The sequence below is a fragment of the Vibrio barjaei genome (genome assembly GCF_001639065.2).
In the GTDB taxonomy this organism is placed as follows: domain Bacteria; phylum Pseudomonadota; class Gammaproteobacteria; order Enterobacterales; family Vibrionaceae; genus Vibrio; species Vibrio barjaei.
The window spans coordinates 115,343-173,013 of record NZ_LQXO02000023.1; the positions used below are offsets into that span (position 1 = coordinate 115,343).

General features: G+C 43.3%; 52 protein-coding genes (2 of these 52 running past the window's edge). 33 read left to right on the top strand and 19 right to left on the bottom strand.

Translation table 11 applies throughout. The features are described 5' to 3' along the window. Both AWH66_RS12340 and AWH66_RS12345 read right to left on the bottom strand, forming a co-directional pair. A protein-coding gene (locus AWH66_RS12340) for a DeoR/GlpR family DNA-binding transcription regulator (RefSeq protein WP_038227024.1) crosses the window boundary here: on the bottom strand, positions 1-456 show its 5' portion. The gene continues 303 nt to the left of window position 1, outside the view; the window shows 456 of its 759 coding nt (coding positions 1-456); its start codon is at positions 454-456; its stop codon lies off the left edge, out of view. Between the two features lie 27 nt (positions 457-483). Continuing rightward, complete coding sequence (locus tag AWH66_RS12345; protein ID WP_063606906.1) at positions 484-1,365, bottom strand: sugar kinase; 882 nt, start codon at positions 1,363-1,365, stop codon at positions 484-486. A 266-nt stretch (positions 1,366-1,631) separates the two neighbouring features. Between AWH66_RS12345 and yihU the strand changes: the two genes are divergently transcribed. From yihU to dhaR, 10 genes are all read left to right on the top strand, one after another. Then, complete coding sequence (gene yihU, locus AWH66_RS12350) at positions 1,632-2,525, top strand: sulfolactaldehyde 3-reductase (protein ID WP_006069612.1); 894 nt, start codon at positions 1,632-1,634, stop codon at positions 2,523-2,525. Between the two features lie 17 nt (positions 2,526-2,542). Then, the gene (locus AWH66_RS12355; protein ID WP_063606907.1) at positions 2,543-3,583 is read left to right on the top strand and encodes an aldose epimerase family protein; all 1,041 of its coding nucleotides are present in this window, start codon (positions 2,543-2,545) and stop codon (positions 3,581-3,583) included. A 114-nt stretch (positions 3,584-3,697) separates the two neighbouring features. Then, positions 3,698-4,948: an AGE family epimerase/isomerase gene (locus AWH66_RS12360; protein WP_006069614.1), complete on the top strand. Its 1,251-nt coding sequence runs from the start codon at positions 3,698-3,700 to the stop codon at positions 4,946-4,948. A 246-nt stretch (positions 4,949-5,194) separates the two neighbouring features. Continuing rightward, positions 5,195-6,055: a class II fructose-bisphosphate aldolase gene (locus tag AWH66_RS12365; protein WP_006069615.1), complete on the top strand. Its 861-nt coding sequence runs from the start codon at positions 5,195-5,197 to the stop codon at positions 6,053-6,055. A gap of 166 nt (positions 6,056-6,221) precedes the next feature. Then, positions 6,222-6,761 (top strand): TRAP transporter small permease, encoded by a 540-nt coding sequence (locus tag AWH66_RS12370; RefSeq protein WP_006069616.1) that lies wholly within the window; start codon positions 6,222-6,224, stop codon positions 6,759-6,761. 10 nt (positions 6,762-6,771) lie between these two features. After that, positions 6,772-8,061 (top strand): TRAP transporter large permease, encoded by a 1,290-nt coding sequence (locus tag AWH66_RS12375; protein WP_038221714.1) that lies wholly within the window; start codon positions 6,772-6,774, stop codon positions 8,059-8,061. A gap of 56 nt (positions 8,062-8,117) precedes the next feature. After that, positions 8,118-9,167: a TRAP transporter substrate-binding protein gene (locus AWH66_RS12380; RefSeq protein WP_063606908.1), complete on the top strand. Its 1,050-nt coding sequence runs from the start codon at positions 8,118-8,120 to the stop codon at positions 9,165-9,167. 106 nt (positions 9,168-9,273) lie between these two features. Further along, positions 9,274-11,292 (top strand): alpha-glucosidase, encoded by a 2,019-nt coding sequence (locus tag AWH66_RS12385; RefSeq protein WP_063606909.1) that lies wholly within the window; start codon positions 9,274-9,276, stop codon positions 11,290-11,292. Between the two features lie 186 nt (positions 11,293-11,478). After that, a complete protein-coding gene (locus tag AWH66_RS25940; RefSeq protein ID WP_167360951.1) occupies positions 11,479-11,628 on the top strand; it encodes a hypothetical protein in 150 nt (49 codons plus the stop codon). 321 nt (positions 11,629-11,949) lie between these two features. Further along, the gene (dhaR, locus tag AWH66_RS12390; RefSeq protein WP_063606950.1) at positions 11,950-13,884 is read left to right on the top strand and encodes a dihydroxyacetone kinase operon transcriptional regulator DhaR; all 1,935 of its coding nucleotides are present in this window, start codon (positions 11,950-11,952) and stop codon (positions 13,882-13,884) included. Here dhaR and AWH66_RS12395 read toward each other — a convergent pair. After that, on the bottom strand, positions 13,876-14,889 hold the full coding sequence (locus AWH66_RS12395) for a GlxA family transcriptional regulator (protein ID WP_063606910.1): 1,014 nt from the start codon (positions 14,887-14,889) through the stop codon (positions 13,876-13,878). The genes dhaR and AWH66_RS12395 overlap by 9 nt on opposite strands. Before the next feature lie 119 nt (positions 14,890-15,008). Here AWH66_RS12395 and AWH66_RS12400 point away from each other — a divergent pair, with 119 nt between their 5' ends. Continuing rightward, positions 15,009-15,617, top strand: a complete 609-nt coding sequence (locus AWH66_RS12400; RefSeq protein ID WP_063606911.1) for a LysE family translocator — start codon at positions 15,009-15,011, stop codon at positions 15,615-15,617. An 8-nt stretch (positions 15,618-15,625) separates the two neighbouring features. On the opposite strand, the gene AWH66_RS12405 is transcribed toward AWH66_RS12400, so the two are convergent. Continuing rightward, positions 15,626-17,296 carry an amidohydrolase gene (locus AWH66_RS12405; RefSeq protein WP_063606912.1) on the bottom strand — a complete coding sequence of 557 codons (1,671 nt, stop codon included), beginning with the start codon at positions 17,294-17,296 and terminating at the stop codon, positions 15,626-15,628. 136 nt (positions 17,297-17,432) lie between these two features. Beyond that, complete coding sequence (gene malI, locus AWH66_RS12410; protein WP_063606913.1) at positions 17,433-18,455, bottom strand: Mal regulon transcriptional regulator MalI; 1,023 nt, start codon at positions 18,453-18,455, stop codon at positions 17,433-17,435. A gap of 236 nt (positions 18,456-18,691) precedes the next feature. Here malI and malX point away from each other — a divergent pair, with 236 nt between their 5' ends. Together malX and AWH66_RS12420 are read left to right on the top strand one after the other, a co-directional pair. Then, on the top strand, positions 18,692-20,266 hold the full coding sequence (malX, locus tag AWH66_RS12415) for a maltose/glucose-specific PTS transporter subunit IIBC (protein WP_063606914.1): 1,575 nt from the start codon (positions 18,692-18,694) through the stop codon (positions 20,264-20,266). 67 nt (positions 20,267-20,333) lie between these two features. Beyond that, the gene (locus tag AWH66_RS12420; RefSeq protein ID WP_063606915.1) at positions 20,334-21,518 is read left to right on the top strand and encodes a MalY/PatB family protein; all 1,185 of its coding nucleotides are present in this window, start codon (positions 20,334-20,336) and stop codon (positions 21,516-21,518) included. A gap of 95 nt (positions 21,519-21,613) precedes the next feature. Here the strand turns inward: AWH66_RS12420 and AWH66_RS12425 are convergent, their stop codons facing one another. The 5 genes from AWH66_RS12425 to AWH66_RS12445 all read right to left on the bottom strand — a co-directional run bounded on the left by AWH66_RS12425 (position 21,614) and on the right by AWH66_RS12445 (position 27,168). Next, a complete protein-coding gene (locus AWH66_RS12425; RefSeq protein ID WP_006069628.1) occupies positions 21,614-21,985 on the bottom strand; it encodes a hypothetical protein in 372 nt (123 codons plus the stop codon). Positions 21,986-22,311: 326 nt separating this feature from the next. Next, positions 22,312-22,941, bottom strand: coding sequence for a heme-binding beta-barrel domain-containing protein (locus AWH66_RS12430; protein WP_063606916.1), 630 nt, complete (start codon positions 22,939-22,941; stop codon positions 22,312-22,314). Positions 22,942-23,196: 255 nt separating this feature from the next. After that, positions 23,197-25,161, bottom strand: coding sequence for an NHL repeat-containing protein (locus tag AWH66_RS12435; RefSeq protein ID WP_063606917.1), 1,965 nt, complete (start codon positions 25,159-25,161; stop codon positions 23,197-23,199). A 233-nt stretch (positions 25,162-25,394) separates the two neighbouring features. Then, complete coding sequence (locus tag AWH66_RS12440) at positions 25,395-25,958, bottom strand: TetR/AcrR family transcriptional regulator (protein WP_063606918.1); 564 nt, start codon at positions 25,956-25,958, stop codon at positions 25,395-25,397. A gap of 124 nt (positions 25,959-26,082) precedes the next feature. Further along, positions 26,083-27,168: a glycerol dehydrogenase gene (locus tag AWH66_RS12445; protein WP_063606919.1), complete on the bottom strand. Its 1,086-nt coding sequence runs from the start codon at positions 27,166-27,168 to the stop codon at positions 26,083-26,085. A gap of 349 nt (positions 27,169-27,517) precedes the next feature. Between AWH66_RS12445 and dhaK the strand changes: the two genes are divergently transcribed. The 3 genes from dhaK to ptsP are packed head-to-tail and all read left to right on the top strand — an operon-like array spanning position 27,518 to position 31,626. Beyond that, on the top strand, positions 27,518-28,576 hold the full coding sequence (gene dhaK, locus AWH66_RS12450; protein WP_063606920.1) for a dihydroxyacetone kinase subunit DhaK: 1,059 nt from the start codon (positions 27,518-27,520) through the stop codon (positions 28,574-28,576). Between the two features lie 15 nt (positions 28,577-28,591). After that, positions 28,592-29,227 carry a dihydroxyacetone kinase subunit DhaL gene (gene dhaL, locus AWH66_RS12455; RefSeq protein WP_006069634.1) on the top strand — a complete coding sequence of 212 codons (636 nt, stop codon included), beginning with the start codon at positions 28,592-28,594 and terminating at the stop codon, positions 29,225-29,227. A gap of 2 nt (positions 29,228-29,229) precedes the next feature. After that, positions 29,230-31,626 carry a phosphoenolpyruvate--protein phosphotransferase gene (ptsP, locus tag AWH66_RS12460; RefSeq protein WP_063606921.1) on the top strand — a complete coding sequence of 799 codons (2,397 nt, stop codon included), beginning with the start codon at positions 29,230-29,232 and terminating at the stop codon, positions 31,624-31,626. Between the two features lie 71 nt (positions 31,627-31,697). Here the strand turns inward: ptsP and AWH66_RS12465 are convergent, their stop codons facing one another. Next, on the bottom strand, positions 31,698-32,423 hold the full coding sequence (locus tag AWH66_RS12465) for an HAD-IIB family hydrolase (protein ID WP_063606922.1): 726 nt from the start codon (positions 32,421-32,423) through the stop codon (positions 31,698-31,700). A gap of 171 nt (positions 32,424-32,594) precedes the next feature. Between AWH66_RS12465 and AWH66_RS12470 the strand changes: the two genes are divergently transcribed. The 4 genes from AWH66_RS12470 (at position 32,595) to AWH66_RS12485 (ending at position 36,964) form a co-directional block, all read left to right on the top strand. Next, positions 32,595-33,164 carry a dioxygenase family protein gene (locus AWH66_RS12470; RefSeq protein WP_063606923.1) on the top strand — a complete coding sequence of 190 codons (570 nt, stop codon included), beginning with the start codon at positions 32,595-32,597 and terminating at the stop codon, positions 33,162-33,164. Between the two features lie 107 nt (positions 33,165-33,271). Beyond that, complete coding sequence (locus AWH66_RS12475; protein WP_063606924.1) at positions 33,272-34,606, top strand: TackOD1 domain-containing metal-binding protein; 1,335 nt, start codon at positions 33,272-33,274, stop codon at positions 34,604-34,606. Next, a complete protein-coding gene (locus AWH66_RS12480; RefSeq protein ID WP_063606925.1) occupies positions 34,599-35,915 on the top strand; it encodes a glycosyltransferase family 2 protein in 1,317 nt (438 codons plus the stop codon). Before AWH66_RS12475 ends, AWH66_RS12480 begins: the two co-directional genes overlap by 8 nt. Beyond that, positions 35,912-36,964, top strand: a complete 1,053-nt coding sequence (locus AWH66_RS12485; RefSeq protein WP_063606926.1) for an HlyD family secretion protein — start codon at positions 35,912-35,914, stop codon at positions 36,962-36,964. The genes AWH66_RS12480 and AWH66_RS12485 overlap by 4 nt, the downstream gene beginning before the upstream one ends. On the opposite strand, the gene AWH66_RS12490 is transcribed toward AWH66_RS12485, so the two are convergent. Continuing rightward, the gene (locus tag AWH66_RS12490; protein WP_063606927.1) at positions 36,961-37,569 is read right to left on the bottom strand and encodes a DUF6198 family protein; all 609 of its coding nucleotides are present in this window, start codon (positions 37,567-37,569) and stop codon (positions 36,961-36,963) included. The two genes, AWH66_RS12485 and AWH66_RS12490, sit on opposite strands and share 4 nt — an antisense overlap. A gap of 251 nt (positions 37,570-37,820) precedes the next feature. Here AWH66_RS12490 and AWH66_RS12495 point away from each other — a divergent pair, with 251 nt between their 5' ends. Both AWH66_RS12495 and AWH66_RS12500 read left to right on the top strand, forming a co-directional pair. Then, positions 37,821-38,405, top strand: coding sequence for an acyl carrier protein phosphodiesterase (locus tag AWH66_RS12495; RefSeq protein ID WP_063606928.1), 585 nt, complete (start codon positions 37,821-37,823; stop codon positions 38,403-38,405). A gap of 94 nt (positions 38,406-38,499) precedes the next feature. After that, complete coding sequence (locus AWH66_RS12500; protein WP_063606929.1) at positions 38,500-38,715, top strand: TIGR02450 family Trp-rich protein; 216 nt, start codon at positions 38,500-38,502, stop codon at positions 38,713-38,715. A 22-nt stretch (positions 38,716-38,737) separates the two neighbouring features. On the opposite strand, the gene pncB is transcribed toward AWH66_RS12500, so the two are convergent. Further along, positions 38,738-39,973: a nicotinate phosphoribosyltransferase gene (gene pncB, locus AWH66_RS12505; RefSeq protein ID WP_063606930.1), complete on the bottom strand. Its 1,236-nt coding sequence runs from the start codon at positions 39,971-39,973 to the stop codon at positions 38,738-38,740. Between the two features lie 183 nt (positions 39,974-40,156). Here pncB and AWH66_RS12510 point away from each other — a divergent pair, with 183 nt between their 5' ends. The 4 genes from AWH66_RS12510 to AWH66_RS12525 all read left to right on the top strand — a co-directional run bounded on the left by AWH66_RS12510 (position 40,157) and on the right by AWH66_RS12525 (position 43,067). Then, the gene (locus AWH66_RS12510) at positions 40,157-40,825 is read left to right on the top strand and encodes an isochorismatase family protein (protein WP_063606931.1); all 669 of its coding nucleotides are present in this window, start codon (positions 40,157-40,159) and stop codon (positions 40,823-40,825) included. Continuing rightward, complete coding sequence (locus AWH66_RS12515; protein ID WP_063606932.1) at positions 40,818-41,150, top strand: YnfA family protein; 333 nt, start codon at positions 40,818-40,820, stop codon at positions 41,148-41,150. The genes AWH66_RS12510 and AWH66_RS12515 overlap by 8 nt, the downstream gene beginning before the upstream one ends. Before the next feature lie 162 nt (positions 41,151-41,312). Beyond that, positions 41,313-42,605, top strand: coding sequence for a DEAD/DEAH box helicase (locus tag AWH66_RS12520; RefSeq protein ID WP_240495618.1), 1,293 nt, complete (start codon positions 41,313-41,315; stop codon positions 42,603-42,605). A gap of 114 nt (positions 42,606-42,719) precedes the next feature. Further along, positions 42,720-43,067: a DOPA 4,5-dioxygenase family protein gene (locus AWH66_RS12525; protein WP_063606933.1), complete on the top strand. Its 348-nt coding sequence runs from the start codon at positions 42,720-42,722 to the stop codon at positions 43,065-43,067. On the opposite strand, the gene hpfH is transcribed toward AWH66_RS12525, so the two are convergent. Beyond that, the gene (gene hpfH, locus AWH66_RS12530; RefSeq protein WP_063606934.1) at positions 43,064-44,029 is read right to left on the bottom strand and encodes a (2S)-3-sulfopropanediol dehydratase activating enzyme; all 966 of its coding nucleotides are present in this window, start codon (positions 44,027-44,029) and stop codon (positions 43,064-43,066) included. The genes AWH66_RS12525 and hpfH overlap by 4 nt on opposite strands. 72 nt (positions 44,030-44,101) lie before the next feature. Further along, positions 44,102-46,633, bottom strand: coding sequence for a (2S)-3-sulfopropanediol dehydratase (hpfG, locus tag AWH66_RS12535; RefSeq protein ID WP_063606935.1), 2,532 nt, complete (start codon positions 46,631-46,633; stop codon positions 44,102-44,104). A gap of 382 nt (positions 46,634-47,015) precedes the next feature. Here hpfG and AWH66_RS12540 point away from each other — a divergent pair, with 382 nt between their 5' ends. Then, entirely contained in the window at positions 47,016-47,756 is a 741-nt protein-coding gene (locus AWH66_RS12540; protein WP_006069648.1) for a sulfite exporter TauE/SafE family protein, read from the top strand. Between the two features lie 72 nt (positions 47,757-47,828). On the opposite strand, the gene AWH66_RS12545 is transcribed toward AWH66_RS12540, so the two are convergent. Then, positions 47,829-48,200 carry a YybH family protein gene (locus AWH66_RS12545; protein WP_063606936.1) on the bottom strand — a complete coding sequence of 124 codons (372 nt, stop codon included), beginning with the start codon at positions 48,198-48,200 and terminating at the stop codon, positions 47,829-47,831. 118 nt (positions 48,201-48,318) lie between these two features. Between AWH66_RS12545 and AWH66_RS12550 the strand changes: the two genes are divergently transcribed. Then, the gene (locus AWH66_RS12550; protein WP_063606937.1) at positions 48,319-49,176 is read left to right on the top strand and encodes a LysR family transcriptional regulator; all 858 of its coding nucleotides are present in this window, start codon (positions 48,319-48,321) and stop codon (positions 49,174-49,176) included. Here AWH66_RS12550 and AWH66_RS12555 read toward each other — a convergent pair. Next, positions 49,162-49,479: a c-type cytochrome gene (locus tag AWH66_RS12555; RefSeq protein WP_063606938.1), complete on the bottom strand. Its 318-nt coding sequence runs from the start codon at positions 49,477-49,479 to the stop codon at positions 49,162-49,164. The genes AWH66_RS12550 and AWH66_RS12555 overlap by 15 nt on opposite strands. A gap of 263 nt (positions 49,480-49,742) precedes the next feature. Between AWH66_RS12555 and AWH66_RS12560 the strand changes: the two genes are divergently transcribed. Continuing rightward, a complete protein-coding gene (locus AWH66_RS12560; protein ID WP_063606939.1) occupies positions 49,743-50,501 on the top strand; it encodes an EAL domain-containing protein in 759 nt (252 codons plus the stop codon). A gap of 17 nt (positions 50,502-50,518) precedes the next feature. Further along, positions 50,519-51,334, top strand: coding sequence for a helix-turn-helix domain-containing protein (locus AWH66_RS12565; RefSeq protein ID WP_063606940.1), 816 nt, complete (start codon positions 50,519-50,521; stop codon positions 51,332-51,334). 43 nt (positions 51,335-51,377) lie between these two features. Here the strand turns inward: AWH66_RS12565 and ltaE are convergent, their stop codons facing one another. Beyond that, positions 51,378-52,382 (bottom strand): low-specificity L-threonine aldolase, encoded by a 1,005-nt coding sequence (gene ltaE, locus AWH66_RS12570; RefSeq protein WP_062463846.1) that lies wholly within the window; start codon positions 52,380-52,382, stop codon positions 51,378-51,380. A 10-nt stretch (positions 52,383-52,392) separates the two neighbouring features. After that, the gene (locus AWH66_RS12575; RefSeq protein WP_063606941.1) at positions 52,393-52,911 is read right to left on the bottom strand and encodes an NUDIX hydrolase; all 519 of its coding nucleotides are present in this window, start codon (positions 52,909-52,911) and stop codon (positions 52,393-52,395) included. A 222-nt stretch (positions 52,912-53,133) separates the two neighbouring features. Here AWH66_RS12575 and viaA (AWH66_RS12580) point away from each other — a divergent pair, with 222 nt between their 5' ends. The 3 genes from viaA (AWH66_RS12580) to viaA (AWH66_RS12590) all read left to right on the top strand — a co-directional run. Next, a complete protein-coding gene (gene viaA, locus AWH66_RS12580; protein ID WP_063606942.1) occupies positions 53,134-54,627 on the top strand; it encodes an ATPase RavA stimulator ViaA in 1,494 nt (497 codons plus the stop codon). Positions 54,628-54,802: 175 nt separating this feature from the next. Then, positions 54,803-56,464, top strand: coding sequence for an ATPase RavA domain-containing protein (locus tag AWH66_RS12585; protein WP_063606943.1), 1,662 nt, complete (start codon positions 54,803-54,805; stop codon positions 56,462-56,464). Between the two features lie 101 nt (positions 56,465-56,565). Beyond that, positions 56,566-57,671 carry the 5' portion of an ATPase RavA stimulator ViaA gene (viaA, locus tag AWH66_RS12590; RefSeq protein ID WP_063606944.1) on the top strand. It continues 340 nt past the right edge of the window, so 1,106 of the gene's 1,446 nt are visible here — the first part of the coding sequence; its start codon is at positions 56,566-56,568; its stop codon lies beyond the right edge, outside the window.

The following is a 57,671-nucleotide window of genomic DNA, read 5'->3' on the forward strand; positions in this document are numbered from 1 at the left end:
CCCGACAATACCACCGTTAAATGCCTTGACCTTGCCACTTGGTATCAGAACATCAAATGTCTTGTTACCGTGTAACACATTCGCAACACGTAAGCTGTTAGTAATAATCTGCAAGTTACTCTTGTTAAGCAGATGACTCGCAATAACTTCAGCGGTCGTACCAATAGTGATGAATACCGTTGAATTATCAGGAATCATCTCCGCAATACGTTTAGCAATAGCGTTTTTCTGTTCGGTCTCTGACACCTTACGGACTTCGTAATCTAGGTTCGTTTTGGTAGCAGGAGAACTTGCTCCACCATGGTGACGTATTACAAGGCGCTCTTCACTGAGTTTCTTAATATCACGACGAATCGTTTGAGTCGAAACGTCGAGCATTTCTGCGAGTTCTTCGACGGTGTAGTAACCTTTGTCGTTAACGAACTGTAATAATTTATCTTGTCTTGGATTAGTCACGATAACCCTTCTTTTTTATTATTAGTTTTATATAGTGTCATCCACTTCTTTTCGGGTTGGAATACCTTCGCGGCCTCCAAGTTTCTTACATTTCAGCGCAGCTACGGTATTGGAAAAGATAATGGATTGACGCGTTTCCATACGCTCTGCAACAGCGACAGCAAGTGCTCCGTGGAAGACATCGCCTGCACCTGTGGTGTCAACAACATCTACTTTCAGACCTACTTGATGTGCGAGTTCGCCATTTTCAAGCCAATAACATCCTTTTGAACCGACTGTAACATAAACTCGTCCAGTTGTCTTTTTTTGAGCGATTTTGAGACCTTCAACAGGATCGCTTGTTCCAGTGAATTTTTCGAGACCTGGCTCACTAAAAGCGACGTGATCTGCTAATTCTATAAGTTCATCAATGGGTTCGGGAGTTATGTCTGCATCTAAAACCGAGGGAATACCCAGTTCTCTTGCTTGCTGTAGTGCATATTTTGCGCCATCTATCCAACGAACATCTGTAAGAATTGTGGAATATGTCGAAAAATCAACATTTTTAAGAGGGGTAGCATCGCGCAGCAGAGACTTGTCTTGATAGTTGACTATCATTCGTTCGCCTTCTTCATCGACGATGACGGCTGAAAATGCAGAGGATGCACCTTCGATTTTCACCATCTTGTCTACGCCAACACCATAGCTGGCCAATTCGGTCAACATGGTATCAGCAACGCTGTCACAACCAACACGACCTATGAAGTCAACGTCATGGCCTAACTTAGCCACTGCGACCGAAGCTGTAGCGGCTGGTCCACCACCAACTTCAAAGTAATCGTGTGCAACATATTTGCCGCCCTGAGTCGGGAGTTGGGAAACCAATTGCACTCGGTCTAATACTGTAATACCAACACAAGCTATCGCCATTTTATATCTCTTATCGTTTCAAACATCATTGGAAAAAAAGCGGTGAAACTATCGTTAGCTTTAAGGAAAAATCTCCGTCGAAAACCATCGAGTGCTTTCACAACTCATGGGCTCATTATAAGGACTAAATAGATTTGCGATGAGAGTATTCTCACAAAAAGATAATAAATGGACATAAAACAACAAAATGTGACAAATGTTGTGGTTATTAAATCTCGAATGATTATAGTAAGTAGCAATTCAATAACAGAACTAAGGACTTTTTCATGTCAACAGTAGGATTCATCGGTCTAGGTCAAATGGGCAGCCCAATGGCAGCAAACCTTATTAAAGGTGGCCACTCTTTACGCGTGTTTGATATCAGCGAAACTGCTGTCGCAAAGATGGTTGAGTTAGGTGCTACAGCCGCTACATCACCAGCAGACGCTGCATCTGACGCTGAGTTTGTTATTACTATGCTGCCTAATGGCGCACTGGTCAAAAGCACACTCTTTGGTGACAGTGGCGTTACAGAAGGCTTAGATAAGCAGGCGTTACTTATCGACATGTCGACCATTCACCCGTTTGAAACTGATGCGCTTATTAACGAGATGTCGGAAAAAGGCTTCTCAATGATGGAAGCACCAGTAGGTCGAACATCTGACCATGCGATCAAAGGTGAGCTGTTGATTCTTGCTGGTGGTACTCCAGAGCAAATCGCCAAAGCGCAACCATTATTTGATTGCATGGGCTCTGAAACAATTGATGCTGGTGGCCCGGGTAAAGGTATTCGCGTAAAAATCATTAACAATTATATGAGCATTGCTCTTAATGCATTGTCTGCGGAAGCGGCGACACTGTCTGAAGCTATTGGTCTTGAGTTTGATGCAGCATTGAAAGTCATGAGTGGTACTCCAGCGGGTAAGGGTCACTTTACAACAACGTGGCCGGGCAAAGTATTAGCAGGCGACTTAAGCCCTGCATTTATGCTGGATTTAGCGCATAAAGATCTAGGAATTGCTTTGGATCTTGCTAACCAAGTGAATGTACCAATGCCTTGTGGTGCGGCATCTCGCGAGCTATATAGTGTTGCTCGTGCAGCAGGCCGAGGTCGTCAGGATTGGACTGCGGTATTTGAACAGCTACGCGTTACTTCAGGTCTTGAAGCAAAAATTAAATAACGGATAGAGGCAATCACGTGAAACTGACTCAAGAAAACTGGGGCCACATTGAGGGTCAAGAGGTACCGGTTAAGCTCTTTACGTTGGCGAATGAACGCGGCATGACGATACGTGTAACTAATTACGGGTGTATTGTCTCTTCCATTGAAGTCCCAGACCGTAACGGCCAGATTGCTGATGTGGTTCTAGGTTATGAAAGCCTTGAAAAGTATGTTGCTGGCCACCCGTTTTTTGGAGCAGTCGCGGGGCGCTTTGCAAATCGAATCAGAGATGGCCGTTACCAATTAGATGGACAAGTCTTTCAGTTAGAAACGAATGAGCTTTCGACGGGGCAGCATTTGCACGGTGGCTCAAAAGGGTTCGACAAATACGTTTGGAATTATACGCTAGAAGAGCAAAGTGAAGCGATTTTTGTTCATTTCAGTCGAATCTCTCCGGACGGTGAGTCAGGGTTTGGTGGCAACTTAGTCGTGACACATTCAATCGGCCTGGATGAACAGAACCAAGTCCATTATAAGTTTACTGCCCATACCGATCAGTCAACGGTCGTCAATTTGGTCAATCATAGTTATTACAATCTTGGTGGCCATGATTCAGGAACCGTTGATAATCATCAACTAACACTGCACTCAGAGTTCTATACTCCAGTGGATGAAACCATGATTCCAACGGGCGAAATTTGTTCGGTAGCGGGCAGTGATCTCGACTTTACCTCTCGCACAGAAGTAGGCCCCAGAGAGTTTGACCACAACTTTATATTAAACGGCGATACAGACCGACAAGGTTATCGAATTGCTGCTGAACTGTATGAACCTAACAGTGGTAGAGCAATGACGGTCTTTACTACTCAACCTGCGGTGCAGTTCTATAACGGTTTCAAGTTGTCGAATAAGCCTTGGTATGGTCGCAACGGTCATAAGTATGAAAATCGTGAAGGACTATGTTTGGAAACGCAGCATTATCCGGATAGCCCTAACCAAGCGCATTTTCCATCCGTACGTTTGAATCCTGGTGAACTGTTCGAAGAAAAAACTATTCACCGTTTTGAGGTGAAATAGACCTAAAAATCAGCGAACCGCTATTGCCGTTCGCTAGATAACAATAATGATACTGAATTCAATGCGATGGACTGATAGGGTCGGTCGCAACAAAAAATAACGAGGAAACACCCTATGAAATGGATTAATACCCGATCCCATAACACATGGTTAGATAACGAAACTGACCGCATTTTTGAGTTTGGCAGAAACTCTGTGGTACCAAACGGTTTTGGTTGGATTGGTAACAACGGCAATGTGCGCGAAGAGATGGGCACACGTCTTTGGATAACTGCGCGCATGCTCCATTGTTATTCCTTGGCTGCACTCATGGGACGCCCTGGCGCCTATGACCTTGTCGAGCACGGTATTAAAGCTCTAGAAGGCCCGTTGAAAGATCAGGCTCACGGCGGTTGGTTTGCGACAATTGATAACGAAGGCGAAGGCATTGTTGATGAGTCAAAACAAGGCTACCAACATGCGTTTGTGCTCCTTGGCGCAGCGAGTGCAGTCACTACAGGTCACCCTCGTGCGCAAGCACTTCTAGAAGAAGCCATTGCCGTATATGAAAAGCACTTCTGGGTCGAAGATCGTCAAATGTGCTTCGAGTCTTGGGACAGAGAATGGACTGAAACCGAAGATTACCGCGGCGGTAATATGGCGATGCACTCTGTAGAGGCTTTCTTGATTGTTTACGATGTGACAAAAGATAAGAAGTGGTTGCAGCGCGCACTTAACATCACCGAGTTTATGATCAACAAAACAGCGAAAGGGTTAAGCTACCGCGTTAATGAACACTTTGATTCTGAGTGGAAACCTCTTCCTGATTACAATAAAGAAACACCAGCAAGTCATTTCAGAGCATATGGTGGTACACCAGGCCACTGGATCGAATGGGGACGTTTGATTTGTCACTTACGTGCAACCTTGCTAGAAATTGGCGAAGATTGTCCAGAATGGTTGTTAGAAGACGCTATTGGACTATTTGATGCTACGGTGCGTGACGCATGGCATGTGGACGGTGCGCCGGGCTTTGTTTATTCGGTAGATTGGGATGGCAAGCCAGTAGTTCGTGAGCGTATCCGCTGGGCTCCTGTAGAAGCGATTGGTACTGCCTATGCTTTATTTACAGTAACGGGTGATAAGAAGTACGAAGATTACTATCGTACATGGTGGGACTATTGCCGTACCTATTTGATTGATTATGAGGGATGTTCTTGGTGGCAAGAGCTGGACGTAAATAACCAAGCTGGTACTAGCAAGGTATGGGATGGTAAACAAGATATTTACCACTTAATGCATTGTTTGGTGATTCCTAGATTGCCACTGACTCCAGGGTTAGCACCTGCATTATCTCAAGGCTTGCTTGACCAAGATATGAGATAAAATCCTAATATCATTAGATATTAAATTTAAGTCTTTCCGAAAGATGACGGTGTAGTGCCGTCATCTTTTTTTTGTTTTTGACATTTTGGTAGAGAAAATCAAAAAACAACATAAAGATGTGCTCTATAGCTCATTTTTGTCCTTAATTGAGCATTTGTGTCATAAAGTGATACATAACTAACAGAAGTGGACGTTTTGTACTGGTAAATTACTACAGTAACGAACAAATACAGAGGAACACTCACAATGCCTTATATGTCAGGTAAAACAATGATTCAAGAAGCGTGGAACAATGGCTATGCCATCGGCGCTTTTACTGCACACAACCTAGAAACAATTAAAGCAGTGCTTCTTGCCGCTGAGAAAGAGCAATCACCAATCATGCTTCAAATCGGCCAAAAAGCGATTAATGAAATGGGTATGAAACCGTTACGCGATGCTGTTGACTCTCTAATACAACATCACCAGATTTCAGTGCCAATCTGTATTCACCTTGATCATAGCCGCAAGTTCGAACAGTGCATGGAAGCAGCAACCCGTGATTTCCAATCGCTGATGTTTGACGGTTCGGCACTTCCTTTCGAAGAGAACATCCGCATCACTAAAGCCGTCGTCGACGTAGCTAATGCACTTGGCTTAGGTGCTGAAGGTGAGATTGGCAAAATTGGTGGTACGGAAGATGACATCACTGTTGATGAGAAAGATGCAATGATCACCACGGTTGAAGAAGCTCTGGACTTCTCTGAACGCACGGGTGTTGATTATTTGGCCGTTTCTATCGGTACCGCTCACGGTGTATATAAAACAACACCAGAACTGAAATTTGACCGTTTAAGCGAAATCAAAGAAGCAGTGAAAAAACCAATTGTACTTCATGGTGGCTCAGGTGTACCTGATGACCAAGTAGTCGAAGCTGTGAAACGTGGTGTAGCGAAGATCAACGTTGATACTGAGTTACGCCAAGGCTTTATCAAAGGTGTTCAAGCTCACTGGAAACAGAATGAAAATGACTTCATTTTAGCGGATGTCATGAACACAGGTATTGAATCAATGATGGAAGTTGTTCAACACAAAATCCGTCTATTTGGCTCAAACGGTAAAGCTTAAAACGACCAAATGTCCATAATGTGACATTAACCCTACAAAAAACGACATATTGTTGCTCAGTGTGAAAACACTCACGGTTAAAAATTACTAACTGGGTTATCAATATAAATAGAGTGGACAATATGTCGTTTAAATAACAAAAATTATTATTTTTTATGGTGGTTCTATGCTTAAAGCAATGGAAAACGCTTTAAATACGATTAATGCGCCAATAGCGCGCTGGACAGCAAATATAGCAGGTTTCTTCTTGTTAGTGATGACTGTCATCGTATTGATTCAAGTAGCCTTTCGCTACATTTTAAACACTCCTTTGGGGTGGACAGATGAATCATCTCGTTTCTTGATGATCTACATGACTTACCTGTGCCTACCAATCATCTACCTGGATGAGCGTAATATCGCGATGACATTCGTCACCGACAAATTAAAAGGGACGCGTATCTTCGAACTCTTGATGGTATTTGGCCACGTCGCTAGCTTGATCTTGTTTGCGGTCTGGATTTACTTCGGTTACGCATTTTACAAAACAGGGTCGGTAATGGCGGACAGTCTTCCTATTCCAATGTTTGTCGTGTATGCGATTCCACCGATTATGCTGGCGATTTCGTGTCTATTTGCTCTCCAAAAGTTACTTGGCGCATTACACAACCTGATTCATTTCGATCCTGCTGAACATAATTCATCAGCAGTAGAAGCGGCCGAGTAGAGGTAACGTTATGGTTTCCCCAATTTTCCTAGTTTATTTTCTAGCATTCCTATTAATGGGTGTGCCTGTGCTGATGGCATTAGGTTTGTCGCCAATCATCACATTTATTCAAAATGACCAAGTACTGTTCATCAACATGCTTTATCAACGCTTGTACTCTGGTCTTGATAACTTTCTTCTACTAGCGCTGCCATTCTTTATGTTGGCGGGTGAGTGTATGTCGAGCGGCGGTATCACGCCACGTATTATCTCTTTCGCTCAAACTCGAGTTCAGCACCTACGCGGTGGCTTAGGACACGTAGTTATTCTTGCATCCACACTGTTTGGTGCACTAACCGGCTCGGCAGTGGCTGCGACATCGGCGATCGGCAACATGCTGATTCCAGAAATGTCTAAATATAAGTATGACAAGAGCTATTCGGCGGCGTTAACGGCGGCTGCGACGGTGCTTGGTAATATCATTCCACCATCTGGTCTGATGCTGTTGTATGCATTCGTAATGAACACTTCTGTCGCTGCTATGTTTATTGCTGGTATTGTCCCAGGCATCATCTTCTGCGTCGGCTTGATGCTGGTAAACCGAATGCAAATTCGTAAGTATCCTGAAGTACAAACTCTGCCGCGTGCTACTAAGCTAGAGCGTAGTCAAAGTTTGAAACTGGCGATTCTGCCGTTGTTGACACCAGTCATCATTCTCGGTGGTATCTATGGCGGTATCTTTACACCAACTGAAGCGGCAGCAGTAGCAGTAGCTTATGCCATCTTCCTGTCGGTTTATGTCATCAAAGTGACTAACATCAAAGCTACCTATGCGTTGTTTGCAAAAGTAGCGGTGAACGCAGCAGCCGTACTTATCATTGTTGCAGCGGCAAGTGGCTTTGCGTCAGCGATCAGTTTCTCAGGTATTTCGAATACGGTTACAGAGTTCTTTAATAGCATTACTCGTGACCCTCTGATGCTGTTCTTCATCATCAACATCTTCCTATTCATCGTAGGCATGTTCTTAGATGCTGGTCCAGCAATCCTAATCTTCGGTCCTATTATTGCGCCAATCATGATCAATGCGGGTGTCGACCCAGTGCACTTTGGTGTGGTGATGTGTGTCAACCTATCTATTGGTCTTGCGACACCACCTATGGGACTGGTTTTATTCGTTGCTTCGGGCGTATCCGGACAACCCCTACAGAAAATTTCGAAGGCGATCATTCCATTCTTGATTGTAGAGTTCTTGATCATCTTCCTCATCTCATTCTTCCCGGAATTAGTGATAGGCCTACCTAAGCTGTTGGGCGTGATGTAGAGCTGATTCAAAAGAATACGTGAAACAAAAATTTATAAAGATAAAAGGAACATAGAATGAAAAAAACACTACTAGCCGTCGCTGCCACAGCCATGCTTGCTTCTGGCGCCGCTTATTCAGCAGACTATAAACTGACGGTTCCACACGTGTCTAACCTAGATAGTTATAACCATCAATCGCTACTGGTTTTCAAAAACTTTGTAGAGTCTCGTTCTAACGGTGCGATTGAAGTAGACATCTATCCATCAGGTCAGCTATGTGGTACGGCGAAAGAGTGTATTGCTGGAGTTCAAGCAGGAATGTTTGATTATTTCCAAACGACAATTCCTGAGTTAGCGAACTTCTGGCAGCCTGTTGGCGCATTCGACTTACCTTACATGCTTCCAAATGACCGTGTTGCTGAGTGTGTATACGACAACGAAGAGTTCATTGGGGATGTACGTGGTGAGCTTCTTAAGAAAGCGCCTAACGTTCGTCTAATGATGGTATCGAACTCTGGTGGTTGGCGTAACATTGCTACGACTAAGAAGCAGGTGAAAACTCCTGACGACGTGAAAGGTTTGAAGTTACGTACTGTACCTGCACGTATTCAACAAGAGCTTGTTAAAGAGCTAGGCGGTTCACCAACACCTATTGCATGGCCTGAAGTGTATACCGCTCTATCAACGGGTGTGGTAGATGGTACTAAGAACGGCATCGTTGATATCGTTCAAAACAAGTTCCACGAAAGCTTGGACTACATCATCCTTGACGGTCACGCGTACATGGGCGGAGCTTGGGTGTTCAACGACATGAAATTCAAGTCTATGCCTGATGAGTTGAAAGCAGTGCTCATTGACGGTGTTGCAGCGCAAAACCAATACCTACGTGCTTATCCGAAGCACAAAGAGTTTGAAGCTTACGAAGAGTTCCGCAAAGCGAAAGGGACTATCTATAACCCATCTGTAGAGGAACGTGCTGAGTTCCAAAAAGTGGCTGGTCCAGTGAAAGATTACTTCCTAAGTACTGCTGGTAAAGAAGGTGAGCAATGGCTACAGCGTTTTGAAAATGAGATCAAAACGTGTGAAGCGAAGATTGATGCTGAATACAAAGTTCAGTTCAAGTAATACGCCAGCTTTTGATTAACGATAGTAGGGCGCTAGGGCACAGACTTTAGCGCCTTCTTCAAATGATTTTTCGATTCAGATTTCTGAATTCTTTAGGGTTAATAAGATGAACTTAGTCGTTACAGAGCAAGGCTTTACCTTGCAACATAAAGGCCGCACGGTTGTCGAGCATAGCGTGTCTAAGCCTGCTCTTTATTTGGGTATTGGTGAAGGCAACTTCGACATGTATCGCGGTAATTTTGATATCACGGATTATGTGACTGAGCGCCTGCCATTGCGTCAATTCAAAGTGGATAGTTTCACTCGTGAAGGCCAAGATTTTCATACCATCGGTTTCTATTTTGATGGTAAAGAAGTCATTAAAATAATTGTTGGTGAGACAGCTGAGTCTCGCTTAAAAGCGGAGTTTGAGGCGATTGATAAGAGCTTCAACCGTTTCTGGATGCGCGTCGCAGCAACTGAAGAAGAACGTGTTTTCGGCTGTGGTGAGCAGCTAACGTATCTAAATTTACGTGGTAAAAATTTCCCGCTTTGGTCATCAGAACCAGGCGTTGGCCGCAACAAGAACACTTACGTGACATGGCAAGCGGACGTGCTTGATAAAGCTGGCGGCGATTACTACAACACTAACTACCCGCAACCAACCTTCGTTTCAGACAAAAAGTATTTCTGCCATTTAGAGACTACGGCTTACGCAGATTTTGATTTTACCAATTCAGAATTCCATGAGCTGCAAGCTTGGGATATCCCACAATACATTCTGTTTGATGCAGAAGACAGCTACCCAGAACTCATGACCAATATCACCGGTGTCTTTGGTCGTCAGCCAGAAATGCCAGACTGGGTGCATGACGGTGTGATATTAGGTATTCAAGGCGGTACTGAAATTACCATCGAGAAGGTGGAAGCTGCTAAGAAAGCCGGAATTCAGGTAGCGGGTGCCTGGTGCCAAGATTGGCAAGGTATCAAGATGACGTCGTTTGGTAAACGACTTCAATGGGATTGGCAGTGGAACAAAGACCTATACCCAGAGCTAGATACTAAGATTCATGAACTGAAACAGCAGGGCGTACGTTTCTTGGGTTACATCAACCCATATGTGCTTGAAGATTTTCCTCTGTATGACGAAGCGCAACAAAAGGGCTACCTAGCAACGAAGGAAGATGGCTCTAAATATGTTGTCGACTTTGGCGAGTTTTATTGTGGCGTCGTTGACTTTACGAACCCAGAAGCTTGTGAATGGTATAAGGGTGTCATCAAAAACAACATGATTGATTTCGGTCTTGACGGTTGGATGGGTGACTTTGGCGAATACCTCCCTACAGATTGCTCTCTAAGCAACGGTGTAAGTGCGGAAATCGAACACAACAAGTGGCCTTATCGTTGGGCGAAAGTGCAGCATGAAGCGATTGAAGAAGCGGGTAAAACCGATGATATTTTGTTCTTTATGCGCGCTGGTGGTACCGGCATTCAAGGATATTGTCACACCTTATGGGGTGGCGACCAGTCGGTCGATTGGTGTCTTGATGATGGTCTGGCTTCTGTTATTCCAGCGGCTCTGTCTTCAGGCTTAATGGGTAACGGTATTCACCATAGCGACATCGGTGGTTACACTACATTGCATGGCATGAAGCGTACTAAAGAGTTATTCCAACGCTGGGCAGAAATGGCTGCATTTACGCCAATTATGCGCAGTCATGAGGGTAACCGTCCCGGTGATAACCACCAATATGACTCTGATGCGGAAACCATGAGTCATTTGGCTAAGATGACTAATATATTTGTCCACCTTAAGCCATACATTAAAGATGCAGTTGCACTTAATGCTAGGGAAGGTATGCCGGTTCAACGTCCATTATTCATGCATTATGAGTCTGACGACGAATCCTACGACATTAAATATCAGTACTTATTCGGCCGCGATATCCTAGTTGCACCAGTATACAACCAAGGCGAAACCGTAAAACGTGTCTATCTCCCTAAAGACAAGTGGATTCATGCTTGGACTGGTGAGGTATTTGACGGTGGATGGATAGATGTGGAGGCGCCAATTGGAAAACCTGCGGTATTCTACCGCGAAGCATCTAGTTATCGTACTTTGTTAGATGGCATTAAAAACGCGTAAATTCAGATAGTTATAGAACTAGTTAAAGCCCTGTGTTAGCACAGGGCTTTTTGTTTTGTTGTTTTCGACATAAATGGACAAATAATTACAAATTGATATTGACGTGGTTCACAAAAGAGCGCAAAATTGCGACATAAATCACAAGGTGGGCTGGGTTGCAGTTCGCTGCTTCTAAAAGGAAAACACATGAACAACACAGCAACTATTGCTCTTGAACAACCGGTTGAGCTTATTGATTCAAAATCTAAAGTCATACTTCGTGAAGCGTTATCTTTAACAAAAATGGCTGCATCCATTGCGGTACCTCTTTTGCTACTTTCTCTTGCTTGGATCTAATACGATTCGTTATGCACACATGGAAGTGCATTACTAACCTTATCCTCTAACTTTCTCAACATCTCCCAATACTTTTCTACAGATTAGCCTATTGCCGATCAGGCAAGGCCTAATACTAAAGAGTCAATTTTCAGTTAATTCTAACCAATTCTGACTAAGATCAGTGTTATTCGAATTAGTCATTAATGTCCATTCGTGTTGTGAATGCGATCACTCTCATTAATAGCGCAAGTCAGTAAAATACAGGGTCTGCACGATGTAGTCAGCCTACTCGTCAATTCGTATCCGTTTCGCTCAAAAGCGAACAAATCTGGTTTATCAATGCTGTCCATAGAAGATAACAAAAAGAAATGGGATTTTTTCCAGAAGCATCATTGGGTTTCCCCGGAATTCATGTTGTCACCAATTCTGGAATCGTGGGAGCGCTGCTCCAAGCAATCTAGCCCTTATAATTGGTCCAAGCCCCACATTGCCTCAGGTTATACCCTCAAATCACTCATCAAGCGTAATGAGCGAGTGATTACCTGTGCGACTACAGTCATTGAAGATACTTATGATTTGCTGCGTGATGAAGCAGTCATTCTATTTGTGACAGACGATAGTGGTTGTGTCTTATTTACTGTTGGGCATGACGATTTGCTGCGCGAGGTGAATGAACTTGGTTTAAAAAAAGGCTGCTTTTTTTCTGAGGGCAAATTAGGCACCAATGCCATCAGTTTGACTTTGAACACCCATATGCCAGCGGAAGTATTTGCGGCTGAGCATTTTAATCGACATTTACATCCTTATGCCACAACGGCAGCGCCTATTTTCGATACGTTCGGACGCTTAAGAGGCACGATTTCTTTGCTAAAACGCGCTAAGGAGTACAGTAAAGAAAACCATGTGATTATTTCGTCCTGTGCTAAGGAAATTGCGTTGCAAATCCATGTGCAAAACGAGCAAGAGAATATGAACCGATTGCTGAATGCGCACAATGCGACATTAGAGTGTATGGATGACGGTTTACTAGCATGGAATGATGAAAACCGTATCACGATGACAAACCTTCAGGCAGAACGATTACTTAAATTCAAGACGTTAGATGTTATTGAAAAGGATATCTTTTCTATTGTTCGTTTTGCGCCTTCTATTTTGAGAAGTATCGAAGAAAACAGCACGATCCGCCGTAAGCAAACGACGGTAGAGATTGGTGGTGAGTTTATTGAATCGATCATCACACTCAGGCCATTAGTGGATGGCTCTAAACTGCTTTTTATCCATCCAATCGATAAGATTCGCGAGTTAGCACAACAGCAAATTGGCGGCAGTGCGAAATACACCTTTGCTAATCTCAACGCTCAGTCAAAAGGCATGAAGCATGTTATTACTGTAGCGAAGCGAGCGATCAAGTCTAAGGCACCAATTTTAATTACTGGCGAAGAAGGCGTGGGTAAGTCTGACTTAGCTATGGCGATACACAACGAAAGTGACTTCAAAGATGGACCGTTTATTAGTATCAATTGTCGCTCACTCACTTCAGAAGCAATGATTCGCGAAATGTTGGGTTACGACGATGAAGATAGCCATGGTTTGCCTTCTAAGTTCGAATTGGCGCACAACGGTAGCTTGTATCTGGAGAAGATCGAGTATTTAAGTCCCGAACTACAAACTGTGATTTTGAAGTTACTCAAGACTGGTTTGGTGAGCCGTAGTGACAGTCAGCGCTTGATTCCAGTGGCATTTCAACTGATTACCAGTACCACATCTGATATTAGTGAATATGTGGCGCAGCGCTCTTTTGGTCGTCAGCTCTACTACGAAATCTCTTCCAACGAACTCAATATCCCACCATTAAGAAAGCGCAAAGAAGATATCGAGCAATTAGTGATGATGATTATTACCAACTATGAAAAGCGTCATAATGTGGCGGTGTCGATTGAGCGCACAGTAATGGAGGCTCTGGTGCAGTTTAGTTGGCAAGGTAACAATTCCGAGCTGAAAAGCCGTATGGAACGAATTTTACTCAACCGCAGTTCCAATATGATTTCACTCGCAGATATCCCAGAAGAGATTAAACATAATTCTAACGACGCGATGGGGAAGAGTGGTAAGCAAATACTGACGCTCGAAGAAGTAGAGAAGAAGGCCATTATTCAAGCTTGGAATATGTTTGATGGCAAGATGCAAGATATGGCGAAAGCGCTTAACATTGGTAGAACAACCTTGTGGCGCAAGATCCAAAAATACGGTTTGGATGATCAAACATTAAGCTGATGTACTAAGAGCATGTTTTGTACGGCGCAATTCTGCCGGATTAATACCGTAGTGGCGCTTGAATTGTTTGCAAAAGTAACTGACATCACCGATGCCGATTTCTTCGGCAATTCGACCAAGTGGCAGGCTTGAGTTGGCTATTCGCCAATGTGCATGCCCAAGGCGCATCTTCAACCAGTAGCCTTTTGCCGTGGTATCGTGTGCTTCCATGAACAAACGATCTAACTGGCGTCGGCTTATACCAATCTCGCTCGCGATAACATCGATAGTTTGTCTCTTCGATAGCATTTGACGCATTAACGCTATTGCACGTTTGGTTTGCGTAGGAGAAGCAGCATTGCCATCCTGCCCAAAAGAGAGGGATTTCACTCCATGCTGACTCTGCCTTGTCTCATCGATGAACATATCTGCGAGTCCTTTTAGCGCCTTTTGTCGACCACAATGTCGACTGATTAACTCAACGGCTAACTCAATCGCAGCGGTGCCTCCAACACAAGTTATTCGATTTTTATCAACGTAATAGAGCTGATCAGAGAGCAATGGAATATCCGGAAATTCACTAGCAAACTCTTGTTCGTGACGCCAATGGACGACAACACGATGTCCATTCAGCAACCGACATGCCGCGAATAGGAAGCTAGCATTATCGATAGCAACTAAAGTTGCACCTCGTGTCACGGCTTTTTTTAATAGCGGCTTATATTCGGTCGCGTTCTCCATACTTTGTGCGGCGCCTCGTGAGCCGAAAACAACAACATAATCGTAATGCTCAAATTGTGCGTCTTTTAACGCACATTCAGTTTCAACCGCAACGCCACTGCTTGAGGTGATCGCACCATGTTTTAGAGAGGAGATGTTCCACTGACAGTAGCGCTGCTGGCTGTAATCTTCTTCGTCGGCTGAAAACCGTAATTTATCCAAAAAGCCGCCAAAAGGTAGCATGTTGAATTGGTCTAGGATGACTAAAAGAAAGCGAACATCTGTATGGTCAGGTGAGGCTGTCATGAGAGCTCCGTTGATAATGTAATGTCCAAAATTTACCGCACTAAGTCTATATATCACCTAAGGCAAACGCTAGTAATTCGTATACTGACGTTATAAGTAATTCAATTTTATGGTTAACAATGACGTTTGATGTTTGGTTAGTGTATCTGTTTAGTGTGGTGTGTCTGTCCTTGGCTCCTGGTCCGAATGGCATGCTCGCATTGAGTCATGGTGTCGTCTATGGCAAGGCAAAAGTGTTAGCGACTATTACTGGTGGTGTGATTGGCTTTGTGTTGTTGATTGCACTGGCGATGTTTGGAGTAGGTGCCGTCATGTTAGCGACTTCGGAAGCACTAACTATCCTAAAATGGGTGGGTGGTGCGTATCTCATCTATTTGGGTTATAAGCTTTGGAATAGTCCGAGTCCAGAAGAGACAAGTGTCGAGCAAACTGATAACGCCAAAAAACGTGGTTTGTTTATTCAAGGCTTTTTGGCGGCGGTGTCTAATCCCAAAGTGTTGTTGTTCTTTGGTGCGTTTCTACCTCAGTTTATGAACTCCACCACACCGTTGATGCAGCAATTTGTGGTTATTGCTGTAACCTTTGCTGTGGTGGAATTTGCTGTTGAGTATCTCATTGCTCGCTTGGCAAATAGATTGCGTCCTTGGTTGGCTCGGCATGGCAAGCGTTTCAACAAAGGGTGCGGCTCTATATTTGTTATATTGGGTGGCAGCTTTATCGCCTCTTAAACGAAGTCTTACGGCTGACTGTAGACGACTTCGCCTTGTAGCATGGTCATCATAAACTTTGCTGAAGGGATATCCTCTACTGCGACCTTCGTGATATCACGATCAAGAACAACAAAGTCAGCAGATTTTCCGACGCTAATGCTGCCAGTAATATCACTAATACCCAGACTCTTTGCGGCGTTAATTGAATAGGCATCGATTGCTGCTTTTACATTAGGAAGTCCCTTACTACCCATGTGAATACTATTGGCTATGCCAACCAATGGGTTGATGTCATGCACATTCCAGTCACTGCTTAAGGTTAAGTTCGCACCGCTAGTAAATATAGCGCGCAAGTTCATCAAAGCGTGAGCCCGTAGTGCTCCAAGAAATGCATTTGCCCATTGATGGTCATTGTTGGCTACATAGTTGGAACCCACTTGAAAGTCGGCGGTGACATTTAACTCGGCAAAGCGAGGAATATCATCGTTGTCGATTAACTCCACATGAGTCAAGGTGTAGGGTTTAGTAGAACCATGGCGACGAACTTTTGCTATCGCGTTGAGTGATTCTCTGATTGCGCCATCGCCGATAGCGTGAATGTGCGCGCTGTAGCCAATTTCATCAAGTGCCGCCAGCCATTTCTCCATATCGACTGGGGGGATGTAATTCAGGCCGTAAGGTTGGTCGGGAATATAAGTATCCAAGTAGGGGGCTAATGTTTTCGCCGTTCCGTTAATAAAGATGCCATCGCTGTACATTTTGACTTGGTCTACAATCAGTCGTTGCGAGGAATCGCTAGCGTGTATTTTCTTCAGATAACCTAATTGAGGTTTCATAGTGTCAGTTGGGTAAATCCAAGGACGCAAAGATACACGAGCGGTTAAATCGCCGTTGCGCTCGGCTTCTTTCCATACATCAAACCAACCTCGCTTCCAATACATGCGTCCGTCACCAATCGTGGTAATGCCATGAGCGGCTGCTTGTTCTAGCCCAACCATTAAACCGTCATAACTTTGGTCGAACTGGTTGCTCATGCTATTCCATGCCAACTCCATAACGATGTCGCCAGCGTTATCCAAAAGGATACCGTTGAGCTCTTCGTTCTCTCGATCTTTGAGGATTTTTCCGCCTTGAGGATCAGGCGTATTGCTAGAAATTGCTGCGAGTTCCAAAGCCACGGAGTTGACCCACATAGAGTGTGAAGTTTGCTCCATTACGATAACGGGACGGTTGGGGAATATCTCGTCCAGAACTTGCAACGGAGTGTTTTCGTTGTCGTCACTTAGAATAGCCTCTAGCGAAAAGCCGTATCCAATCAACCAAGAGTTGTCAGAACTGTGGTGCGCGCAGGCTTTTAAATAGGGGACTTGCTGTTCTAATGTTGCATCCAATCCCAACGCACAGTTTCCGCCAGCCTCCGAAGCAGCTTCAAATACGTGATTGTGATTATCAATAAAACCAGGTAAGACATAAGCTTCTTTAAGATCGACAACCTCAGTGTGTTTATCTTGGTAAAACTTAATCTGTGAGAGGTCACCGATAGACTGGATTTTACCATCCTGAACGGCTATGGCCGTTGCATTGTCGTAACCGTATATATTGGCATTAATCAATAGAGTATCAGCGCTGCTGGTAGCATTGGCGAAACTACTAACAGTGAATCCAAAAGCAGCAAGTAGAGCGTAGGTGTTTTTCATGAGCATTCCTTCTGTCCCTCACTCATTATGAAAGGGATTGTAGAAAATGACTACTACTCAAAGTGATTGATTTATAGAAGAAATTAAAAATGGGCTCTGCGTACGGTAACGGCAATAATAGCTATAAAGCCGGCAGCTACGCCGACTCGCGAATGATCAGTTGAGGTGGTTGAATAAGACTATACGGTTGAGAATGTTCTTGTTCTAGTTGGCTAATAAGACGTTTCGCTGCCTGTCTACCCATTTCTCTTGCGTTGAAGTTGACGAAAGTAAGCGGAGGCTCGGTTAACTCTGCTTCTTCTACGTCATCAAATCCGATAAGTGACACTTGTTCTCCAATAAACTGGTCTTTACCAATTTGTCGTCCAGAACGATGAATACCGTATACAGCACCAAGCGCCGTAGAAGAGTGGTGGCAAAGAATTGCGGTTACTTGCGGGTGTTCGGACAGTAGCGTTTGTACTGCATTAGCGGCTGCCTTTTGACCTTTTTCGCACTCCACCACCCACTCTGGTTTAAAGGGCAGACCAAATTGCATGAGGGTGGAACAATATCCTCCGATTCGCTCCGCCCTGCACAACGAACTGCTTGCACCTCCAACGTATGCGATTCGGCGATGTCCTTGTTTTATTAGATGTTCGGTTGCTAGCTTCGCCGCATAGTTATTATCAGGGCCGACAAAATCTATTTGCTTGTCGAGCGATGCACGAGAGACGCAAACCAAAGGCAGGTTTTGTTCCTTCATTTTTTCGATATTAAATTGCTGGTTGTCAGCGATAGGGCAGAAAGCGATACCACCGACACCTTGCCGAGACATTGTCATCATGCACTTTTCAAATCGTTCCTGACTATCGCCACTTTGAGCCAGAATCAACATATACCCTTGGCGTTCAATCTCTTCGCTAATTCCAGATGCGACTTCGGAGTAATAAGGGTCACTAATGTCTTTAAGGATCAGACCGATTATTTCGCTCGAATTTGAACGTAAGTTTGCTGCAGCGCGATTACGAATGTAGCCAAGCTCTTCAACAGCTTGGTTAACCTTATCTATAGTGTCGGGAGAAATACGTCCTTTGTTTCCCAATACCATGGAAACAGTTGTGACGGAGACTCCCGCATATTTAGCGACTTCTGTAATGGTCACTTTTTTTGATGACATAGTTTCACTTAATGTAGGAAAAACGTTTTATCAAATTACTTTACCTTCATTGTATTGTTTTTTAAAGCCTTACTTTGGATATGGGATTTGTTGTTTAAGTGGATCACAGATTTGCTGATAAAACGTTTTATCAAAAGTTTTATCAGCTTATATTTGCGTCATAAATACAAAATATCATGCCCATCAGCAGTGGTGAGTATGAGCCCTACAAGCTCTTAATCTTTTGGAGACGTACTATGTCTACACGCAATAACAAATCGACCATGTGGGAGTTTTTGCAAAGCCTCGGCAAGACTTTCATGTTGCCTGTCGCGCTTCTCGCCTTTTCAGGTATCTTACTTGGGGTGGGGAGTTCGCTGTCGAGTTCGGCAATTAAAGAAGCGATTCCTCTACTAGATAACATTTTGTTGCAATACCTATTTATGTGGATGACGAAAATAGGTCTCGTGGCGTTTATCTATCTTCCGGTGATGTTCGCGATTGCGATTCCGCTAGGTTTAGCACGCGAAGAAAAGGGTGTGGCGGCATTTGCGGGTTTTGTTGGTTATGCGGCGTTTAATCTTGCCATTAATTTCTTCTTGACCGTGGCTGGTGTGTTGGGTGATGACGTACAGGAAAAAGCGTATGGCGTAAAAAGCATTATCGGTATTGAGTCGATTGATACGGGTATCCTAGGCGCGGTCGTCGTGGGTATTATCGTCGCGAAACTACACCAGCGTTATTACACTTTCAAAATGCCGGATGCATTAGCCTTCTTTGGCGGTGCACGTTTTGTCCCGATTATCTCTGCGATTGTACTAGGTGTGGTTGGCGTATTTATCCCATTTGTTTGGCCATACTTCGCAGCGGGTATCAATGGTATTGGACATGTTATCGAAGGTGCTGGTGAGTTTGGTCCAATGCTATTTGGGACTGGCGAGCGTTTGTTATTACCTATTGGATTACACCACATCTTAGTTGCTCTCATTCGTTTTACTGAAGCGGGTGGTACGATGGAAGTATGCGGTCAAACGGTCTCTGGTGCATTGAATATTTTCTACTCCGAACTGTCTTGTCCTGACACTCAGGGTTTCACGCCTGAAGTTACTGCTTTCCTTTCTCAAGGCAAAATGCCTACTTTTCTAGGTGGATTACCGGGCGCTGCACTGGCAATGTACCACTGTGCTCGTCCAGAAAATCGTTCGAAGATTAAAGCACTTTTGATCTCTGGCGTAGTGGCGTGTGTAGTGGGCGGTATTACTGAACCACTTGAGTTCTTGTTCCTATTCGTTGCACCAGTGCTGTATTTTGTTCACGCAATTCTGACAGGTGTTGGCTTCATGATTATGGGGCTGCTAGACGTCACTATCGGTAACACAGACGGTAATATTATTGATTTCTTCGTCTTTGGTATTCTCCAAGGCACAGCGACCAAATGGTATTTGGTACCACTAGTAGCGGGTATTTGGTTTGTCGTGTACTACTCAGTATTCAAATTCGCGATTACTCGCTTTAACTTGAAAACACCGGGCCGCGAAGTTGATACGGCCGAAGTGGATAGTCAACTTGAAGCTGCATTTGTAAATGAATCTGGTAAAGGGGCTGCGGTATTGGCTGCGTTAGGTGGAAAAGAGAATATCACCTCTATCGATAACTGTATTACACGTCTTCGTATGTCTGTTAATGACATGAGTTTAGTGGATGATGCGAAGCTTAAAGCCAACGGTGCTCTGGGTGTTATTAAGCTTGATGAGCATAATTTACAGGTGGTTATTGGCACTCAAGTGCACTTGGTTAAAAACGAAATGCAGGCTCTAATGAGCGCAAGCTAGTCTGATGTTTTGCTTTGCCTCAGTGTCGATTGTCTGGCACTGAGGTTTATTCATTTTGGAGACAATAATGACTCAAGAGTTTGATTTTGACACCGTAATAGATCGAAAAGGCACTTATTGCACTCAATGGGACTATGTTCAAGATAGGTTTGGCAAAGCTGGATTGCTGCCATTTACGATCTCCGATATGGATTTTGCTTCTCCTCCTGCGATTCAAAGTGCGTTGAAAAGCCGAATTGAACACCCTGTTTTTGGTTATAGCCGCTGGAATCATGATGATTTCAAAGTCTCGATATCTCACTGGTTTTCAAAAAGATTCCGTACAACGATTGACAAAGATTACATTGTTTATGGACCATCCGTTATCTATATCATCTCTAAGCTCATTGAGCGTTGGTCGAAAGTAGGAGAAGGGGTAGTCTTTCACTCGCCAGCTTACGACGCTTTCGACAAAATGATTGAAGGGCAAGGTCGAGTTTGCGCAAGGAGTACACTGCTAAAAGTTGAGGGCCGCTATCAAATAGATTGGCAGGACTTTGAATGTTTAATTGCTCGGCCTGAAAATACGATTTTACTACTTTGCAGTCCGCATAACCCAACAGGAAGAGTTTGGACGCATGAAGAGCTGACCAAAATGGCTGAGCTCTGCGCCAAGCATGGTGTGCGAGTTATCTCGGATGAGATTCATATGGATGTCAGCTTTGGCTCTCATTTACCATTTACTGGATTTGATCAATCAATGGAATGGGCGTTAGTGACCTCAGCATCAAAGTCGTTCAACGTGCCTGCGCTGAACGGCGCGTATGCATTGATTCCTAATGCGCTAACGAGAGAGGATTACTTGTTTAAATTGAAGCAAGTAGATGGATTGTCATCCCCTTCAATTCTTGGCGTTATTGCCACTATGGAAGCTTACAATCATTGCGAAGATTGGTTAGAAGCACTCAATAGCTACGTTTACCAAAACCACATTTATGTACGAGAATCCCTCAGTGCTTCGTTTAAAGATCTTGAATACGTTATACCAGAAGCAACCTATCTGGCGTGGATAGATCTTTCACCGTTAGCTCTGGATATGGATATTCTTAATAGGACGTTAATTGATGACTATGGCGTAGCGATCATGTCGGGCGAGGTTTATGGAGAGCCTGGACTTGGTTATTTGCGATTGAACCTTGGTTGTTCACGCGAGAAAGTGAAGGCAGGGGTCCAGGCATTGATTCAAGCAATTCAATGCCAATTGAAGAATTAAGTGACTAACTCTATTTGCTAGAAGTAAAACAAAAGCGAGCATTTAAAGATGCTCGCTTTTAGGTTATCCAGGAAGTAATTGGTCAATTATGACAATTAATTCTCTTTCATTGCTGAGATTACCGAGGGATCATTAAGCAAGTTAAATAATAGGCTCTTCGCCGAAGAGCGTTGAGAATCAGAAAGCACTTTCTTAGGATTATCTCTGGTCTGAGTAATAATGTTTTTGACGAAGCGACTGTTAGTACCAGAGAGTTCATATACATAACTTAGCGTGCTGATTAACTCGTCTTGAGGCAGGCTGTAAACAGCCATTTCACAGCTTAAACCATCCATTGCAAGAAAGTTGTTGACCACTTCTTTTCGTTCAGCATTGAACTTTTCTTTCGCTATAAAGCCATCAATCAATGCTTGTACTCTATCAGCAATTGCCACAGGTACTTCCATTGTCTTTGTTTCATGGGTCATTATTGAATCTCCTCTACATGGGATTAACCGCTGCTTTTACGTAGCTACTGATTCTTCCAACCATTATATTCGCTCTACAAATAATGGAGGATTGAGCTTTCGTTGTTGTCTGATCATTCTGCCATACGCGGAGCTTGCTTAATAGTCACGAACGTGCAATTTGGCTCTATTTGCTGTGGAATTGGTCAATCAACTATGGTCGATGAGCTCTTGGCTTGAAAGTTTAGCGGCTACGACGAATTAGTGAGGTGAGAGCCGTAGAATGATAAAGAGAAACAGCTGAAGCGTATGGCTTCAGCTGAAACGAGTTACTTTTGTGTGCAGTATTAGTTCTTTATGCGTTCAAGTACAGATGAATCGGTGTGGGCAAACTCACCATCATAGATACTTAGTACTGTCGATTGAGAGTAAGTTAACGTGTCACCGTCGATTTTGATGTTCATTGTGAAACCAGTCGTGCTTGCTTTTTCTTTCATGAAGTTAGATTCAGCAACGCCTCTTTCCGACATCACTAAGGTCATGTCATTACCAGTTGCACCTTCTGCAGTGACACAGGTCGTTCTAGGTACGCAGAACGAGTTGTAAACGATTTGGTTCTCTTGATCATAGATAAAGTAACCGCGTTGGTCGTGGAACTTAGTATCGTCAGCTTTGCGGAAAACTTCTTGCTTGTAATAAAGCGCAACAAGCGTTTGTTCACTGGCATTGACCGCATCCGCTGCTACTTCAAACGTCATGGTCTCGTAGAATGGGGTAATGGCAGGTGCTCCTTTACCTTGTTCAGTGCCTGCCTGAGCTGGAGATATATCGACACCGCCGCTTTCTACTGATTTCCAAGTTCCGACAAGTTGAGCAAGAGGACCGAAGTCCATACCATCGATTACCGTGTGATCTGCCAATGCTGGAATTGGAGCTAAAAGTATCGCCGATAAACTTAGTACTGCTGTTGATTTCATTACTGCTTCCTTATTGATATTAGAGTTATTTTTCACAAGAGATACTAAGTGCATATTGATGTGTGAAAATTAATCTAAATCATGTTTACTTCCGCAAAATAAATTCAACTGATTCATTAGGTTAGTATCTGTTTCTAGATGTGAACTAAGCTAATAAAGTTTCAATATGGTGGAGGCTTTTCGGGCAAAGAAACGACGAAAGGCCTACATAGTAGGCCTCGCTAAGCGTCAACTTATAAAGGTATTTTCATTACACTATTCGTTTGTTCGTACTTGACCAATTAACGGATTTTTCACTGGTTGAGCTATACCATAAACTGCGACAATACCGTTTCCTCCTCCCATGGTTGATGTTCTGCGCTCAGGGTTTTTATCAGTTAAAGCACTAATTACGTTCCAGTTATTAGCTACCCACACGTTACCTGCGTCGTCCACCATAGTGTCAGTTGCTTCTTGCATAACACCACTTTTGTATGAGTGAATAAGATCACCGGTTTTGGTGCCCGTTGGGCAGTTAGACGTATCTTCACCACACACTTGAGCAAAACCTGTACCTAAGAAGTTACCCACAAAGACATTGTCAGCACCATCAACACTAACCCCCCACGCTGCATAGATTTCATTATCAAGTAAGTTAGATTTTACTACTTTACCATCTGGAGAAATCATAGTTACGTTACCTGTTTTTGGTATATCAGCTTGGTGCGCAAATATGTTCTCAATTGAGATACGGAACTCATCAATAATGCTTGTTCCTTTTGGAATGTTAGGTAGCGGGTAACCTGGAGACAAGTTAGCGCCTACCCATACGTTGCCTTTTGAATCAATAGCAAGACCACGTGGAGCGATACCAGTTTTAATTTGCTTCGCATTACCAGGGTTATCGGCCTCAAAACGTGTGACTGTCATTGAGCCGTTATTTGTTACCCAAACCACGTTATTGTTGTCTACAGCAACCGCAAATGGTCGTTTAAGTCCCGGTACATCGACAATCTCGCCTTTGGTGTAATCGCCTTTAGGGAAACGTATCATGTGATTGTACTGGTTATCACATACCCAAACATCGCCGTTTGGTGCGGTTGCTAGACCTTGTAATTGGCCGTGCTGACCATTGATAGTTGCAGGGCCGAGTGCTTTACCTGTCAGATCGAATACGCCAACTTTTGCATTGAATGTACTAATCCAAACCTTGTCTTTTGACACTGTAGTGCCCCAGCCGCTGCCATCAAGCCCCTGACTATTGTACCCAACGAGAGGAGGGGACAATGGCTTACCACTCGGGGCCATTTTTACTACGCCACCGCCAATCGCTGTGCTTAACCCTGACTGAGAACCTGGCATCCAGTTTTGTCCACTCCAAAGCTGACCTTCGTTATCAAACATCAGGCGCCCCGGTGAATAAATACCGCCGCCAGTGAAACGAACCATAAGTGCAAAATCGTCTGGTGTGTAGCTCAAGTATGGTAAAAAGTCGGTATCTCGACGTTGTTCACCCTTTGGATAGACATAGGCATTAGCAAACAGATCAAACAGAGCCTTAGTATGTAAGTAGGGCTGCTGGGCAATCTTAGATAGTGCTTCTAACGTATCATCACTATGTGTGATCGCTAAATATTGGTCACATAGGTCGCGTGCTTGCTCTGCGCCACAAAGAGCAGTTAATGCTGCGAGCGTATTCATACGAGCGACAGTCTCGGAGTCTGCTGAGTTAACGCCGTTGAGCACAGTAGCGCCAAACTGGCCTGTTTGCACATCAACTAAGTTTTGAACTTGCTCTGAGCCGATAAGTAAGCCGTTTTTCGAACCGCTTAAACCATAGTTTTGAGCGTATTGTTGAGCATTTGGCCAAAGTGAGCCGATAGTCGAGAGTTCATTCAGTACAATATCACCTTGCTGCTGGCTATTTAAAATCGCTAAACTTCGGTATTTTTCGACGGACTTGCCCTGAATAGTGCCGCCTTTAGCTGTTAGGTAATAGACCCCTTCGTCTTGTCGTGTATTCTCAGAAAAGGATACTTGACCATCGTGTCCACTCTGACCTTCAGCCATAAGCACTGGTGATTGGCCAGCTTGTGCATACCATAATGATACTTGAGCATCGCTAATTTTTTGGTGGTCAGATTCTACCGTTACATCAAACGACAGGGAGTCACTTGCATGTACGCTAGCCGATAGCGCAAGAGCAGCAGGAAGAATGGTCGCTAGTTTAGAAGCTTTCATGGTTACCCTCATGTGTAAATTCAGTAAGTTGTTCTTAGACATAAAGAGAAGAAACTTCCTATTTTGCTGTCTCGCCTCAGTTGATGAGGTAATACTAACCATCCGGTCGGTCGTGAACAATCAACAGCACTAAGATGTGGATTTAGTTTGGTTCACTTAAAGTTAAACTCAGATAAATATATGTTAGTTAACAACTAGCACACGCACAGAGATGAGGAAGGAAGAGAGTAGTGTTAGATAGTAGGGCAGTTTAGTAAACGTTTGAACACTAAAGTGCTTCCATCAACAAACAATGCATGTCGTTGAGGCTCTTCGTAAACTAGGTTCTGCGCTGTAGACATAAACATTGAATAGACGGACTCCATTAGCACTTCTGTACTCTCATTTTGTAAACCATTATGGTGTTGGGCTTCCTGAATAAGACGGTGCAGTCCATCAAGTGATTGCTGTTTAGCTCGCTGGCGAGCTTCTCTTGGAACAGTTCGAGATGTGTAATACATGCTCAAAAATGCCACTTTCTCTGGATTTACAACTGCCCAAGAAAGGCTTTCTCGCCATAAAAGCTCTAATCGAGCATTGATATCTAGGGACTCATGACCAGTAAAAAAGTCATAATCTGTCTTGATCGATTCATAAATCGCGTTTACGAGAGTCTGTTTAGATTTGAAATGATGGAATAGCGTTGCTTTTGCAACGTCTGCCTGTTTTGCTACCTCAATAGTTGATAGCGAATCGATGCCTGCCGTGGTAGCTAGCTCAAGAGCCACTTCTAAGATACGTTGCCTTTTGGCTGTCACTGTCCTAACTCTCTCTTTTTAAGAACCTTTTTGAGTATAGATAGTAAATCGGCGGCAGGGAACATCGATCAACAAAAAAGAGCCAGCTTAAAGCTGGCTCTTGACCCTCATAACGACAGGGAGATTACTTTTGACCAAGTTGGTGCGCAGTAAGAATTGCCGCGAACACACTGTCTGCGGTAACAGGGAATGGCATGTTGTGAATGGTCTCACCTTCAGCCGTTGCACCTTCTGCCACTTCAAATAGCTTGTCTTTGTTGATTTCTTTTACGCCCATTTCAAATAGGTTGGTTGGTAGACCTACTTCGCGGCAGAAGTTGATTACAGTGTTAATCTCTTCCATTGGCGCGTTTTCTAGAACAAGTTGAACCAACGTACCAAATGCCACTTTTTCGCCGTGATACAGGTGGTGACATTCTTCAAGTTTCGTTAAGCCGTTGTGAATAGCGTGCGCAGCCGCCAGACCCGAGCTTTCAAAACCGATACCACTTAGGTATGTGTTTGCTTCAATGATGTTTTCAACAGCTGTAGTGCTGACGCCATTTTCAACGGCAACTTTTGCTTTTAGGCCATCTTCAAGCAGCGTTTCGTAGCAAAGTTTTGCCAATGCTTGGGCAGAGCGTGTTGGCGCACCGCCAGCCATTGTTGCTTTGCCAGATGTCATGTTGGCACGTGCTTCAAAGTAAGTAGATAAAGCATCACCCATACCAGCTACAAGAAGACGAACTGGTGCGCCAGCAATAACTTTGGTGTCCATAACAACCATATCTGGGTTTTTAGGGAATAGCAGATACTCAGCGAACTCACCTTCTGGTGTATAGATGACCGCTAATGCACTTGTTGGTGCGTCAGTTGAAGCGATAGTTGGTACTACAACGACTGGAATCTTAGTGTAAAACGCTACTGATTTAGCCGTATCTAGCGTTTTACCGCCACCGATACCAATGATGACATCGTTCTTTTGAGTCGCGCAGATGTCAGTAAGGCGGTCGATTTCAACACGTGAACATTCACCGTTAAATACGTCCATTGCCAACGGCATATCTTCTTTAGAGAAGCTTTCTTTAACTGTGTCGCCTACAAGGCCAGTTACAAATTCATCAGCAATAGCAAGTGGGTTAGCACCAAGTGCTTTTACATAGCTAGCGATAGAGCCTAATACGTTTTCACCTTGAACATACTTACTTGGGCTAATAATAATTTTGTCCATTTTTTCAGACCTTCTGTTAATGGTTATTTTTGTTTCAACGTTGGACTCATCATAGGTATGGAGTAGTCATTTGCTAAGTCATTCCAATGTGTGTTTGTTGTTTTTATGACATGGCTAGCAAAGGGTGATTTCTTAAGATGACGAGGAATGAGGATATCTTGGAGTAGATCACTAAATCTTCAAAATGGCAGGGTTTGTGTTTCAAAACGGAACGTCAGAAAAAAGAAAACGTTCCATTATGAAACGTGAATTATTTTCGTTGTGGACATGGGATTTGTTCATATTATGACTCTAAACCTACACAAATCCAATTAAACGAACATTAAAAATTACAAAAGAGAAACAAGGTATGAAAAAGCTAATCAATAGTGTTGAAGACGTTGTAAAAGAGCAAATGGAAGGTCTTGCTGCCTCTCGCCCACAATTAAAAGCTAACTACGAGCCACGTTACATGTGGCATGAAGAAACACCAGGACAAGTTGCATTGGTCTCCGGTGGCGGCGCGGGTCACGAACCATTGCACGCGGGCTTCATTGGTAAGGGGATGTTGACGGGAGCTTGCCCAGGTGAAGTATTTACCTCACCAACACCCGACCAAATGTATGAATGTGGTAACCAAGTTAACACGGGTGAGGGCGTTTTATTCTTCATCAAAAACTACACTGGTGATGTACTGAACTTCGAGACAGCGGTTGAGCTTCTTCATTCTGACGGCATCAAGGTTGGCTCTGTGTTGATTGATGATGACGTAGCGGTAAAAGACAGTCTATATACTGCAGGCCGCCGGGGCGTTGCGGGTACAGTTCTTGTCGAGAAAATCGTGGGGGCAGCAGCAGACAAGGGTTATTCGTTAGAGCAGTGTGAAGAACTCGCTCGCCGTATTAATAATAACTGCCGCTCGTTCGGTGTTGCTTTAGATGCATGCGTAGTACCAGCAGCGGGTAAACCATCTTTCCAACTAGCAGACGACGAAGTTGAATTTGGTGTCGGTATTCACGGTGAACCGGGCATCGAGCGCATTAAATACACCAACGCTGACGAGTTGGTAGACAAGATGTTCCTTGAGCTTAAAGAAAATCTAGCATACAGCCGCACACTGCGTATTTGGAATCGCGTAGAAGGTGAATGGGACGAAGTTGAATCAACAATCGAGAACTTCGAAACAGATCATGACTATATCGCTATTGTAAATGGCCTTGGTGCAACACCAGAGTCTGAGCTTTACGGTGTATATAACCGTTTGGCACATAACTGTGAGAAAGAAGGTTTCCGTCTTGCTCGTAACCTAGTGGGTAACTACTGTACGTCTTTGAATATGGAAGGTGTGTCTATCACGCTGTTAAAAGCAGACACCGAGATGCTAGAGCTATTTGATGCTCCAGTAGATACAGCAGCGATGAAGTGGTAAGCCGAGGAATAACACATGCAAATTGAAAAACAACACATCATTAACTGGCTTGAGCTTTGCGCAGTATCGTACGAAGAAAACCAAGACTTTCTAACTGATCTTGACCGTGACATCGGTGATGCAGACCATGGTCTAAACATGAATCGTGGCTTCAAGAAAGTAAAAGAAACCTTGCCAAAAGTAGAGAAGCAGAACATTTCGACCATTTTGAAGAATACCGGCATGACGCTGTTGTCTAGCGTTGGCGGGGCGAGTGGTCCACTCTATGGCACGTTGTTTATTCGTACAGCTGCGTCAGTAGGGAGCCGTGAGTCTTTGACTTTCCAAGAGCTAATTGACGATCTTAAGAGCGGTGTTGATGGGGTTATCTCTAGAGGTAAAGCGGAGCAGGGTGACAAGACAATGTGTGACGTTTGGTTACCAGTACTTAATGAGATGAAAACATCTCTAGAAGGTGGTACTAGCCCTGACCATTTACTTGATGAAATGGTGGAAGTTGCAGAGAAAAGCGCAACGTCAACGATTGAAATGCAAGCGAAGAAAGGTCGTGCAAGCTATTTAGGTGAGCGCAGTATCGGTCACCAAGACCCTGGTGCTACGTCATCACTTCTAATGATTAAAGCACTAAGACAGGCGATAGCAGGAAAGTAAGCATGGTAGGCATTGTAGTAGTATCGCATAGCCGCCTATTAGCAGAAGGAGTGGCCGAACTGGCCACTCAAATGACGCAAGGCAAAGCTAATATTGCGATCGCAGCGGGGGTTGATGATCCCGAGAACCCAATCGGCACAGATGCAATCGCCGTTATGGGGGCGATTGAAGAAGTATGTGATCAAGGTGGTGCTGTTGTTTTAATGGACTTAGGTAGTGCGCTACTTAGTACTGAAATGGCATTAGAACTGTTAGATGATGAGACCCGGGACAAAGTCGCACTGGTGTCTGCGCCAATAGTAGAAGGCACAATGGCAGCGTCAGTAGCGGCGGCGGCTGGCTTATCTATTGAGGCGGTAATCGCCGAAGCATCCAGTGCTTTAGATGTGAAAAAAGAACATCTAGGTGAGGAGCTTGCTGTGCAGTCTCCTGACGTCGCGGACGAGTCTGTCGATGATGCGAATGCGTTAAGCTTCCAATGGATGGTTAAAAACCCACATGGTATTCACGCACGACCAGCTGCGGCGATCGTAGGTTGTCTAGCGCCGTTTTCTGCCGATGTGTACCTCGAAAAAGCAGGACAAAAAGTCAGTGCGAAGAGTCTAAATAGCATTGCTAAATTAGGGGTTCGTTGTGATGAACAGATTACGTTCTACGTCAGCGGTGAGGATGCCCAAAACGCATTAGACGCTTTTGTTAGCCTTGCTAATGAGCACTTTGGTGAAGCGGAACAAGTCGCTCAAGGCATTGCAGTAGAAGAGGTGTTGGAAGAAGCTCCTGAGCTTACTAACGACATTGAAGGTGCCTTGGCTGGTATTAGTGTCAATGGCGGTATCGTGACGGCTCCGGCAGTCATCTTTACCCAAGAAATGCCCAATGTTCCAATGCGTACATTTACCACTACAGAGCAAGAAATTGCGAAGCTTAAGCAAGCTATCACTGAGGTTAAGCAACATTTAGAAGCTCAAGCAAAGTTGCCTCATGGTGAAATTTTTGCTGCGCATGCCATGATGTTGGCTGACCCTGAAATTGCGGCTCAAGCAGAGGCAAAAGTTGCTGCGGAGTTAATCGCTGAGCAAGCGTGGATGGATGTGATGATGGCGCTAGCGGCACAGTATCAAGCTGCGGAAAGCCAATACATGCGTGAGCGTGAAGCTGACGTTTATGATATTTGCCGTCAAGTGATGCTGTCATTGACGGGTGAGAAAACGAAGGCGATAACCATCGCTGAGCCAAGTGTCTTACTCGCTCGTGATTTAATGCCTTCGGATGTGGCTGGTCTTAATAAATCAAAAGTTGTAGCCATCTGTCTAAGTGAAGGCGGCAAAACCTCTCACAGTGCGATCTTGGCGAGAGCTATGGGAATTCCTGCAATAGTAAAAGTGCAAGGTTGCCTTGAACAAGTCAAAGTAGGGGATAGCATCACAGTAGATGGTTTCAGTGGTTTATTGTGGTTTGCGCCACCTCCAGCGGTACAAGAAGAGCTTAATAGTAAGCGTCATGAATGGTTGGCGGCTCAAGAGATCGCTTTGCAAAATGCTCAATTACAAGCAGTAACCCAAGATGGTACCTCGATTCACGCTTTAGCTAACATCGGTGGTCCTGAAGATGTAGAAGCGGCGTTAGCCAATGGCGCTGAAGGGGTTGGCCTGTTCCGTACCGAGTTCCTATTCCAAGAAAGCGCAGAACTACCAACAGAAGATGAACAATATACGGTTTACAAAGAGATTGCAGCTGCGTTTGGCGACATGCCAATTACGATTCGTAGTCTTGATGTTGGTGGTGACAAACCGCTTGCCGCATATCCGATGCCAGAAGAGGAAAACCCTTTCTTGGGTCAGCGTGGCGTGCGCCTGTGCTTGAAGCATGAAGCGCTTTTTGAAACGCAGTTACGTGCAGTTTTAAGAGCTTACGCAGAACAACCTAACATTCAATTGATGATTCCAATGATTGCAACGGTCACTGAAGTGAAAGCAGTGAAAGCATTGATCGCTAAACAGTGTGAGAAGTTGGGTATATCTAAATCCAAGCTGCCTGTTGGTATTATGATTGAAGTACCAGCTGCGGTATTCAACGCGGATGCCTTGGCGGCAGAGGTCGACTTCTTCTCGATTGGCACCAATGACCTAACACAATATGTTATGGCGGCTGACCGAGGGAATACTGAAGTTGCTGAGCTAGTAAATTACTTCGAACCAGCGGTTATTAAAGCCATTGAACTGACCATTCAATCTGCAAACAAAGCCGGTATTTCGGTTAGTATGTGTGGTGAAATGGCAGGGGATGTTAAAGCGACAGAGCTGTTGATGAATCTAGGGCTGAGAAAATTCAGCGCGAGTTCTACGCTGATTCCAGAACTTAAACAAAAAGTACGTTCCCTCGACTTTGCCGCCGCATAATCATCTCTGAAATAGCTAAACATAGCCAGTAGTTAACACTACTGGCTTTTTTGTTGTTTGGGTCTACACATTCATTGATTGTTTTGCCAGTGTTTCAGCCCTTCGAGTACACCAAGTGCATGGGTGTTTTTCGCAGTATATACATGAGATAACGAAGAAAGGTGTGCGACTTCTTGATAGTGATTTGCCACCAATATGGCGTTAATCCCTGCTATGGTCAGCATGGCGGTATCGTTGCCAGAGTCGCCTGCAACGACAACTTCTGAAGGACAAAGCTGATGCTTATTCATTAAGTGTTGGATGGCGGTTGCTTTATTTATACCTTTTGGTGTGATGTCTAAAAACCAATCGTGCGAGTAGGTTAGGTCAACACAAAGCTCATTGTCTTGAAACAGAGTTTGTAGGTACTGTAATTGCTTACTGTCTAATCTCCCTTCATAAGTCAGCTTGTAGCTGCCTTGATGTTCAGGTGTCTGTTTCCCCAAAAAGCCACAATCATGTAACGCGGCAGAAACTTTCCCTTCATCCCATAGACAATCCATTTTTGTGTGCCAATCATTGTCAGGGGTCAGTGTGCGTTTATGATGAATCTGAGTGCCGACGTCACTGACAATAGTATGAGGTCTAGGTAACGTATGCTGAGCTAGTCCATCGTTAATAGAATGAAAGGTTCTCCCTGTAGCGACAACGAACTGCATACCTGTTTGAGCTTCAACGTAGGAAGTAAACTCTGTTAACTCATTGGTAGGCCCACCACTGATTGTTCCATCAAAATCGCATACCAACATCTTTATCATTGAATAAACTCCTTTTTTCTTGTTTTAAGTGTATATCAACGGAAAAAGACAGAGTGATATTTCTATGGCATTTTTCCTTCCTAACGACGAGAAAAAGTGCGACTCGCCTGAAAACTAGAAATACATGAGATGTGAGCCACACTTGTTTTATGGAATGTGGAGGGAATTGAGATGCAAAGAAGGCAATTTATAACAGTCTGTTCAATATGGTTTGCTTGGCCTGTATTAGCTAAGACCCCACTCCCCAAAACGCCGTCACAAGCTGAAGGTCCGTTTTATCCAGTAACGAATATACCCGTTCGTTCGAATCTTATCCTAGATTCAACAAAGTTGACCGGTAAGCCCTTTCAACTGAGCGGTAAAGTGAAAAATTCAAAAGGTGAGCCTTTAGCTGGAATTCGTGTTGAGATTTGGCAATGTGATGGCGATGGCTACTATGATCACCCAAAACAACCCAATATCGAGCGGTTCAACCGAGCATTTGCTGGCTTTGGAGCTGTCGAATCCGATATTAACGGGAGCTTTGACTTTTCCACTTTGTTTCCCGTCCCTTATGCGACGAGACCTCCCCATATTCATGTAAAACTAAAAAAGGGAGACAGTGAAATATTGACGACTCAATTATACCTGAGGAATCAAACAGGCAAAGAGTGGTGGGGAGGAAGTGAACGAGAGCAGCTTCAGTTAGATGTTACTTCGAATGGGGAACAGTTGGAAACTTATTTCCAATTTGTTGTTTAAATAGAAATAAGTGATATTCCTAAAGAGATTGTTAAAGGTATTAATATAGGACTCTTGTGCTAGTTTTAACAGTAGTTTGTCAGCTACCGATATGTGGATAAGATTCAATGACGATATGTGTACTAGGTAAAGTTCCCCAATTGCTCAGTAATAGTGCTCTAGAGCTAAAGAGTGTTTCATTGAACGAAACATTGTTAGCGCAATCAGGCGTTGTTTGTGTTTTAAACCTGAACAATGAAGAACAAGACCACATATTAAGTCAAATACACCACTCTAAATATGGGTGGAGCTGGAGAGTATTTACTTGTCAGCCCAGTTTACTAAGTGATTATTTGTCTGATGGATTAGTGGATACTGATTGGCTATCTAGTAAAGAAAAGCATTTGCCTTCTGAGAAGCTTAATCGAATCATCAATGAGCCGAACGACAAATTGTTAGCTTATTTATGGCTGGATGAAACGAGAAAAATGTCTCCGATGAAAGTCATCAGTGAGACGGCCATATACCGTTATCCCTTGTTAGATATTTATCATAACCAAGTTCGAACCCCTTTTCGTTACCTTCATAGGTTGGTTGATGCTGACTTAATAGAAGCAGATCAATGTGTCGACAGAGTACGTTACTGTCACTCTTGTCAGTCTGGGCACTTGAATTTTGTCGATACTTGCCCTTCATGTCGTTCAATTGATATCAAAACTTTTGATGCGTTGCATTGTTTTACATGTGGCCATGTAGATGATGCCAAGCTGTTCTTATCAAGAAGAACAATGAGTTGCCCAAAGTGTCATACCGAGCTTAAACATATTGGAGTCGACTATGACCGACCATTAGAGCTGTATGATTGTAATAACTGTCATCAAGAGTTTGTAGAGTCTGATGTGGTCGCAAAATGTATGACATGTGACCATACCAACTCGGTCAATGAGCTAACATCACGAAGCTTTTACCGCTACTCAGTAGGGGAAAGTGCGCAACGCTACCTTTTAGATGACCAGCTTGAATCAAAACGTAACATCATACTCTCTGGCTCTGTAACGACGTCTGTTTTTGAAGCGACTTTAGCCTGGAAAAATCAACTTTCCCTTCGACATAAACATCAAGATCTTTTAATTGGGATTAAAGTTCAAAACATTGATGACTACATCTTGAAGTTTGGGGATGTCGCCTATATCGAATTCATAAGTGCGTTTTCAGAACAGTTGGAGTCATTGTTCAGAACTACGGACTTAAGCTGCCAGTACACGGACGATGTATTCTTCATACTTCTCCCTCATTGCGAGTCGAGTTTTTTATCCACTATTGAAACGAGAATCTCAGAGTTCGCTGGCAAAGTAGACTCAGAACTACTTTCTTTAATAGTCAAAAGTTGGCTGTTACCAAGCATAGATCTAACTGTTGCTCCCGAATGGTTAAGTGAAAGGAAGTCAGAATTAAATGATTGAGGGCATAATCACAGTTGCAAAAACCATCTCGAATCAAGTATTCACGAATACGGAGTTATTGATTACGTTTTTGCCTGTCATTCTGATGGTGGAGTTGCCTTTGATACTTTTAGTATTAATAGGCATTTTTAAATGGCATTGGAAAAATAAAGTGCCAATTAACACGCACACCCCCAATGTCAGCTTCATCATCACTTGTTACGGTGAAGGAAAGGGAATAGAGGTCACCGTGGATACGCTGGTGGAGCAAGTATACCCAGGTAATATAGAGATACTCGCTGTTGTCGATGGGGCTGTTCAGAATGTAGAAACCTACCAAACTGCGATGAAGCTTCAGGAAAAATATGCTTCGCGTAAAGATAGAGTAGTTCGGGTTATTCCTAAGTGGCAGAGAGGAGGCAGAGTCTCAACCCTAAACACCGGCCTATATAAAGCGAAACATGACATTGTGATTAACGTCGATGGTGATACCTCTTTTGATAATGATATGACGTTCAAAATGATGCGTCAGTTTACCGATTCTAATGTCATAGCAAGTGGTGGAGCATTGAGGGTTAGAAATTGGGACAAGAACGTTCTGACTAGGATGCAGGCCCTCGAGTATATGATGTCAATGCAAGGAGGCAAAACCGGTACTAGTCAATTTGGGTTGTTAAATAATATCTCAGGAGCATTTGGTGCGTTTAGGAAGAAACAGTTAAAACGTGTTGGAGGCTGGGACACTCATACCGCTGAAGATTTAGATTTGACCATGCGTCTCAAACAATATAAACGTCGTTACCAACAGTCAAAGCTCGCCTTTACGCCTCATGCAGTTGGGCATACTGATGCGCCAGACACATTGAGGGACTTTGTACTGCAACGACTGCGTTGGGATGGTGACCTGTTATTTCTGTACCTTCGAAAACATATCAAAGGATTGACACCAAGGTTACTGGGCTGGCGTGTGTTTCTTTATACGATGGTTTATGGTGTTCTTCAAAATGTCTTGTTACCAATTTTCATCGTGCTATTCACAAGCTACATTTTTGCTAGCTACCCAATTCTATTTTTCGCGTCAGTATCCTTTATCGTGTACGGGATATATCTAGGCTTTGTCGTGGTTAAATTTACGGTCTACCTATTTTTAATATCTGAGAGAAAAATGAGCGATGTTAGCCTTGCTGGTTGGCTATTCATTTATCCGATATATGCTGTCTTTTCTCGATTTGTGACGGCTTTTTCAATTATCAACGAAACAGTACGACGCTCTCATGAGGAGTCGAGTATGGCACCTTGGTGGGTATTAAAGAGAGGTAAAAGGTTTTGAAAGTTACATTTCAAACGAATAAACAAAAATCCCCACAAAAAGAACGTGGGATGAATGTTGCCTATGGAGAGGCTAAGCGAACGGGTTATAGGCTTCGTTGGTTTGCGTTGCTGGCGATAGTTATTCTCCCGGTTGCGTTGGCTCTGTACTACCTCGTTAAGCCGCAGGTCTTTACTATAGCTCAAGGCGTAGTAAGCTACGAGCCGGTATCTATTAGTGCGCCGCAAGAAAGCGTAGTTGAGAGTCTGTTCTTTGAAGTTGGCGATAGTTTTTCGAAGGGACAGTTTTTACTTCAGTTGCAAAATAGAGTGTTGGACGATGAAATCAGTTTTTTGCAAGGGCAGATTGATGAGTTAGCGAACTATGCTCAACGTAGAGGGAAAGATCTGTCGAGTATGTATGCTGCATCGGAAATGGAAGCGCAGAAAAACCTCAACGAAATTGAAAAAATAAAGCGCGAATTTCAAAAGTTCAATAATGAAGGATTAGTCAGTACCGGAGACTACGCTTCGGTTTTAAACAACTATTATTCGGCTCAGTCGCTTAAATCCAAAGCTTCGCTAGAATTGGTTCTCGCGAAGTTGGAAGAAGCTGACGAACAATATGTTGGTTCGATTACCAATATTATTCGTCAACTTAAACAAGAGTTAAATCGCAAACAGAGTCAAAAACGCGCTCTACTTATTTCTGCTCCATTTGATGGACATGTGATAAACGTTGTTGCAAAAAGAGGGGAGCGGTTTGAAGCGCATATGGAATTAATTACGATTGCACCGGATACCGACCAGGTTAAAGTCATAGCTTACTTAGATTCGAAACACATTGATAAGGCGAAGGTTTCGAGTAAAGTAACCGTTAAATTACCGAACGGAAAGAGGATTAATGCTCACGTCTCAAGGCCTACAGAACTTGCCTCAAAATTACCGATTCAATTGTCCAAGCCTTTTGAAGGACAACAAGCGCTGTTGGAAGTGGTATTGACCATCGATGAACCAGTTCCACCTAGAGAAGAACTGATTCAAGGAATGCCTGTAGAGATCTACTTTTAAGAGTTGGCTACGACAGGCTGATAACGTCCCGGCTTGTGATTCATTGCTAAAATTAGGTTAGTTGCAATGGCACCGACAACGGATAGCGTGATGAGATAGAAATCGACCACAAACAGTGACAGAACCACGATAGTACAGTCTAGTGCCATTTGAACTTTGCCTGCTCGAATGCCAAAGCGCTCTTGCAAAAACAGAGCGAGAATATTAAATCCACCCAAACTCATTTTATGACGGAAGATGACCAACATACCCATTCCAATGAGTCCTCCGCCAATCAACGCAGCATAGATCGGCTCAATGTGTGCGATCTGAATGACGTGGTGAAGATGGTCTACCGCGAATGAAACGATACTCACGGCAATAAAGGTATTAATGGTGAATTGCCATCCCATTCGTGTAACCGAAAGAATGTAGAAGGGCAAGTTAAGCATAAAGAACACTTGACCAAAACTGAGAGCGGTCACTTTAGTGATGAACAGCGCGAGTCCTGCAGTACCGCCGGTCAGCAGCCCCACTTGGTTGAAAAAAATAACGCCAAGTGATACCAGTGCGCTGCCAAGAGTGAGAGCGAGTAGGTTCTCTCTAAGGCTATGATCTTTGTCCATAAAGACACTTCCTTTGAAAATAATAAATGATATGTACATTGCAAACGATCCTTCGTGGAACTTCACAAATGTAAGAGGCGCGAGTTTAATTGTGACGGCAGGGTGGTGTCGAGTTGATGGCTGATATCAGATTTTTATTGAGTGTTTCGTCAGATTTACACTTAGCGCTTACGAGGCTATGAACGAGTGTGGGATTTGACCGTTTGGATAACAGTCACCACAATGTAGCAAACGACTAGTAACGGAGAGTTATGAATTTCTTAGCACACCTGCACATTGCTGATCACTGTCAGAGTAGTCTACTAGGTAACTTGCTTGGAGACTTTGTTAAGGGGGACCCCTCAAAGCTCTATAACGCTGATGTTAGCCAAGGGATCAGACTGCACCGTTTTGTAGACTCTTACACCGACAACCATGCCATCATCAAACTGTGTAAACAGCGTTTCGAACCAAACTTAAAACGATTTGCACCAATCGCCATGGATATGTTTTGGGACCACTGTCTAGCCAAGCGATGGCATGATTACCACTCGCAAACCCTGCAAGAATTTGTTGATAGTGCAGAGGCAGAAATTACATCGACCGAAGAAGTGTTACCAGAGCGGTTTGTAAACATGACTTCTCATATGTGGCAAGGACGTTGGCTAGAGTCATACAGCGACCTCGACAACATACGGTACGCCTTAGAGCGAATGTCGCTTAGAAGTATGCGCATGACACCACTCGCTGACTGTGGAGTGCAACTAGAACAGAATTATCAAGAGTTTTCAGACTTTTTCGCTGAGCTGTATCCCGAGGTTCTTGAACAAGCGGTTAAGGTCGGGAAGATTTTCTGATAATTTGGCGAACTACGTTTGTCTTGTTTGAACTTAATCTATATCTGCCGCGTAGAAGAAATTCCAATGATAAACAGATGGTTATAGGTTTGAGATGAATCGTATTAATCCAGCGAAACTACGAAACAGTAAATGGACGGCGACTAAGCCGCTTAATAGAGAAAAGCATTTTCTAGTGTCAGAAGTCGAGTTTGAAGAGGATGGGATCGTTATGTCATGCAAGCTTGAAGCCGTGCTGTCTCATAACGAATATTCGATTGATTGGACAGAGTTAAAAGACAGCGATAAGTGGCTTCAAGGATGGAAATAGCGGAGTAGTTGAAGGCGTGCCCTTACGCCGCAAATTTACTTTGTACACCGAAGCTTTTTTTTAATTCAGCTAAAAATTCTTCATCTTCACACATGGCTTTTTCAGGCTCGTCGCTGATTTTAGCAACGGGAAGACCATTGCATTCAGCCATTTTGACGACAATAGACAGAGGCTGATATTGCACAGAGTCTTGTTGCCAATTGCCCATGTCATTGGCTAGGAATGTACCTATGCCAAAGCTGATATTCGCACGGCCGGCGAAGTACTCACATATGTCGAGAGCGTCAGCAAAATTTAATCCATCGGTGAAGATTAAGATTTTTGACATTGGATCGATACCAAGGGACTGGTAATGCGCGATCATTTTGTCACCCCATTCAAAAGGATTGCCTGAATCATGACGTACGCCAGCGTAGTCAGTAGCTCGCTCTACGTTGAAGTCCTTCAAAAAGGCATCAATACCAATCGTATCAGTAAGCGCAATACCAAGTTTTCCATTAAACGTAGACTGCCAAAGGTCTAGAGCAACTTGTTGGGACTTCTGTGGTTCCACTAGTGCTTGATGCGCCATAAACCATTCATGTGCCACGGTACCAATTGGCGTGAGGCCTAGCTCTTTTGCTAGTTGATAGTTGCTTGTGCCACTCATTAGTGCAGGAGCATGTTGCTTGAAGTAGCTCACCACCTCGCGCTGAACCGGCGCGCTAAATCGACGACGGCTACCCATTTCAGAAAACTGAAAATTATCAATGGAACGTTTCGTCAGCTCGGATTTTATTGCAGTGACTTTTTGTTCAAGCGTAGTCGCGAACTGCGAGTAAGGAATTGCGTTCCAACGTTGGCGACTGCGTAGTTCTGAGATGATGCTCATCACCAAGGTTTCGTAAAGAATGGTTTCGTGCCAAATGCCGTTGATAGAAACACTGAGCTGCTCATCAGTCTTAGATACCTTCACTTGGCGCTTAGGTGCAAATGCGAAGTCAGACAGATAGGTGAGGAAGTTATCGTTGAGATAAGGGGCTTGAGTTTTTAAATAAGCAATGTCGTCGGTCGTAAATCGACATTCAGAAAGAGCGTTTATCTCTTTTTCAATAAGGGATTGGAGGTCTGATAAATCTTCATTTGATCGAACAATAAGTTCGTAACGCACGCGCGTCTGCGGGTAATGCGTGAACGCTGCAAACATCATATTGATTTTGTATACGTCTAGATCGAGTGCGCTTTGAATAATACGATCGTTGAAAAGTGAGCCTGACATCCGGCATTCCTACTGTGTTACTAGGATTGATAAAGAAATGGCACTCTAGATAAGGCAGAGAAAATTGTCAAATACCCTGTTGGGTGAAGACGCTATTCGTAAAGGACGTGTGTTATCTATTTACTTAAGTATGATAGAGAGTATTACCGTTTAAACCCTAGACGAATCGTGAAGGAAGTCACCATGTCTTTGACCACTACACAACTCTTTAAATCCCAAACTGCGTCCATTGATGTGGACCCTCAAAAAGGATTTAGCGAGCTGTGTCCTGATGAATTGCCGGTGCAAGGCGCGCTAGAGATTGTTACAGAGTTGGTAAACAATCATAGTAAAGCTGCGTTAAAACTGGTTTCTCGAGATATGCACCCTCCTGGCGCTGCTTGGGAGGCGGAAACGCCGGAGCGTATGCTGGAACCGGTTGGATTACCTGAGGTCGACATCAAATGGAATCCTCACTGTGTGGTGGGAACGGAAGGCGTAGAGTTGCTGCCAGGACTGCCAGCGATTCGTGACTATGATTTTCAGATCAATAAAGGTATCGATCCAGATGCTCATCCTTATGGCGCATTTTATCACGATCAAGCTGATACATTATCAACGGGAGGGATTGAGTTTTTACATTCTCAACAGATTAAGAATGTGATTGTTGGTGGCTTGGCTCTGGACTTCTGTGTGAAAAAGTCTGTTGAACAGCTCGTTGATGCAGGCTTTAACGTGATTCTGAACTTAGCTTCGACGCGCGCAGTATTTCCTGACAATGTGCAGGAAGTCATCGAGCACCTTGTCAGTCAGGGTGTGAGAGTTGTGGAGGACTCAGACTCCATCCAGTTATTGGATATTTTACATGCCTGAACTAAAGACAATGGGGCTGTTCTTCGTCACGGCAGTGGCGGAGATATTAGGCTGCTATCTGCCTTACTTGTGGTTAAAAGAAGGGAAGTCAATTTGGTTGTTTGTCCCTGCCGCGATTTGTCTTGGGTTGTTCGCTTGGCTTCTTTCTTTGCACCCTACGGCGGCTGGTAGAGTGTACGCCGCATACGGCGGCGTTTATATTTTCGTTGCAATATTGTGGCTTTGGCTTGTTGACGGCATTCGTCCAACCATGTGGGATATTGTCGGCGTATTGGTTGCATTACTTGGTATGGCAATCATCATGTTTGCCCCTAGAAACATTTAGTCTAAGTAACAAGTTGAAAGGAAAGTATTGGCATACCTACTCAGTAGTAGCGTTTAAACACCGTTTAGGAATGGATTGATGAACTTAGGCAATAATGGCGTTAACCAATGTCGTGTTATCTGATACACTCGCGACCCCTAAATAATACCTGTTGGCGAATTTATGACAGACAAGACTTTACTTGATGCTTCCGAAGATGTGACTTCGTTTGATTCTTTTGCTTTTAGTAGCACAATTCATCAAAATCTAACTGCGTTGAACTATGAGTCGCCAACACCTATTCAAGTACGTGCCATTCCACATGTTCTTGATGGCAAAGATATCTTAGCTGGAGCACAAACAGGCACGGGAAAAACTGCGGCGTTTGGGCTTCCTTTGATTCACAAACTTGCTCAAGAACCTAATGAGCGGGAGTCTAACTCAAAAGTTATTCGTTCTTTAGTACTCACTCCAACAAGAGAACTTGCACAACAGGTGTTTGATAGCTTAGTACCGTTAGCAAAAGACACTGGGCTTAAAGTAGTCGTCGCTTACGGTGGCACAAGTATGGGCGTACAAACTAAAAACCTAGTTGGTGGTGCTGACATCTTGGTAGCAACACCAGGGCGTCTTTTGGATCACCAACATAACCGCAATATCACTTTATCTGAATGCGAATATCTTATTTTGGACGAAGCTGACCGTATGTTAGATATGGGATTCATGCCAGATTTGAATCGTATTCTCAAGCGCTTACCAAAAGAACGCCAAAATATGATGTTCTCAGCAACATTTGAACAGCGTATCAAAACGCTGGCTCATCGTATTATGAATGAGCCGGTCGAAGTTCAAGTCACCCCTGCGAACTCGACGGCAGATACCGTAAAACAGATGGTTTATCCCGTCGACAAAAAACGTAAACATGAACTGCTGGCGTACTTAATTGGCTCTCGCAATTGGCAACAGGTATTGGTGTTTACCAAAACAAAGCAGGGTAGTGATGCACTCGCAAAAGAGCTTAAGCTCGATGGTATCAATGCGGTTTCAATCAATGGTGATAAGAGCCAAGGAGCGCGTCAAAAAGCGTTGGATGATTTTAAATCAGGAAAAGTACGAGCATTGATTGCAACGGATGTTGCGGCTCGTGGACTAGATATTCAGCAGCTGGAGCAAGTTGTGAACTTTGAGCTGCCGTATAAAGCGGAAGACTATATCCATCGTATTGGACGAACAGGTCGAGCGGGGCATGCGGGTTTTGCAGTATCGTTAATGAGTCACGATGAGCAGTATCTTCTGGAAGCAATAGAGCGTTTGCTAGAAACGCGATTACCACAAGAGTGGTTGGCAGGCTTTGAACCAAGTCCGGCCTCTGAAGTCGAACCTGATCGTGCACCTCGCCGTAAAGGTCGAGGGGCGGATAAACGTAAGATGAAAGCCAAGCTTAAGATTCATGCCAATCGTGGTAAAAAACGTTAATTTACCTCAAAGAAAATAAGGGTAAGAATTTAACTTCTTCCCTTATTTTTCAAATAGATATCAGTTACAATCCCGCCACTATTTCCTCACGCAATTTTATCGCAAAGTAACCCAATGACATCACCTCAACCCCCCCAAAACCTTCACGATAAATACCATGCACACGTCTACTTTGATCTATCTTCTCTAGAAATGGCTACCGTGTTAAGTGAAACCATTACAGAAAAGTTTGGTCTACATGTCGGAAGAATACATCAAAAGCCTGTTGGGCCTCATACGAAATGGAGCTTCCAGATTTTGTTCTTTCGTGAAGACTTTGATGCACTTATCCCTTGGCTTGATGTTGTTAGAGGCGAACTCAGTGTTCTAGTACACGCCGACACTGACGATGACCTCCTTGATCACACCACTTATGCATATTGGCTAGGTAAAGTAGTGCCTCTTAATCTTGAAGGATTCTAATTTGCGCTTTCCATACTGGCGTCTTTCGTTCCAACCGTACAGTGGATACCTCGGCGATTAAAATAGTCGGCAATTTGATTTACCCTTAGTTGAAAGTTATCACGGTCAAAGGCTAGATCAGCCATCTTGTATGGCAACCCTAAAGAGCGGTATTTCTCTTCCCCTAAGCGCATAAAGCTAAGCAACTGCAGCGTTTGTACGCGTCCGTTGAGCTCATTAATAATGAAATCAGCGGTCGCGGCAATATTCTCATCGTCATCGTTGATCGATGGGATAACTGGGACTCTCAATATGATGGGCTTTTCAGTTTTACTCAATGCTCTAAGATTATTAAGGATTTTGCGATTATCGACTCCGGTGCGCGCTTTGTGGCGCTGGCTATCGAGTAGCTTGATATCGGAGATAAATAGATCGGTATAGGGAAGGAGCTTTTCTATTCGGTTCCAGTTAGCAAAGAAACTCGACTCTAAACAAGTGTGGATGTTTTCCTGTTTGCATAACCTAAACAACTCCAATACAAAGTTGCTCTGTAAAAGGGGCTCTCCACCAGACACAGTTACCCCTCCGCCTGATCGTTGATAAAAGCCTTTGTCTTTGCGGATAGTCTTCATGCACTCATCCAAAGTCATGAAACTGCCCCATTGTTTGATTGCTTCTGCAGGACAGTCGTCAGAGCAAGCCATACAGGAAGAGCAAAGGTCACGTTTGACCTCAAATAGATAATCATCGGAAAACGTCAACATATTGGGCGATGGACAAACATCTAAACACGTTCCGCAGTGCTGACTTGAGATGCACTGGTTATGGTAGACCCCGACTTCTATTCTGCGATTAAAACTCTCCGGGTTTCCACACCAATCACATCGTAGAGGACATCCTTTAAGGAAGAATTCAGTTCGGATCCCTGGGCCGTCGTGGAGTGTGAAACGCTGTACATTCAATACGGTGGCTTGGTTTGACACAAATAACCTCAATTAAGTTAGAAGCTGGGCGTTGAATGCCCAGCTTGACAGTAGTTGTATATAGGTTATTTGTTAGAACCTAAGCTCGGTGCGTTGAATTAAGTCGTCTTGCAAAGGTTTTCCAAGTTCCACGAAATACGCACTGTATCCAGCTACTCGTACTAACATGTCTCGGTATAGCTCTGGACTTTTCTGGGCGGCGCGCATTTTGTCCGAACTCATTATATTAAACTGCACGTGCATGCCTTGTTTGGAGATATATTCGTCAATAAAACTGGCCAGAATATCTCTGCCTTCAATACCTGAAACGGCGTCTTCTGGAAAACGTAAATTGAGCAGAGTGCCATTGGTCGCCAAGCTATGATCTACCTTCGTGACAGAGTTGACGATAGCGGTCGGGCCTTGCGTATCGTGCGAACCGCCAGCGGTATGGACTGGTCCCATGTTATCAGAGATAGGTTCTTCATTTTTTCGACCATCTAACGATGCATTGGTGTATAAGCCCATACCAACGTTCGCATTGACGGTGTAGACGCCAGGACTAAACTTTCCGCCTCTAGGGTTGATGCGTCCTTTGATATGACGGCAATAGCATTCAAACATAAAGGTGAATAGCTCGTCGGCTTCATCAATGTCGTTGCCATAATGGGGGATCTTGGAGCTATTGACGAGCGCATACAGCTTTTCATAACCAACCCAATTATTCTTCACAGCATCAAGCAGTTGTTTACCTGTGTATTTCTTGTCATCAAAGACTAACTTCTTAATGGTAGAGAGAGAATCGGCGCAAGTCGCTATTCCAGCCGCCTGCGGAGCGGTACCATTATATTTCACACCACCAAACGTCATATCTCGTCCGGTTTCGATACAACCTTCAAAAAACGCTGAGATATAGGGAGTGGGTTTGACCATACGATGAATTTTGTCGGTGACATTTAAGCAGCTACATAATTGATCGCACCAGTACGCAAACTGTTTATCGACACTTTCGAGAACTTGTTCAAATGTTGCGTAAGTTTCTAAACTGCCAGTATCTGGTCCCAGTTGCTGGCCGGCATTTGGTCCTGAAAGAATTCGTCCACCATTGATGACCATCTCCATCATTTTTGCGGTATTCACGTAGCCAGCGTCCAACCAACCATGCTCTTTGCCAGGGATTGTAGGTTCAACGCAGCCAACTACAGCGTAATTTCTCGCTTCAGCTAAAGACACGCCTTTACCTAACATAGCTTTTATTGCTGGGGTATCATTGAACAATTTAGGGTGACCATAACCGGCTCTAATGCATTCAATCGTCTTAATCTTGAGCTCGTACGGTGTTTTCTCGTGCATTCGAACGCAGACCCAAGGGTTCATCATTCGAGTATGCGCTGATGCTTCCAGCATTAACATTGTTAGGTCGTTGGTGGCGTCTTTACCTTCTGAGTCTACTCCACCTAGAGTTAAGCTTTCTCCACCAAAACCTCGACCATTGCGAACTTTTACTGTGCCTTTATCTTTGAGCTTAGTTGGGTTGTTCATTTTGACGTAAAGCACTTCAATGAGCTCTAAGATAAACGACTTTGATACCGCACGTTCATTGACGTCTTTTTGGTAGAATGGAAGTAACCATTGGTCCATTCGACCATAAGAGATAGAGTGACCATTACCCTCAATTTGGGTCAAAGTAACGGCAAAATTGAATAACTGAATAGCTTGCCAGAAAGACTGTGGAGCACCACCTGCGATTTGCTGACAGTTGAGGGACATGGTGTGTAGTTCTTGTTTGCGTTTAGCGTCAGCTTCATGTGCCGCCATTTCAGACGTTAACTGCGCGTACCTCGTAATATAGTGCTTAGCCGCTTCTAAACACACAATGGTCGCTTTGTAATAATCTCTCTTATCGCTATAGTCGGGGTCTTGTTTCGACAAGTTCTTTAATGCAGAACTGGCCTGAAAGATCACTCCGTCATAACCAAGCGTCATTAGCTTGGTGAAGTCCATGGCAAAATGCCCGATGCCTGCAAAATGGTAATTGTTGGTCTGAAAGACTTTTTCGCCCATATGTGAGCCTTTCTTTTGGTCGTCATCAAGATGGGCCGTTATGATCTCGTTGGCCGTTTTGCCTTTCCAGTATGCGCATAGCTCCAAAATTTCATTTTTATCCTGCTCACTGCGTATATAAAATTGATCGTTACTTCGCTCTTCAAAAGGAGAGTGAAGGATTTCGTCAATGATCCAGTCAACGGAGAATTCAGGATAAATAGGTGAGGCCTTCGCTGGGGCAGCGATCTCCCCTAGAATTAGTTCGTCATCATAAACGTGTAGTGTGCAGTTATGGAGTATGTTCTGGAATGCAAAAGCAGCCTGCAGTATACGTGGTAAGGTTTCATTCTCTCGATATGCTTCGGTAACAAGACGAAGACGTTCAACGTCGATATCATACGACCTATCTAGGAAGGTCTGTCTTAATTGATTGACTCGAGGGAAAGGGGACCAATCGGCATGATCCACTTGGTATCCTAACCCATAAACCTTATCAAACTCTTCGATTCCCCTTGCTGACGTGTGCTGATGAGCCAGTGTTTCAAACAACTGCTCCGACTCTAACTGGAAGTGATCCATTGTTTACCTCATAAATTTAAATACGATGAATTCGTTAACAGTTTCTAATCGATACTTCTCTAAAGGCTTCCATTCTGAAGGTCGATGATTGCTCGTGTTTATCCGCTACGACGGATTGTCTACAAGGAGCTGAAGGGAAGGCTGGCTGGGATGAGTGCCTCTTAAAAAACACCTTCGGTCTTATAGACGCTTTTGAGTGAGCATTTTGTTCAAAACTGTATGGATATGGTCATTATAAGGAGATGTACGTCCTGTTCTGAGAAAATAGTCACACTAACGAATCTAAATGTACATAAAACAACAAAATGTGACACGAGTAATGGTTATTAAATTTCATGAGTCTATAGTGTGAAGAACTTTTAACGGCTGAATAACAGGACATATGGACACCACTTTAATACTCGTTTCGTTGATCATTGCATTAGCGGGTTTCACACAGGGGCTAACGGGATTCGGCTCAGCGTTAGTATCGGTTCCTTTGCTTTCATTCATTGTTGGAGCTCAAACGGCCGTACCAATTGCTGGTATTTTTGGCTGGTTAGTTACCTTGCCAATCGTTTGGAAAATGCGCCATTCAATACAACGCCAAACCGGATTAATTTTATTTGCAGGCTCGGTACCTGCGTCTTTTGTTGGCGCAAAACTACTGGCAACGATGCCTTCCCAGTACATTCTATTGACCATGGGAATTGTGTTAGTTGCTTCAAGTTTACATTCTCTACGCTCTACTAAGCCTTTGTTTAAAAAGACTTCTGTTCCAGTAACTGTAGGAGCAGGTTTCACTTCAGGTGTTTTAGGTGCCAGCGTAGGAGAATCGGGTCCTCCTGTGATTGCGTATACATCTATGCAGCCTTGGACGGCCGATCAAACAAAATCGACATTGGCTTTCTTCTTTATGTTGCAAATGATTGGTGCTAACGTAAGTTTTTGGAATGAAGGTTTGATAACTGAAGAAGTGTTATCTTTGGTGATGTCGGCAATGCCAGCGTTTGTCATTGGTTTAACTGGCGGAATGATAGGCTATCATCTTCTACACAAATACAAAATTGACTATCACCGAATCGTACATATCTTTTTATTAGTCATTGGGTGTATGCTAGTGGCGAAAAATGTCCATTTCTGACCATCTAAGTTAATTTGATATTATGCCCCGTGTATAACGGGGCGTACTATTAAATGATTAGATCAGCATAGTTTACCTTTCACCAAGCACTTCAAACTCATCGTAAGTTAACCGCGATGCACCATCGGTTTGAATTTCCCATAGTTCTTTATGAACCACACCAAAGGCGTTATTCATTGTCCAGTCTGAGGTCAAAATGTACGACGATTCTCCAGCCTTTTCCCACTTAGTGTTGGTGTAATCAACGTCTTTAAATCCTTGGTCCATAATGTTCTGCCAGAATGCCTGTATTGCCTCCCGACCTTCAAATGTACCAAAAGGCTTAGCTACCATTACAGCATCTTCGGCGTATTGTGCCGCACAGCCAGCAGCATCCTGATTATTGAATGCAACTTGCCATGCAGAAATTCCTGTTTGTGAGCGTTCTAAAACTGATTGAGTCATCGTTATACCTTTCAATTAGGGTTGTGTATGAGTTAATCATAGAGATAGTATTGGTGATGAAAAACAAACGTATTGGAAAGGTATGTTCTGTTAAAGAGAACAATTAAGAGAGCTTATTGTGAATAAACTACGTTTAATGTCTATCTATGTACAAATCGTTGAAAGTGGCTCAATAACCAAAGCGGCTGATAGACTAGATGTGTCTAAATCTGTGGTTAGTTCAGCACTAAAACAGTTAGAAAATGAGTTGAATACGAGCTTACTAAAGCGCACGACGCGCAAGCAGATGCTAACTTCGACCGGAGAGCGTTTTTACCATCAATGTGCTCTCATGCAAGAACATGCAGAATCTGCGTGGATTGAGGCATCAGAGTCGATGAACACGCCATCAGGAAGACTATCGGTGACAGCACCACACGCGTTAATGCAGAGTATTGTTATACCTGCGCTCGCTGATACTTTTAATGATTTTTCTGATGTGAAGCTGAACTTGGTGAGTGACGATGACCACGTAGACATAATTCAGCAGGATATTGATCTAGCTATTCGTGTAGGCGCATCTGGAAATTCCAATCTAAAACAAAGAAAACTTGGTCAGTTTTCTGACGTCCTATGTCAGTCGAAAAACAATGAAGTGGATGTAACATCGTGCCAATATGTGGCTCAACATTGGCAACCGGCGCAAATACATCACCGAGAATTAAATACAGAACAAGAGTTAACGTTTGTTCCAGCACACCGTGTCAATACAATATACGATGCTATTCGCCTAATCGAGAGAGGGTTTGGTATAGGCTTGGTTCCTGAATTTCTACTTGGTGAAAATATGACACTAAAACCAGTTACTAAAATAGAGAAGACGAAACCTAATCCTATTTATTCCTTACACCCTTATCAAGCACACGTACCTCTTACGGTGTCTATGGCTATAAGCGCTATTGAACAGAGGATAAATACACTGCTAATCGATAGTTGAGTAGAACGCAGCAATATCCTTCAAGTCTTCTTCCGTTAAGTTTTGAAGCTGAGCCTTCATAAGTTCTGCCATCGCGCCTTGGCGCTCGTCATTTTGATACGCTTTCATAGCATTAAAAAGATAAAGCGAGTTTTGCCCGTTGAGGTTTGGGTAGTTAGCTTGAGTGGGAGCTCCATTAGGATTATGACAGAACACACAGCTTGGTGCTTTCATTTCACCTAGCTCGGGATTTCCGAAGGAGCTTGCATGACTTAGCAACGGTAAGAACATTGACGCGAATATAAGTATCTGAGTTGATTTCATAGATTTTTGATTTTTCAAGTATATACATCTATTGTAAGGCTTACCCTAAGGGTAATCTAAAGCACTAATTGCTGCATGTAAATTGAACTGAGACATCGCTCACATGCTTTTATGCGTTCGCAGTTCTATTGAACATAAATAAATCAGATTAATAGTTTAGATATAGAGTCATATTTTTTAAATGACTGAATAACATATTGAACTGACAAACTTATATGTATGAGAATAGTTTCTATGAGCCCAAGTTATGGAGTGCTCCTAATATGAAACGAATGCAATGTGATAGAAAATATTCTGGCGTAAAAATACGCTCTGACTCAAATAAAAAAGATGTTCTAGAGTTGGAGTTTGTAATTCAACCTATACTATCTTCGTTGGAGAATAAAGTTTATGCATATGAGATGTTATCGAGAGTTTCCGTAGATACAATTTTTGATTCTGAACTGACAGTAGAAGAAATATTTTTTTGTCTTGATGGGGAGATTATTAAACAAATTGCATTGAGTCAGGTCGACATTGCAAAGAAGATTGAAAGACAACTTGGTAAGGCTTTAATTTCTGTAAATATACCAGTTAATTTACTTATTGATAATGGGTTTGTTGACCATGTGATATCGCTTTCTCCAAGTAAGTTAGCTATTGAAATTGATGTGCTTAGATACTCTTTTGACAATCCCATAATCGAGAGAAGTTTAGATAGATTTAGGAATTGTGGAATTAAGCTCTGGCTTGATGATTACCTTGTTTTATCGCATGCTAGCAATGTTGTCTTGACGGAGGTTGAGTGGGATTTAATCAAAATCGATAAATCCTATTTTTCTGACAAACTTAACGAGAAAATAACTGCAAAAGTCCTAACTGATAGAGTTAATAAACACTCTAAAGATGGTGTAATTTTTGAAGGGGTAGAGACTATTTATCAGAGAAGTGAGATAGCATTGGATAATGTCTATCTTCAGGGCTACTATCTTTCATGTCCTATTTCAGTAGGCGAAATATTGAGAATGATTGAAAGTCAATAGAACAATAAGGTGGTATTGTGTACGATAATAAAGTGGCTTTTGACAGAGTAGTTCTTCCGCATCAAAACCTTTTAACTGAAGTATATTCGCTTGAGTATAAAATCATTAGATTAATCAATGCTGAAGGAAGGTTTTCTATTTGTGGAAAAATAGAAGCAGCTTCTAATAGAAGTGTTGTATTTTTCCCAATGGGAAAAAACATTCATATAGATATACGATCAGTTTCCAATAAGCCAATTGAGTTAGAAGTGGTAACGATTACTGAAGCGTTTTTTAATTCTACAATATCCATGTTTAGTTCAGACCCGAACTTCAAACAGAAAGAGGGCGTTTCGGAATGTGAGGCTGATGTGAGAGATAAAATAGGTCATTATCTTGATGCATATGCCACATTAGAAAACATCGATGTCCACTGTGCAGCGACGCTACACTGCTCATTAGCATATTCTATTCTTAGAGAACTGGTTGTCTGTGGTGTTATTGACCCTTTCTATGAATTAATGGCGAAGAAAAAAACTAGTAAGCGAGTGACCGAAGTCATCTTAAGCGATCTGACTAATAAGTGGAAACTATCAGACGTAGCGTGTTGCTTAAACATGTCAAATTCGACATTACAACGTAAATTGAAAGGTGAATCTTTGGAGTTTAGTGTGTTGTTAAGCACCGTAAGGCTAGAAGTGGCAAGGAAAACACTAACATGCTCTGATACTTGCATTTCTAAGGTGGCTCTTGATTGCGGTTTTGAAAGTCTCGCTTACTTCAGTTATGTCTTCAAAAAACGATACGGAATGACGCCTACTCAATGCAAAAAAACATTAATAAAGCCAAGTTAAGGTTTGACTACCAAACCTTAACTTGCGAGGGCACTACACAGTCTTAAACTAATTGCTTTAAGCGTGTGAGCAAGTGGTCAATATCCGCACTCGAAATATCTTTGTGAGTTACGAATCGAATCGGATTACCTGGGGTAATAGTAATGCCCTCTTTAGCCAACGATTCTGCAATAACATCAATCTTTACCGATTCATCGAGCTTAGCAAAAACAATGTTTGTTTGGACAAAATCGGCGTTTACACTAAATCCAGAAATGTCATTTAGGCCAAATGCGAGCTTTTTGGCATTAGCGTGATCAACTTTTAACTGATCGACTTGCTCTGTTAACGCAAGTTTTCCTGCCGCGGCTAAAATGCCAGCTTGGCGCATACCACCGCCAACCATTTTACGTAGTCGTCTTGCGCGTTCGATAAACGCTTTAGAACCAAGAAGTAGGGAACCAATAGGAGCTGCTAAGCCTTTTGAAAGACAGATTGTCATAGAATCAAAATGCTGAGCAATTTCTTTTACGTCCACATCTAATGCCACGGCTGCGTTGTATACTCGAGCGCCGTCTAGATGCAGTTTCAGTCTGTTTTCATCAACAAACTTCCTTGCTTCTGCCAAATATGACAATGGTAGAACTTTACCGTTGATAGTGTTTTCAAGGCTTAACAATTTGGTGCGCGCGAAGTGGCTATCATCAGGTTTTATCGCGGCTTTCAACTTAGAAAAATCAAGTGTACCGTCTGGGTTATTCTCAATAGGCTGAGGCTGAATTGAGCCGAGTACTGCTGCACCGCCAGCTTCATATTTATAGTTGTGAGCCTGCTGGCCACACAGGTACTCATCGCCGCGTTGGCAATGTGCCATTAAACCAAGCAGGTTTGCCTGAGTACCAGATGTTGTGAACAGTGCCGCTTCGAAACCATGTCGCTCTGCTGCCCATTGTTCTAATTCGTTGACCGTTGGGTCATCCCCGTAAACATCGTCACCGACAGGTGCATTAGCCATAGCTTCACGCATAGCTGGGGTAGGTTGGGTCACTGTGTCTGAGCGAAAATCCATTGATACTCTCCTAAATGTATCCACATAGCGTCGCTTTGCTTAAGCACGCTATTGTTTTGGCATCCGTGATGCCACCATCGATTATTTTTTGTTGTAATTGAGTTAGTGACATTGTCACTAACTCAATTACTTCATCATCATCGCATGCTAAACTGCGATTCGGTTTTAGTGATTTTGCAATATACAGATGCTGTATTTCGTCGCAAAAGCCAGCGAGTGGTGTTACCTGTCCTAGAGAAATCATAATACCAGCTTCGAAGCCCGTTTCTTCAATCAGTTCTCTGTGTGCGCAATTTTCAGCATTTTCACCCAGTTCCATCGTCCCGGCAGGAAGCTCTAAAAGCCACTTCTTAAGTGAGGGTCGATATTGGTTTAATAGCAGGATGTCGCCTGACTCGGTAACTGGAAGGATAACCGCAGCACCGGGGTGTTTAATTGTCGTGTGCGTAATGTTTTTCTGATTTGGTAATTCAATGTCTTCTTCTACGAGGGCAATGGATTTCCACTGATGAATTGTTCTTTGGGCCATAAAATCATCCGTTGATGGCTAGATATAAAGTACGTAGAAGGTTTACGTAATCAGGGTTCAATATGACCATAACGTGACATAAAAGTCGATGGATAAGAAGGGGATCGTTTTATTAAATGGCGATCGAAAATGAAAACTAGGGTTTCTTGCCTGTAATGCAATGAAAAATTTAGGTATATCAAGAGGTCTATATGGTTGTGAAGTTTATTTATAGGTAACGAAATGCTTGGTGCGGACAGTCTAAATTTGGCGATGATGGTGGCAGAGTCAGGAATTATTGATTCTGCGGTGAGAGACATCATGCAGCAAACAGACCTGTTGGCTATGGGCAGCGATGAGGGACTCAAGCAAAGCTTAACAGCATCAATGGCCAAATGGTCTAAATCTGTTAAACGCAAGCTCGTTAAGGGTCAAGAGACCGAGTCTTTGCAATCTGAACTCGAACTCTATCAACGTGCAGTTTATTTAACGGAGCAAGAGTTTGATAGCCAATTGAGTCATTTGATTGAGCAACTTCCTGAAGATTCGCAATTCCTACCCAAAGCTCGTCAGCTAGCGAGCAATATTGATGCTTATCCCCGGTCACTGTTTGCCCGTCAGTTTTGTAAGCAGTGGTATGAGAGCTTAAAACAGGCCGTTGAATCGAAACAACAACAAACGGTTGACCAGCAAAAGTCTAAATTCCTAACGCAGATGTATCAGAAAATCGATACCCTAAAAGATATGGAGAACCTGCAAAAAGGTGGTGAACAGGGCAAGTTAGGAAGGCTCTGGGATTTGGCAGGAGCAGAGCTAACAAAGCAGGACTGGCGACACATAGAACGTGCGGCAGAGTATCTTGAGAATAATCAAGAACTAAAGCATATTGCCGACAAACTAGGGCGTATGGCAGAAGAGGTGGACGCTCCAGAGCTAAATAAAGCACTGATCCACGATGAAGTGGTCGTTGAAGAGAAAACGGACTTTGCGACAGATGATATTGTTGGTATTCATGAAAGTAACGACATCAACAATCTCCTTCCTAATGAAACCATGTACTTGGCCTATCCAGAATTGGAAACCATTTTCTATCAGCATTTGGTGGAGAAACGACTACTAACCTACAAATCAGAAGGTAAACAACGCACGGTTCGTCAATTACATGCACCTAAAACAGCGATGGGTGAAGCAGAAAAGGAGACAGGCCCTATGCTTATCGCGATTGACGTCTCGGGTTCAATGCAGGGTGCTCCGGAAAAATCAGCGAAAGCTATCGCTTATTCACTAATGAAAATGGCTGCACAACAACAACGTGAGTGCCACGTCATATTGTTCTCATCCACCTTCATTAGTTATGACTTAACAGGGACGAGCGGACTGAAAGAAGCGAGTGACTTTTTGTCTTATACCTTTAAAGGCGGAACCGATCTTGGAAAAGTATTGAATCACGCTGTAGACCTGATGCAAGGTGAGCAATACAAAAACGCCGATTTGCTGGTGATCTCCGATTTCATCGCACCAAAGCAAGAGCAGGAGATTGTCGAAAGAGTAGAGTCATTACGCGGATGCTACAATCGATTCCATTCTTTATGTCTCTCAAAATATGGTAACCCAGAAGTCTTGAGGCTGTTCGATACACAATGGCGTTATCACCCAAGTCTCGTCGGGCAGTTGATTAAAAAACCTACTTTCCAATTTAATAGAGCAAAACAGGCGCTCTCTCATACTTTTGGCTAATGAGTTTGGGTGTTTGAAACGACTCTTAGTGACAAAACTCTATAAAAATCAGCTTGATAATTTTAGGTTTGCGGTCATGCTTTAGATAAGGCATGAATGAAAAATCTTGTAACATAATAATAACAAATGTATAAAATCATTTATGCATTCCTGTTTTGTGCACAGAGGTATTGGCATGATAAAGCCCACAGTTGTTTCCCACGCTGATAAAGCGTTGCTATCTGAACGAATTAATAAACTCGCCTCAGCACTTTCAGATGGTGTTTACGAACGAGAAGAGACCATAAAGCTTTGCTTATTAGCAGCCCTTGCAGGAGAAAGTGTCTTTTTGCTTGGACCCCCAGGGATAGCTAAGAGCCTAATTGCGAAGCGCCTGATACAAGCATTTGATAACAGTAGTTATTTTGAATACTTAATGACACGTTTTTCTACCCCTGAAGAGGTGTTTGGCCCACTTAGTATTCAAGAACTCAAAGACAACGGACGTTATTTACGATTAACCGAAGGTTACTTACCTACCGCCCAAGTGGTTTTCTTAGATGAGATCTGGAAAGCAGGTCCTGCGATCTTAAATACATTACTAACCGTCGTGAATGAGAAAACATTTAAGAATGGTAGCGATATTGAAAGGGTACCTATGCGCTTGCTGGTTTCCGCCTCAAATGAACTACCAGACGAAGATAGCGGTTTGGAAGCTCTCTATGACCGTATGTTGGTACGCATATTTGTAAATCGTATTCAGAATAAACAGAACTTCAAATCGATGTTAACGGTTGGCACAAGTGAAGAAGCGAAGATCCCTGAAGGTTTGGCGATTACCGATCAGGAATATCATCAATGGCAACGTGAACTCGATAACGTCAAGTTGACTGATTCCGTCTTTGAAAAACTTTATCAACTTAAAACCTTGCTAGAGTCTGCAGCGGAAGAAAACCAAGGCAGACTCTCGGAGTCAGACCTGTATGTTTCCGACCGCCGTTGGAAGAAAGCGGTAAAACTTCTTAAAGCAAGCGCGTTCTTTAATGGTCGCGATAGCGTCAACCCGCTCGACTTATTGCTACTACAAGACTGTTTGTGGAACAGCCCTGAATCATTAGAAATTGTGCGCGATGTTGTTCGTGACTTTGCGCTGAACTACGCTTTTGATCAACAGGAAGTATTCCAACAGATCGAAGAAGGTAAAGAGCAATTGGCTGATATTCAAGATGAAATCGAAGCTGAATTTGCGATGCCTCTTTCTATGGAATCCACGACGGGGCTGCTTCGAAAAGACGTATACCAATACGATACTAGTAACGCCAAGTCTTACAAAGTTGGTCCGGCCACTGACCTAGTCAAATTGGTTTTGCTGCAAAGCAACATGTCAGTATCTGAGAGTGAAAAAGGCGACAGTCGCTGGGTTTATGTAGCGAAAGATGAGCTTAGCCGAGCCATCAAGGAAGGTGGCAGTGAGGTGTATGGTTATGTAAACCAAAATACGCATTTGTGCCGCTTGAAGCTTGATATTGACGCTGCCAATAACCTCGTTATTAAAGATATCGCTAATCGCTCTGTTCTAACCACGCTTGTGACCACTTCTGGTATTGACTCCAATTTACTTCAAGAGTGGACGACAAGAGCTGATCAGGTATTAACGCAACTGACTCATGCAGAATATCACCTTAGACAAGTACGCTCTAACTTCCATGGCGCTCTGCCACATGGCTTTATTCAACAAGAGATACCAACAGAGATGGAAGTGAGCTTACAAACAGTCACGCAAACACTCGAAACTACTAATGCCGAAGCTGAGAAAGCAGTCGCCAGGATCAAAGGATTAAATGACTTTTTTGCCTAGAAAGCTCGCTTAGGAACTTTACTTAACTAGGAGCTTTGCTTAATTAGATGGCTAGCTAACTTGGTTGAGTGACATCGTAAGATAAAACACCGGAGGCATGGATGCTCGGAGCAGACGGATTAAACTTGGCGCTAATGATTGCTGATTCAGGTCTAATTGATTCGGCAGTTAATGATTTGATGGCTCGCTCTCAAGTTGTTGCGCTAACAGAAAAACGCGGCGTTCGTTCTGCAGTCAAAGGTCATCTTTTGAAGTGGCGTGGCTCGGTAAAAAAACGTATGACTCGTGTTTGTGAGACCGAACGTTTCCAGAAAGAACTTGCACTCTATCAAGAGGTCATCCACTGGGATGAAGCTACATTTTTTGAACGCATTAATGATGTCGTCAAGCAACTTGAGTGGCATTCTGCGTTCTACATGCAAGCAAGACGTCTGCTAGAAAAAAACAAGTCAGTTAATAACCCCATGTTTCCCCGTTTCTTTTGTGATCTTTGGTACAAGAGCCTAGCGGATGCGATTAAACAAGCCGAGGTCTCTGAGTTAGAAGCAAGTAAAGAGAAGTTTCTCGCCGACTTGTATCAACGAATGGAAACCATGCAAAACATGGATACCGTAACGGAGCAGGGCGATGAAGCCGCTATGGGACGTTTATGGGACATGGCCTCAGCGAAACTCACTAAGACAGATCTAAAAGTGATGCACAATCATGCCGAGTTTCTTAAAAAGAATAAGGGATTACAAGAGATTGCGGAGCAGCTTGGACGAATGGCAAACGATCAGGATGATCCCGAACTTAATAAAGCACAAGCTGATGATGTTGAGATGGTTGAAGAGCAAAGTGATGAGGCGACGGATGATATTGTAGGCATTCACGAGTCCGACGATCTAAATAAACTGCTTCCTAATGAAACCATGTTTCTTGCTTATCCCGAATTGGAAGTGGTTTTTTACAAACATCTTGCTGACAAGCGCCTAATGAACTACAAAACTCAAGGAAAATCACGCACGCTCAAAAAAGTACGAACTAGCAAACCGGATAACAGTAAGGTGGAAATAGAGAAGGGGCCATTTATTGTTTGTATAGATGCATCTGGGTCGATGAGTGGATTTCCGGAGCAGTGTGCCAAAGCAATGGCTTACGCACTGATGCAAATTGCTTTGGCTGAAGATCGTGAATGCTATGTGATTTTGTTTTCTACTACCCACAT

Excerpts from the sequence above, each read along its gene's own strand:
- ptsP (WP_063606921.1), top strand. The coding sequence starts at position 29,230 with ATGGTAGGCATTGTAGTAGTATCGCATAGCCGCCTATTAGCAGAAGGA.
- AWH66_RS12420 (WP_063606915.1), top strand. The coding sequence starts at position 20,334 with ATGACTCAAGAGTTTGATTTTGACACCGTAATAGATCGAAAAGGCACT.
- AWH66_RS12545 (WP_063606936.1), bottom strand. The coding sequence starts at position 48,200 with ATGACTCAATCAGTTTTAGAACGCTCACAAACAGGAATTTCTGCATGG.
- AWH66_RS12345 (WP_063606906.1), bottom strand. The coding sequence starts at position 1,365 with ATGGCGATAGCTTGTGTTGGTATTACAGTATTAGACCGAGTGCAATTG.
- hpfG (WP_063606935.1), bottom strand. The coding sequence starts at position 46,633 with ATGGATCACTTCCAGTTAGAGTCGGAGCAGTTGTTTGAAACACTGGCT.
- AWH66_RS12375 (WP_038221714.1), top strand. The coding sequence starts at position 6,772 with ATGGTTTCCCCAATTTTCCTAGTTTATTTTCTAGCATTCCTATTAATG.
- AWH66_RS12515 (WP_063606932.1), top strand. The coding sequence starts at position 40,818 with ATGCCTGAACTAAAGACAATGGGGCTGTTCTTCGTCACGGCAGTGGCG.
- AWH66_RS12445 (WP_063606919.1), bottom strand. The coding sequence starts at position 27,168 with ATGGACAAAATTATTATTAGCCCAAGTAAGTATGTTCAAGGTGAAAAC.
- AWH66_RS12405 (WP_063606912.1), bottom strand. The coding sequence starts at position 17,296 with ATGAAAAACACCTACGCTCTACTTGCTGCTTTTGGATTCACTGTTAGT.
- malX (WP_063606914.1), top strand. The coding sequence starts at position 18,692 with ATGTCTACACGCAATAACAAATCGACCATGTGGGAGTTTTTGCAAAGC.
- AWH66_RS12585 (WP_063606943.1), top strand. The coding sequence starts at position 54,803 with ATGATAAAGCCCACAGTTGTTTCCCACGCTGATAAAGCGTTGCTATCT.
- viaA (WP_063606942.1), top strand. The coding sequence starts at position 53,134 with ATGCTTGGTGCGGACAGTCTAAATTTGGCGATGATGGTGGCAGAGTCA.
- AWH66_RS12425 (WP_006069628.1), bottom strand. The coding sequence starts at position 21,985 with ATGACCCATGAAACAAAGACAATGGAAGTACCTGTGGCAATTGCTGAT.
- AWH66_RS12465 (WP_063606922.1), bottom strand. The coding sequence starts at position 32,423 with ATGATAAAGATGTTGGTATGCGATTTTGATGGAACAATCAGTGGTGGG.
- AWH66_RS12520 (WP_240495618.1), top strand. The coding sequence starts at position 41,313 with ATGACAGACAAGACTTTACTTGATGCTTCCGAAGATGTGACTTCGTTT.
- AWH66_RS12365 (WP_006069615.1), top strand. The coding sequence starts at position 5,195 with ATGCCTTATATGTCAGGTAAAACAATGATTCAAGAAGCGTGGAACAAT.
- yihU (WP_006069612.1), top strand. The coding sequence starts at position 1,632 with ATGTCAACAGTAGGATTCATCGGTCTAGGTCAAATGGGCAGCCCAATG.
- pncB (WP_063606930.1), bottom strand. The coding sequence starts at position 39,973 with ATGTCAGGCTCACTTTTCAACGATCGTATTATTCAAAGCGCACTCGAT.
- AWH66_RS12510 (WP_063606931.1), top strand. The coding sequence starts at position 40,157 with ATGTCTTTGACCACTACACAACTCTTTAAATCCCAAACTGCGTCCATT.
- AWH66_RS12475 (WP_063606924.1), top strand. The coding sequence starts at position 33,272 with ATGACGATATGTGTACTAGGTAAAGTTCCCCAATTGCTCAGTAATAGT.
- AWH66_RS12540 (WP_006069648.1), top strand. The coding sequence starts at position 47,016 with ATGGACACCACTTTAATACTCGTTTCGTTGATCATTGCATTAGCGGGT.
- AWH66_RS12490 (WP_063606927.1), bottom strand. The coding sequence starts at position 37,569 with ATGGACAAAGATCATAGCCTTAGAGAGAACCTACTCGCTCTCACTCTT.
- AWH66_RS12385 (WP_063606909.1), top strand. The coding sequence starts at position 9,274 with ATGAACTTAGTCGTTACAGAGCAAGGCTTTACCTTGCAACATAAAGGC.
- AWH66_RS12500 (WP_063606929.1), top strand. The coding sequence starts at position 38,500 with ATGAATCGTATTAATCCAGCGAAACTACGAAACAGTAAATGGACGGCG.
- dhaK (WP_063606920.1), top strand. The coding sequence starts at position 27,518 with ATGAAAAAGCTAATCAATAGTGTTGAAGACGTTGTAAAAGAGCAAATG.
- AWH66_RS12560 (WP_063606939.1), top strand. The coding sequence starts at position 49,743 with ATGAAACGAATGCAATGTGATAGAAAATATTCTGGCGTAAAAATACGC.
- AWH66_RS12400 (WP_063606911.1), top strand. The coding sequence starts at position 15,009 with ATGACGTTTGATGTTTGGTTAGTGTATCTGTTTAGTGTGGTGTGTCTG.
- AWH66_RS12575 (WP_063606941.1), bottom strand. The coding sequence starts at position 52,911 with ATGGCCCAAAGAACAATTCATCAGTGGAAATCCATTGCCCTCGTAGAA.
- AWH66_RS12495 (WP_063606928.1), top strand. The coding sequence starts at position 37,821 with ATGAATTTCTTAGCACACCTGCACATTGCTGATCACTGTCAGAGTAGT.
- malI (WP_063606913.1), bottom strand. The coding sequence starts at position 18,455 with ATGTCATCAAAAAAAGTGACCATTACAGAAGTCGCTAAATATGCGGGA.
- dhaR (WP_063606950.1), top strand. The coding sequence starts at position 11,950 with ATGCTGTCCATAGAAGATAACAAAAAGAAATGGGATTTTTTCCAGAAG.
- AWH66_RS12430 (WP_063606916.1), bottom strand. The coding sequence starts at position 22,941 with ATGAAATCAACAGCAGTACTAAGTTTATCGGCGATACTTTTAGCTCCA.
- AWH66_RS12555 (WP_063606938.1), bottom strand. The coding sequence starts at position 49,479 with ATGAAATCAACTCAGATACTTATATTCGCGTCAATGTTCTTACCGTTG.
- AWH66_RS12370 (WP_006069616.1), top strand. The coding sequence starts at position 6,222 with ATGCTTAAAGCAATGGAAAACGCTTTAAATACGATTAATGCGCCAATA.
- AWH66_RS12480 (WP_063606925.1), top strand. The coding sequence starts at position 34,599 with ATGATTGAGGGCATAATCACAGTTGCAAAAACCATCTCGAATCAAGTA.
- AWH66_RS12360 (WP_006069614.1), top strand. The coding sequence starts at position 3,698 with ATGAAATGGATTAATACCCGATCCCATAACACATGGTTAGATAACGAA.
- dhaL (WP_006069634.1), top strand. The coding sequence starts at position 28,592 with ATGCAAATTGAAAAACAACACATCATTAACTGGCTTGAGCTTTGCGCA.
- AWH66_RS12470 (WP_063606923.1), top strand. The coding sequence starts at position 32,595 with ATGCAAAGAAGGCAATTTATAACAGTCTGTTCAATATGGTTTGCTTGG.
- AWH66_RS12380 (WP_063606908.1), top strand. The coding sequence starts at position 8,118 with ATGAAAAAAACACTACTAGCCGTCGCTGCCACAGCCATGCTTGCTTCT.
- AWH66_RS12395 (WP_063606910.1), bottom strand. The coding sequence starts at position 14,889 with ATGACAGCCTCACCTGACCATACAGATGTTCGCTTTCTTTTAGTCATC.
- ltaE (WP_062463846.1), bottom strand. The coding sequence starts at position 52,382 with ATGGATTTTCGCTCAGACACAGTGACCCAACCTACCCCAGCTATGCGT.
- AWH66_RS12525 (WP_063606933.1), top strand. The coding sequence starts at position 42,720 with ATGACATCACCTCAACCCCCCCAAAACCTTCACGATAAATACCATGCA.
- AWH66_RS25940 (WP_167360951.1), top strand. The coding sequence starts at position 11,479 with ATGAACAACACAGCAACTATTGCTCTTGAACAACCGGTTGAGCTTATT.
- AWH66_RS12435 (WP_063606917.1), bottom strand. The coding sequence starts at position 25,161 with ATGAAAGCTTCTAAACTAGCGACCATTCTTCCTGCTGCTCTTGCGCTA.